The organism is Mesorhizobium sp. IMUNJ 23232 (assembly GCF_044326205.1).
Taxonomy (GTDB): domain Bacteria; phylum Pseudomonadota; class Alphaproteobacteria; order Rhizobiales; family Rhizobiaceae; genus Kumtagia.
In genome coordinates this window covers 115,343-173,013 of sequence record NZ_JBIRCY010000007.1, presented here as the reverse complement: position 1 = coordinate 173,013, position 57,671 = coordinate 115,343, and the positions used below count along the sequence as shown (strand labels likewise).

51 protein-coding genes (2 of these 51 running past the window's edge) are annotated in these 57,671 nt (G+C 64.4%); 34 read left to right on the top strand and 17 right to left on the bottom strand.

Annotated features, from left to right (window positions below):
* Window positions 1-391, bottom strand: partial view of an AraC family transcriptional regulator N-terminal domain-containing protein gene (locus ACH196_RS07555; protein ID WP_396646236.1) — the 5' end (the start) only. It extends 557 nt beyond the left edge of the window; 391 of the gene's 948 nt are visible here — the first part of the coding sequence; its start codon is at window positions 389-391; the stop codon falls past the left edge of the window.
* A 166-nt stretch (window positions 392-557) separates the two neighbouring features.
* Between ACH196_RS07555 and ACH196_RS07550 the strand changes: the two genes are divergently transcribed.
* Both ACH196_RS07550 and ACH196_RS07545 read left to right on the top strand, forming a co-directional pair.
* The gene (locus tag ACH196_RS07550) at window positions 558-1,517 is read left to right on the top strand and encodes an SDR family NAD(P)-dependent oxidoreductase (RefSeq protein WP_396646234.1); all 960 of its coding nucleotides are present in this window, start codon (window positions 558-560) and stop codon (window positions 1,515-1,517) included.
* Between the two features lie 57 nt (window positions 1,518-1,574).
* Window positions 1,575-2,624, top strand: coding sequence for an NAD(P)-dependent alcohol dehydrogenase (locus ACH196_RS07545; protein ID WP_396646232.1), 1,050 nt, complete (start codon window positions 1,575-1,577; stop codon window positions 2,622-2,624).
* 309 nt (window positions 2,625-2,933) lie between these two features.
* Here ACH196_RS07545 and ACH196_RS07540 read toward each other — a convergent pair whose 3' ends face one another.
* The 4 genes from ACH196_RS07540 to ACH196_RS07525 all read right to left on the bottom strand — a co-directional run bounded on the left by ACH196_RS07540 (window position 2,934) and on the right by ACH196_RS07525 (window position 7,901).
* Window positions 2,934-3,881: a hypothetical protein gene (locus ACH196_RS07540; RefSeq protein ID WP_396646230.1), complete on the bottom strand. Its 948-nt coding sequence runs from the start codon at window positions 3,879-3,881 to the stop codon at window positions 2,934-2,936.
* Between the two features lie 515 nt (window positions 3,882-4,396).
* A complete protein-coding gene (locus tag ACH196_RS07535) occupies window positions 4,397-4,816 on the bottom strand; it encodes a Rid family hydrolase (RefSeq protein ID WP_396646228.1) in 420 nt (139 codons plus the stop codon).
* A gap of 528 nt (window positions 4,817-5,344) precedes the next feature.
* A complete protein-coding gene (locus ACH196_RS07530; RefSeq protein ID WP_396646226.1) occupies window positions 5,345-5,956 on the bottom strand; it encodes a hypothetical protein in 612 nt (203 codons plus the stop codon).
* Window positions 5,957-6,407: 451 nt separating this feature from the next.
* Window positions 6,408-7,901: a PLP-dependent aminotransferase family protein gene (locus tag ACH196_RS07525; RefSeq protein ID WP_396646224.1), complete on the bottom strand. Its 1,494-nt coding sequence runs from the start codon at window positions 7,899-7,901 to the stop codon at window positions 6,408-6,410.
* Between the two features lie 267 nt (window positions 7,902-8,168).
* Between ACH196_RS07525 and pgi the strand changes: the two genes are divergently transcribed.
* The 7 genes from pgi to ACH196_RS07490 all read left to right on the top strand — a co-directional run bounded on the left by pgi (window position 8,169) and on the right by ACH196_RS07490 (window position 15,659).
* Window positions 8,169-9,809 (top strand): glucose-6-phosphate isomerase, encoded by a 1,641-nt coding sequence (pgi, locus tag ACH196_RS07520; protein WP_396646223.1) that lies wholly within the window; start codon window positions 8,169-8,171, stop codon window positions 9,807-9,809.
* Between the two features lie 12 nt (window positions 9,810-9,821).
* Complete coding sequence (locus ACH196_RS07515; RefSeq protein ID WP_396646221.1) at window positions 9,822-10,529, top strand: HAD family hydrolase; 708 nt, start codon at window positions 9,822-9,824, stop codon at window positions 10,527-10,529.
* 165 nt (window positions 10,530-10,694) lie between these two features.
* Window positions 10,695-11,330, top strand: a complete 636-nt coding sequence (locus tag ACH196_RS07510) for a helix-turn-helix transcriptional regulator (RefSeq protein ID WP_396646219.1) — start codon at window positions 10,695-10,697, stop codon at window positions 11,328-11,330.
* A 15-nt stretch (window positions 11,331-11,345) separates the two neighbouring features.
* A complete protein-coding gene (locus ACH196_RS07505; protein WP_396646217.1) occupies window positions 11,346-11,909 on the top strand; it encodes a hypothetical protein in 564 nt (187 codons plus the stop codon).
* A complete protein-coding gene (locus tag ACH196_RS07500; RefSeq protein ID WP_396646215.1) occupies window positions 11,867-12,577 on the top strand; it encodes a hypothetical protein in 711 nt (236 codons plus the stop codon). Before ACH196_RS07505 ends, ACH196_RS07500 begins: the two co-directional genes overlap by 43 nt.
* A 239-nt stretch (window positions 12,578-12,816) precedes the next feature.
* Window positions 12,817-14,859 (top strand): calcium-binding protein, encoded by a 2,043-nt coding sequence (locus tag ACH196_RS07495; protein WP_396646213.1) that lies wholly within the window; start codon window positions 12,817-12,819, stop codon window positions 14,857-14,859.
* A gap of 134 nt (window positions 14,860-14,993) precedes the next feature.
* Window positions 14,994-15,659 carry a class I SAM-dependent methyltransferase gene (locus tag ACH196_RS07490; protein ID WP_396646211.1) on the top strand — a complete coding sequence of 222 codons (666 nt, stop codon included), beginning with the start codon at window positions 14,994-14,996 and terminating at the stop codon, window positions 15,657-15,659.
* A 37-nt stretch (window positions 15,660-15,696) separates the two neighbouring features.
* Here the strand turns inward: ACH196_RS07490 and ACH196_RS07485 are convergent, their stop codons facing one another.
* Both ACH196_RS07485 and ACH196_RS07480 read right to left on the bottom strand, forming a co-directional pair.
* Window positions 15,697-16,581: an alpha/beta hydrolase gene (locus ACH196_RS07485; RefSeq protein ID WP_396646209.1), complete on the bottom strand. Its 885-nt coding sequence runs from the start codon at window positions 16,579-16,581 to the stop codon at window positions 15,697-15,699.
* A 70-nt stretch (window positions 16,582-16,651) separates the two neighbouring features.
* Window positions 16,652-17,239, bottom strand: coding sequence for a TetR family transcriptional regulator (locus ACH196_RS07480; RefSeq protein WP_396646207.1), 588 nt, complete (start codon window positions 17,237-17,239; stop codon window positions 16,652-16,654).
* 90 nt (window positions 17,240-17,329) lie between these two features.
* On the opposite strand from ACH196_RS07480, the gene ACH196_RS07475 reads away from it, so the two are divergent.
* On the top strand, window positions 17,330-18,256 hold the full coding sequence (locus ACH196_RS07475; RefSeq protein ID WP_396646205.1) for an SDR family oxidoreductase: 927 nt from the start codon (window positions 17,330-17,332) through the stop codon (window positions 18,254-18,256).
* Window positions 18,257-18,343: 87 nt separating this feature from the next.
* Here the strand turns inward: ACH196_RS07475 and ACH196_RS07470 are convergent, their stop codons facing one another.
* The 5 genes from ACH196_RS07470 to ACH196_RS07450 all read right to left on the bottom strand — a co-directional run bounded on the left by ACH196_RS07470 (window position 18,344) and on the right by ACH196_RS07450 (window position 24,667).
* Window positions 18,344-19,426 (bottom strand): hypothetical protein, encoded by a 1,083-nt coding sequence (locus ACH196_RS07470; protein WP_396646203.1) that lies wholly within the window; start codon window positions 19,424-19,426, stop codon window positions 18,344-18,346.
* On the bottom strand, window positions 19,423-21,021 hold the full coding sequence (locus tag ACH196_RS07465) for a serine hydrolase (protein ID WP_396646201.1): 1,599 nt from the start codon (window positions 21,019-21,021) through the stop codon (window positions 19,423-19,425). The genes ACH196_RS07470 and ACH196_RS07465 overlap by 4 nt, the downstream gene beginning before the upstream one ends.
* A gap of 191 nt (window positions 21,022-21,212) precedes the next feature.
* Window positions 21,213-21,890, bottom strand: coding sequence for a glutathione S-transferase family protein (locus ACH196_RS07460; protein WP_396646199.1), 678 nt, complete (start codon window positions 21,888-21,890; stop codon window positions 21,213-21,215).
* A 106-nt stretch (window positions 21,891-21,996) separates the two neighbouring features.
* Complete coding sequence (locus tag ACH196_RS07455; RefSeq protein ID WP_396646197.1) at window positions 21,997-22,833, bottom strand: MerR family transcriptional regulator; 837 nt, start codon at window positions 22,831-22,833, stop codon at window positions 21,997-21,999.
* 142 nt (window positions 22,834-22,975) lie between these two features.
* Complete coding sequence (locus ACH196_RS07450) at window positions 22,976-24,667, bottom strand: long-chain-fatty-acid--CoA ligase (RefSeq protein WP_396646195.1); 1,692 nt, start codon at window positions 24,665-24,667, stop codon at window positions 22,976-22,978.
* Window positions 24,668-25,046: 379 nt separating this feature from the next.
* Between ACH196_RS07450 and ACH196_RS07445 the strand changes: the two genes are divergently transcribed.
* The 11 genes from ACH196_RS07445 (at window position 25,047) to ACH196_RS07395 (ending at window position 38,012) form a co-directional block, all read left to right on the top strand.
* Window positions 25,047-26,642, top strand: coding sequence for an ABC transporter substrate-binding protein (locus ACH196_RS07445; protein WP_396646193.1), 1,596 nt, complete (start codon window positions 25,047-25,049; stop codon window positions 26,640-26,642).
* Window positions 26,643-26,752: 110 nt separating this feature from the next.
* On the top strand, window positions 26,753-27,757 hold the full coding sequence (locus ACH196_RS07440; protein WP_396646191.1) for an ABC transporter permease subunit: 1,005 nt from the start codon (window positions 26,753-26,755) through the stop codon (window positions 27,755-27,757).
* Between the two features lie 10 nt (window positions 27,758-27,767).
* Window positions 27,768-28,688, top strand: coding sequence for an ABC transporter permease subunit (locus tag ACH196_RS07435; RefSeq protein ID WP_396646189.1), 921 nt, complete (start codon window positions 27,768-27,770; stop codon window positions 28,686-28,688).
* Window positions 28,689-28,732: 44 nt separating this feature from the next.
* On the top strand, window positions 28,733-29,344 hold the full coding sequence (locus ACH196_RS07430; RefSeq protein WP_396646187.1) for a hypothetical protein: 612 nt from the start codon (window positions 28,733-28,735) through the stop codon (window positions 29,342-29,344).
* A gap of 288 nt (window positions 29,345-29,632) precedes the next feature.
* The gene (locus ACH196_RS07425; protein WP_396646185.1) at window positions 29,633-30,484 is read left to right on the top strand and encodes an ABC transporter ATP-binding protein; all 852 of its coding nucleotides are present in this window, start codon (window positions 29,633-29,635) and stop codon (window positions 30,482-30,484) included.
* Window positions 30,481-31,311 carry an ABC transporter ATP-binding protein gene (locus ACH196_RS07420; protein ID WP_396646183.1) on the top strand — a complete coding sequence of 277 codons (831 nt, stop codon included), beginning with the start codon at window positions 30,481-30,483 and terminating at the stop codon, window positions 31,309-31,311. The genes ACH196_RS07425 and ACH196_RS07420 overlap by 4 nt, the downstream gene beginning before the upstream one ends.
* A 356-nt stretch (window positions 31,312-31,667) precedes the next feature.
* Window positions 31,668-32,561 (top strand): DUF2865 domain-containing protein, encoded by an 894-nt coding sequence (locus tag ACH196_RS07415; RefSeq protein WP_396646181.1) that lies wholly within the window; start codon window positions 31,668-31,670, stop codon window positions 32,559-32,561.
* Between the two features lie 368 nt (window positions 32,562-32,929).
* Window positions 32,930-34,519 carry a GMC family oxidoreductase gene (locus tag ACH196_RS07410; protein ID WP_396646179.1) on the top strand — a complete coding sequence of 530 codons (1,590 nt, stop codon included), beginning with the start codon at window positions 32,930-32,932 and terminating at the stop codon, window positions 34,517-34,519.
* 11 nt (window positions 34,520-34,530) lie between these two features.
* Window positions 34,531-35,973 carry an amidase gene (locus ACH196_RS07405; RefSeq protein WP_396646178.1) on the top strand — a complete coding sequence of 481 codons (1,443 nt, stop codon included), beginning with the start codon at window positions 34,531-34,533 and terminating at the stop codon, window positions 35,971-35,973.
* Window positions 35,974-36,163: 190 nt separating this feature from the next.
* Window positions 36,164-37,192, top strand: a complete 1,029-nt coding sequence (locus tag ACH196_RS07400) for an NAD-dependent epimerase/dehydratase family protein (RefSeq protein ID WP_396646176.1) — start codon at window positions 36,164-36,166, stop codon at window positions 37,190-37,192.
* Window positions 37,179-38,012 carry a GNAT family N-acetyltransferase gene (locus tag ACH196_RS07395; protein WP_396646175.1) on the top strand — a complete coding sequence of 278 codons (834 nt, stop codon included), beginning with the start codon at window positions 37,179-37,181 and terminating at the stop codon, window positions 38,010-38,012. The genes ACH196_RS07400 and ACH196_RS07395 overlap by 14 nt, the downstream gene beginning before the upstream one ends.
* A 60-nt stretch (window positions 38,013-38,072) precedes the next feature.
* Here ACH196_RS07395 and ACH196_RS07390 read toward each other — a convergent pair whose 3' ends face one another.
* From ACH196_RS07390 to ACH196_RS07375, 4 genes are read right to left on the bottom strand one after another with little or no spacing between them, the layout of a single operon-like run.
* Complete coding sequence (locus tag ACH196_RS07390) at window positions 38,073-39,560, bottom strand: sugar ABC transporter ATP-binding protein (protein ID WP_396646174.1); 1,488 nt, start codon at window positions 39,558-39,560, stop codon at window positions 38,073-38,075.
* 10 nt (window positions 39,561-39,570) lie between these two features.
* Window positions 39,571-40,641, bottom strand: coding sequence for a substrate-binding domain-containing protein (locus ACH196_RS07385; protein WP_396646172.1), 1,071 nt, complete (start codon window positions 40,639-40,641; stop codon window positions 39,571-39,573).
* 22 nt (window positions 40,642-40,663) lie between these two features.
* On the bottom strand, window positions 40,664-41,653 hold the full coding sequence (locus tag ACH196_RS07380; protein ID WP_396646171.1) for an ABC transporter permease: 990 nt from the start codon (window positions 41,651-41,653) through the stop codon (window positions 40,664-40,666).
* Complete coding sequence (locus tag ACH196_RS07375) at window positions 41,650-42,603, bottom strand: ABC transporter permease (RefSeq protein ID WP_396646170.1); 954 nt, start codon at window positions 42,601-42,603, stop codon at window positions 41,650-41,652. Before ACH196_RS07375 ends, ACH196_RS07380 begins: the two co-directional genes overlap by 4 nt.
* Before the next feature lie 179 nt (window positions 42,604-42,782).
* On the opposite strand from ACH196_RS07375, the gene ACH196_RS07370 reads away from it, so the two are divergent.
* The 3 genes from ACH196_RS07370 (at window position 42,783) to ydiK (ending at window position 45,805) form a co-directional block, all read left to right on the top strand.
* Entirely contained in the window at window positions 42,783-43,478 is a 696-nt protein-coding gene (locus tag ACH196_RS07370) for a TetR/AcrR family transcriptional regulator (RefSeq protein ID WP_396646169.1), read from the top strand.
* Window positions 43,479-43,576: 98 nt separating this feature from the next.
* Window positions 43,577-44,638 (top strand): dihydrodipicolinate synthase family protein, encoded by a 1,062-nt coding sequence (locus ACH196_RS07365; RefSeq protein WP_396646168.1) that lies wholly within the window; start codon window positions 43,577-43,579, stop codon window positions 44,636-44,638.
* A gap of 93 nt (window positions 44,639-44,731) precedes the next feature.
* Complete coding sequence (ydiK, locus tag ACH196_RS07360) at window positions 44,732-45,805, top strand: AI-2E family transporter YdiK (protein ID WP_396646167.1); 1,074 nt, start codon at window positions 44,732-44,734, stop codon at window positions 45,803-45,805.
* A 12-nt stretch (window positions 45,806-45,817) separates the two neighbouring features.
* Here the strand turns inward: ydiK and ACH196_RS07355 are convergent, their stop codons facing one another.
* On the bottom strand, window positions 45,818-46,513 hold the full coding sequence (locus tag ACH196_RS07355) for a cysteine hydrolase family protein (RefSeq protein ID WP_396646166.1): 696 nt from the start codon (window positions 46,511-46,513) through the stop codon (window positions 45,818-45,820).
* A gap of 194 nt (window positions 46,514-46,707) precedes the next feature.
* Between ACH196_RS07355 and ACH196_RS07350 the strand changes: the two genes are divergently transcribed.
* The 10 genes from ACH196_RS07350 to ACH196_RS07305 form a co-directional block, all read left to right on the top strand.
* Entirely contained in the window at window positions 46,708-47,679 is a 972-nt protein-coding gene (locus tag ACH196_RS07350) for a sugar-binding transcriptional regulator (RefSeq protein WP_396646165.1), read from the top strand.
* Between the two features lie 43 nt (window positions 47,680-47,722).
* The gene (locus ACH196_RS07345) at window positions 47,723-49,159 is read left to right on the top strand and encodes an ABC transporter substrate-binding protein (protein ID WP_396646164.1); all 1,437 of its coding nucleotides are present in this window, start codon (window positions 47,723-47,725) and stop codon (window positions 49,157-49,159) included.
* A gap of 141 nt (window positions 49,160-49,300) precedes the next feature.
* Window positions 49,301-50,224, top strand: coding sequence for a carbohydrate ABC transporter permease (locus tag ACH196_RS07340; RefSeq protein ID WP_396646163.1), 924 nt, complete (start codon window positions 49,301-49,303; stop codon window positions 50,222-50,224).
* Between the two features lie 10 nt (window positions 50,225-50,234).
* Window positions 50,235-51,092, top strand: a complete 858-nt coding sequence (locus tag ACH196_RS07335; protein WP_396646161.1) for a carbohydrate ABC transporter permease — start codon at window positions 50,235-50,237, stop codon at window positions 51,090-51,092.
* A 3-nt stretch (window positions 51,093-51,095) separates the two neighbouring features.
* Entirely contained in the window at window positions 51,096-52,214 is a 1,119-nt protein-coding gene (locus ACH196_RS07330; protein WP_396646159.1) for an ABC transporter ATP-binding protein, read from the top strand.
* The gene (locus ACH196_RS07325) at window positions 52,211-53,332 is read left to right on the top strand and encodes an ABC transporter ATP-binding protein (protein WP_396646157.1); all 1,122 of its coding nucleotides are present in this window, start codon (window positions 52,211-52,213) and stop codon (window positions 53,330-53,332) included. The genes ACH196_RS07330 and ACH196_RS07325 overlap by 4 nt, the downstream gene beginning before the upstream one ends.
* Before the next feature lies 1 nt (window position 53,333).
* Entirely contained in the window at window positions 53,334-54,887 is a 1,554-nt protein-coding gene (locus ACH196_RS07320) for an FGGY-family carbohydrate kinase (protein WP_396646155.1), read from the top strand.
* A 1-nt stretch (window position 54,888) separates the two neighbouring features.
* Window positions 54,889-55,932, top strand: coding sequence for a 2-hydroxyacid dehydrogenase (locus tag ACH196_RS07315; RefSeq protein ID WP_396646153.1), 1,044 nt, complete (start codon window positions 54,889-54,891; stop codon window positions 55,930-55,932).
* A gap of 53 nt (window positions 55,933-55,985) precedes the next feature.
* Entirely contained in the window at window positions 55,986-57,500 is a 1,515-nt protein-coding gene (locus tag ACH196_RS07310; RefSeq protein ID WP_396646152.1) for a glycerol-3-phosphate dehydrogenase, read from the top strand.
* Window positions 57,500-57,671: the start of a class II aldolase/adducin family protein gene (locus ACH196_RS07305; RefSeq protein ID WP_396646150.1), read on the top strand. Its footprint extends 902 nt past the window's final position; the window shows 172 of its 1,074 coding nt (coding positions 1-172); the start codon lies at window positions 57,500-57,502; its stop codon lies off the right edge, out of view. The genes ACH196_RS07310 and ACH196_RS07305 overlap by 1 nt, the downstream gene beginning before the upstream one ends.

Sequence of the window (57,671 nt, the reverse complement as noted above, 5' to 3'; positions counted from 1 at the left end):
GCTCCGGCACGGAGGGAATGAGCGCCGCCAGCTCCTCGCGGTCCAGCCGCAGGCTGGCGCAGATATAGGGCCGGTCGGCGCTCGCCTCGACGATCTGGCCGGAGACCGGCAATTCGACCGAAGCGATGAAGAAGGAAGCCGGGTCGTATCGCAGCACCTGGTCGCCGATCATCACATGCTTGGCGCCTTGCAGGACGAGGCACAGCATCGGCTCGTAGACGGTCGGCGTCGGCTTTGTAACCGACCCAGCGATCATGATTGAGACATTCGGGGTGATCCGCACCAGGCCCGCATCGCCTGCGTGCCGCCTGGCCAGTTCGCTCATTTCCGTCAACAGGTGCTGCATGACCGATAGGTGGCGTCGCGTGTAGGCTTCGGCAAGTCGGGCCAACCCGCCGGCCGCGTGGTTTGATAGAAATAGGCAAGAGATCGACACGATCGGGCGCGGCCCGGCGCGATCGATTGCCCAAATATGGAGGCAACGGCGCGCCTCGTCGCGTCCCGATGCCCATCCTTCCTGCCCACGGGCACCGCAGACCATCCAAGGAGACAGGATGATGACGAACGCTTTCGGAGCGGAATCGACGACGGATGACGTGTTGAAGGGCGTGGACCTTTCCGGCAAGCGCATCCTCGTGACCGGTGTATCCGCTGGGCTCGGCGTCGAGACGGCGCGGGCGCTGGCGGCGCATGGCGCCAGGGTCGTCGGGGCGGCGCGCGATCTCGGCAAGGCGCGGGCAGCCACCGAAATCGTTCGATCGGCTGCGACCGCAAGCGGCGGCAGTTTTGAACTGGTCGCGCTCGATCTCGCCTCGCTGGCGAGCGTGCGGGCCTGCGCGGATGCGCTGCTCGCCGATGGCCGAGCCTTCGACGTCATCATCTGCAACGCCGGCGTCATGGCCGCGCCGCAAGGCAGGACGGTGGACGGTTTCGAGACGCAGTTCGGGACCAACCATCTCGGTCATTTCGTGCTGGTCAACCGCATCGCGCCGCTGCTGAAGCCAGGCGGGAGATTGGTGAACCTGTCGTCGGCGGGCCACCGCTATTCCGATGTCGATCTCGACGATCCGAATTTTGACCATACGCCCTATGAACCCTTCGTCGCCTATGGCCGCTCCAAGACCGCCAACATCCTGTTTGCTGTCGAGTTCGACCGCCGTCACAAGGAAAAGGGCGTGCGCGCCACGGCTGTGCATCCCGGCGGCATTCTTACCGAGCTGACCCGACATATGAGCCAGGAGGAGTTGGACGGGCTGATGAAAGCGATGGTGACCGCGCCACCCGACGGCGAGCCGCCGATGCAACTGAAGACGGTTCCACAAGGTGCGGCGACATCCGTCTGGGCGGCCGTGGTCGCGCCGGCGGGCGAGGTCGGCGGGCATTATTGCCTGGACTGCCACGTGGCCCGGATCGACGACGTGTCGGCGCGCGCCGGCGTCAGGTCCTATGCGCTCGATCCCGACAACGCCAGGGCGCTGTGGGCGAAGAGCGAAGACATGGTCGGCGAGCGGTTCTGACCGGCGCCGAACATCCACCCGGAAAACCGGCATCCATCCAGATAGAGAGGGTTTATCATGAAGACGACCGGATATGCAGCGACCGACGCCACCGTTCCCCTTGCCCGTTTCGAATTCAACCGGCGCGACCTGCGCGCCAATGACGTATCGATCGAGATCCTCTATTGCGGCGTCTGCCACAGCGACCTGCACCAGGCGCGCAACGACTGGGGCTTTTCGACCTATCCGATCGTTCCGGGCCACGAGATCGTCGGCAGGGTGACCGCCGTCGGCAAGGACGTAACCCGCTACAAGGCGGGCGATGCGGTGGCGGTCGGCTGCATCGTCGACAGTTGCGGCAGGTGCGACCAGTGCCTGAAGCGGGAGGAGCAGTTGTGCCGCGAGGTGGTGACGCAGACCTATAACGGCCGCGACCGCATCACCGGCGAGCCGACCTATGGCGGCTATTCCAAAAACATCGTGGTGCGCGAGGAGTTCGTGCTGTCGCTGCCGGACGGGCTCGACATGGCGCGGGCGGCGCCTCTGCTCTGCGCCGGCATCACCACCTATTCGCCGCTGCGCACCTGGAATGCCGGGCCGGGCAGCCGGGTCGGCGTGATCGGACTGGGCGGGCTCGGCCATATGGCTGTAAAACTGGCGGTGGGGCTCGGCGCCGACGTGACCGTCATCAGCCGCAGCGCTGGCAAGACCGCCGACGCACTGGCGCTCGGCGCCGACCGGGTGCTGATTTCGACCGACGAGGCCGCGATGGCCGCCGCGGCCAGCAGCTTCGACCTGATCATCGACACCATCCCGGTGCGCCACGACGTGTCGCCCTACATGCCGCTGCTCGACGTCGACGCCACGCTGGTGATCGTCGGCCAGCTCGGGCTGATCGAGGAACAGAGCACGCTGCCGCTGCTGATGGGCCGGCGCCGGCTGTCGGGCTCGCCGATCGGCGGCATCGCCGAGACGCAGGAGATGCTCAACTTCTGCGCCCGCCACAACATCCTGCCGGATTGCGAGATGATCGCCATGCAGGACATCAACGCGGCGTTCGAACGCATGGAGCGCGCCGACGTGCGCTACCGTTTTGTGATCGACATGGCCTCGCTCGAAGCGGCTTGAAACGCGGAAGGGGCGCGGGTGGCGCCCCAATGTGCGGGGCTATTGGCAGCCACGAGTTCGGGGTGGCTTCGCCGCCGGGGGCTCCGGAAAAATTTGCGCCGGCCGTGGCGGCCGGACCGGCGCAAGCGCCCGGGGACAGTTTACTTTTCCGGCTGCGCTAGCCTTGAAGCGGCTGCGCCCTTCTGCGGAAAAGTAAACTGTCCCCTGCATTCAGCCGTCTTCGCCGCCACGCCCGGATTCTTGTTTCGTTTGGCCGCTAAGTCGTTGAGATACTTTGCTTTCTGCGGCTCGCCTGCTCGGCCGGCCCCGTCATGACGTATCCCGCCTTGGCGGCTCCAGCGCGTAGTGCGCCATCGCGTTGGCGTGCGCCAGGATCTCGTCGACCTCGCGGATGTTCTTCCGTTTCGGAGCATCCGGATCGAAGCGCGGCAATCTTCCGCCCGGCGGCCGTCCGCGCCTCAGCGGCGAAAAACGCCGGAAGCGGATCGGGCCCGGCTTGCCCTGCGCGGCCGCCGCGTCGCGAGCCGCTTTGTCGCGTGCAAGACCTGCATCGTTGCGCGCCTTCCAGCGGGCGAAACGCTGCGCCTGTCCCGGAAGATCGTCGAGTGCCTGACCCAGCGCCTCCAGCCTGAGCGTCAGTTTTGCCGCATTGATCGGATCGTTCTGCGACGGCGGCGGCGGCAGGGATATGCGTGGCGCGTCGTCGTCGAGCGACCGGATGCGCGGCACGGCATGCGCCGGCACATATTTGCGGCGGATGCGGAAGGGATATTTCAGCGCATCGAGCAGCGACAGGTTTTGTCCACGCGGCCTGGCAGCGCGCCGTTCGGCGGCTTTCCGCTCGGCTTGATAGCGGGCAAAGTCTTCTCTCGACAGGGTGACGGCAAGGCCGAGGCGGCGCATGGCGGCCACCGTGTCGGCAATCTTCGGCTTGAGCTTTCGCGGACGAAACGGCGGCAGCGTCACCACGATGCCTTGCGCCGCCGCGATGATCAGCCGCCGGGCGGCGGATTCGGCCGGACGCAGCAGCAGAAGAATGGCGCGGTAGAGATGGCGCGGCAGGCAGAGCGCCGCCGGTGGCTTGTTTCTCCCTGGCTTTCCGGCCCGTCCCAATCTCGGAGCGACAGCGGCTTCGCCAAGCACCAGCGACAGCGGCCTGCCAAAACCCATCTCGGCCATGCCGACGAGCATCAACAGAATATGCTTCAACGCTTCCCGGTATCGCTCGATTGTCGTACTCGCGTCTCCAAACTCCACTGATGCCTCCTCCGGACAAGGCCAGCATTCAATATGGAACATATAGGGAACATATGCAATGCTCCTAAGAAAATAATCCTTCACTACCGCGCCACTGCGAGGCTTCCGTCACTCCGCCTGCACAACGCTTTGAAAAGATTGGAGTTTTCGAAAGACGACGGCGTGCCTCAGGGGCCTCCCGGCCTAGGCATAGGGCCGTTCGAAAAAGAATGTCATGCCTGTAAAGCCAAGCAGAATCAGGGAGTTGTCGGCAACCCGCGTGGATTATTGCGGAACAAGCATGACCAAGTGGCCGATAAAGCGGCGGTCGGGACACACCGATCAAAATGGGACACAGCGCTCAGCCAGCATCCATCTCCCCCACGGCGACGAGCATCCGCCATGGCGACGGGCATGACCAGAATATCCTGCAGCGCCTCCCGAGTCTTCTTGATTGCCGGACTTCCACCTATCAAGTCCACCGCCGCCTCGAGAGGGCATCCGAGCAATTGGAAGCAGCCGCAAGCGGGTTGTTGTCAGCCCCTGAAAGCGGTGACGCGGATTTCGACGTGCATCTTCGGGTCGCCGAGCACCGCAACGCCCAGGCAGGTCCATATCGGCTTGTGGGCCGGCATGCGCAGGCGGAACTGCCGCGCCATCTCCGCCGTGGCGGCAAGGATCGTCCCGTCCGGTTCCGGCGTATGGTAGGAATTGACGTGCGCGACATCGGCCCAGCCGAGCCCGACCTGTTTCAGCATGAAGGCCACATTGTCGAAGGCCTGGTTGATCTCCGTCTCGATCGGAACGCCGACCGGGAAATCGAGCGTATCGGGATGCCAGCCGCCCTGGCCGGACAGTTCGACCCTGCCGTCGACTTCCATCGCCATCGAATAGTTGTAGTCCCTGGCACTCTTTTCGCCCCAGGCTCCGGGAGCATGAAGCGTGAATCTTGGCATGCTTGCCTCTCATTGGAAGTGTCGCCAGGCTATCTTGGCAAGCCTCGAATTTCAAACGGACCAACTGCCCAGCCCCTTCGAGCAAGGGCGGACGACTCGGAAGAGTGGCTCGACAGGATCGTGAAGAAGATTGCGAAGGCACTGCCACCGAAGTACCAAAAGCAGCGCAAGGCGGGCTAAACGACAGTGGGCTTTCTTGTTCAACTGGTTGCGGATGTCACGGCAATGATGGCGGTGCCATGGTTGCAAAAATGGCGGTATTCGCTTCCGGTGGTAGTGGCGATTTCGGCAGTTGTGATTGCGCTCACGATCGCCGCTGCGCCCGAATGACCGGTTGCGACAATCTCTACCGTGGTCTAAGGACGTTTCCGAAGGACTAAAGGATTATTGCACCAGCTTGAGTGCTCTTCGCTCGTCCGTTCTATCATTCCATATCTAAGAGGTTGCCCATTTAATCCACCGGGCGGGCATTGCCCTCGGCAGAAAATCAGGGCAGGAATATGTTCCTGGATGAGTGAGGTTGTCAGTTCATGCTGCCGGTGATGCTGGCCAGATTCTTTCCCGAATTGTCTTCACCTGCGTTCTATCAAACAGGCCATGGTCCCTTATTAACTCATCATATTCGGCCTGATATTTCACTAGCCGGGTCTTGATCGCGTCAAAAAGCCACCATGGGAAAGGCTCGCCGAAATCGTAAGGGTCCTTGTCGACAATCCCGGCGGAGCGTAGCGACATATAGACATCGACGTGGCGCAGAAATTCCATGAGTTTCTTTTCCAGGTCTTCATCCATATCCGCCAAATGAATGTTCGCCTGTATGATTTTCGCGATTTCGAGGTTATTCGGCAGCAGCACATTTTTGTCGATCTCATAGCCTAGTGTGCTCTTGTCACCCTCCTTCCTGTTGGTCCTCTCTAGTATCCGCTCCCAAACCACGTTATCTCGCTGTAAGCGGATGTAGATGGGCCAATAGAACTGCGACAGTCGGCGCTCCAAGTAGTCCGCACGTATCTTCCAAGCGTTTAGCCGCACGTCATCGTAATTAGCAAAATAGCGGTCCCAGACGCTCTTGGCCGCAAAACCGAGCACGCCGAAGACGCCGCCAGAAATTAACGCTGCAATGGTTGGGCTGTCCGCCACGGTCATACTCTAACTAGGTTACCGAAGGTAGAATGCCGCAGCGCAAAGTACAATAAGACTAATGATAGAACCTCTGAGAAGAACCATTGCGGTCAGGGCTGCCAGTGCTGCAGGCACCCAGGCGATGGCTACGATCCGCACTTCCAAAGGCCAGGTCGGGAATCCATGCCTCGACATCACTGAAGCCAGAGCCCTTCGGGACTGAAGCCAGAGCCCCTCAGGGTAATTGGCTCGCGCCGCCGTCCGTCAATATCAAACTGCGTGAACGCCATAGCTGTTCTTCACGGGGAGAAGATGCCAACAGGCAGTTGAGGTGGCTTGGACAGTTGGAAATTGAAGCCTTCGTGAGAGCAGGTGACGTTTCACGGAGCCTACGTTTGCGATCCGACGCCCGACGTCGAACCGCATTGGCCGGGCCATCTGTCAGCCCGGCCTGCTTCGCAACCGCCGCTTACGCCGCCGCCGGCCGTCTCCCCGCTGCTGTCGCCAACTCGCGGATGCCGGGTTCGATGTGCTGCAGCGCGATCGACGAGATGCCGAGCCGCATGAAGCGCGTCGGCTTCGGCGTCTGGTCGAAGAAGCGGTCGCCCGGCTCGATGATGACGCTGCGCGCCGACGCGGCTTCGGCGAGGCCGCGCGAATCGATGCCGCGCGGGCCTTCGAGCCACAGCGATGTGCCGCCGGCCGAATCCGTCGAGCGCCATTCCGGCAGGAAGGCGGAGATGGCATGCGACAGGCGCTTGCGGCGCTCCTCGAAGGCGGCCGACAGCCGGCGCACCAGCGCCTCGTGATGGCCGAGCGACAGGAACAGCGCCACGGCGCGCTGGTTGTTGGCCGGCGGATGGCGCAGCATGAAGCGGCGCAGCGCGCGCAACTCGGCGATCAGCGGGGCAGGGGCGACGATGTAGCCCATGCGCAGGCCGGGCGCCAACGTCTTCGACATTGAGCCGACATAGATGACGCGCCCGGAGCGGTCGAGGCTCTTCAGCGCCTGCTGCGGCGCCTCGTCGATGAGCTGGCTATCATAGCCGTCCTCGATGACGATCTGGTCGTTGCGGCTGGCGCGCGCCAGGAGGTCCTGGCGGCGCTCGGCGCTCATCGGCACCATGGTCGGGCAATGGTGGCTGGGGGTGACGAAGACGAAATTGGCGTCGTCGGGGATCGAGGACGTGACGATACCCGAGCGGTCGACCGGCACCGGCGCGATGTCGGCGCCGGCCAGCCGGAAGATCGAGCGGGCGTCGGGGTAGCCGGGATCCTCCATCGCCACCTTCGTGCCTTTCGTCATCAAGAGCGTCGACAGCATGTAGAGCGCGTTCTGAGCCCCGAGCGTCACAATGATCTCGTCGGGATTGGCGAAGATGCCGCGCCGGGGCAGGAGCCGCGCCTGGATCTGCTCGATCAGCAGCGGGTCGTCACGGTCGACCATGTCGGCCGCCCAGTTGCGGATTTCGAGAACGGCCAGCGCCATGCGGTTGCATTCGCGCCATTCGGCGGTGGGGAACAGCGCCGGGTCGAACTGGCCGTATACGAACGGATAGGACGACTTGATCCAGTTCTCATGTTTGGCCGGGCGCGGCATCTCGCTCGGCGCGAACTGGCGCAGTGCCTTCCAGTCCACCTCGCTGGTGGTGTCGGGCTGCTTCAGATGCGGCTTGGCCGGGGTGGCGAGCACTTCCGGATTGACGAAATGGCCGCGCCGCTCGCGGGCGACCAGAAAACCCTGGTCCACCAGTTGCTGGAAGGCGAGCACCACCGTGCCGCGCGCCACGCCGAGTTTTTCCGCGAGGATGCGGCAGGACGGAAGCGGCATGGAGGCTGCGATCTGGCGGTCGAGAATGGCGGCGACGATCGCCTGGCGGATCTGCGCCTGCAAGGTCTGGCCGGACTCGGCCGAGATGCGGAACAGGCCGGACCATATGGCCGCGTCGTTTCTCTGGGGCATCGGGCGTTCCTCGAAGCTGGAATCGATTTCATCGGTCGCTACTGGACCAGAGAATGCTATTCCTGGTCCAATAGGTTGCGCCAATCAAAAATTCTGATCCCTAGGATTTGTGCCAGTGATGCTTGGACGCCGGGCCAGTGGCGGCGGGAGGCGCGCGTGTGATGCTAATCGATTGAACTGTTCGCGCAAAACTGTCCCCTCGCGGCGCAAGGCGTGCTAGGTCTGGTAAAATTTCCGCCGCACCCCGTGAGCAACCGGAGTACCGCCGTGACCAGCACCGCCGTTAAGACCGCGCTCGACGCGCTGAAAGCCCACCACAAAAAGGCTCCCGCCGACATGCGAAAGGCCTTTGCCGACGATGCCGGGCGTTTCCAAGAATTCTCGCTGACCGACGGCGACCTTTTGCTCGACTGGTCGAAATGCGCGGTCGACGCCGAGACGATGCGGTTGCTGGCGGCGCTGGCTGGAGCGGCGAAGGTGGAAGAACGCCGCGCCGCGATGTTTGCGGGTGAGAAGATCAACATCACCGAGAATCGCGCCGTGCTGCATACGGCGCTGCGCAACCCGCCGGGCACGACCGTCATGGTCGACGGCGAAAACGTAATGCCCGAGGTGCATGCCGTGCTCGACGCCATGCAGCGTTTTTCCGACGCGGTGCGCAGCGGCGAGTCGCGTGGCGAGACCGGCAAGAAGATCACCGACGTGGTGAATATCGGCATCGGCGGCTCGGACCTCGGCCCGGTGATGGCGACGCTGGCGCTGGCGCCCTATCACGACGGGCCACGCTCGCATTTCGTGTCGAACATCGACGGCGCGCATATGCACGACACGCTGAAGGGTCTGTCGCCGGAAACGACGCTGTTCATCATCGCGTCCAAGACCTTCACCACGGTGGAAACGATGACCAACGCCGAGACGGCGCGCAAATGGATGGCGGCCGCCCTCGGCGAGGCGGCAACGGCAAAACACTTTTGCGCCGTGTCGACCGCGCTGGAGAAGGTGGCGGCCTTCGGCATCGCGCCGGACCGGGTGTTCGGCTTCTGGGACTGGGTCGGCGGCCGCTATTCGCTGTGGGGGGCGATCGGCCTGCCGATCATGATCGCCATTGGCGCCGATAATTTTCGCGCGTTTCTGGCCGGCGCGCATGAGATGGACGAGCATTTCCGCACCACGCCGCTGCTTGAAAACCTGCCGGCGGTGATGGGGCTGGTCGGCTACTGGCATCGCGTGGTGTGCGGCTACCCGGCGCGCGCCGTCATTCCCTACGACCAGCATTTGTCGCGGCTGCCGGCCTATCTGCAGCAGCTCGACATGGAATCCAACGGCAAGGGTGTCACGCTCGATGGCGCCAAGGCCACGACGCCGACCGGCCCGCTGGTCTGGGGCGAGCCCGGCACCAACGGCCAGCACGCCTTCTTTCAGTTGCTGCATCAGGGCACGGACTTCATTCCGGTCGAATTCCTGGCGGCGGCGGAAGGTCACGAGCCGGAGCTGAAGCATCATCACGATCTGCTGCTGGCCAATGTGCTGGCGCAGTCGGAAGCGCTGATGAAGGGCCGCACACTGGAGGAGGCCAAGGCCCAGATGCTGGGCAAGGGCATGAAGGCGGACGAGGTGGAAAAAATCGCGCCGCACCGCGTCTTCACCGGCAACCGGCCCTCGATGACGATCCTCTACAAGATCCTCGACCCGCGCACGCTGGGCCGGCTGATCGCGCTCTACGAGCACCGCGTCTTCGTCGAGGGAGCGCTGTTTGACATCAATTCCTTCGACCAGTGGGGCGTCGAGCTCGGCAAGGAACTGGCGACCGCGCTGCTGCCTGTCGTGGAAGGGAAGAAGGATGCCGCCGGCGACGCCTCGACGGCAGGGCTGGTGGCGCATATTCGGGCACTGAGACGGGAAGGGTAGGGGCAGCCAATCTTGCACGACATTCGGGGAATCCTGTTCGACAAGGACGGGACGCTGGTCGACTTCCAGGCGACGTGGTTCGCCATTGGCGACAGGCTGGCGATGCAGGCCGCGAGCGGCGACCGCGACAAGGCCGATGCGCTGATGACCATCGCCGGCTACGATTTCGAGCGGCACTGCTTTCGGGCGGATTCGGTGTTCGCAGCCGGCACCAATGCGGACATCGTGGCGCTGTGGTATCCGCAAGTGCCGCCGGCGGAACGCGCGGAGATGACCGTCGGCTTCGACCGGTTCACGGCCGAGGAGGGCGCGGCGCAATCCGTGCCGCTGCCCGGCAGCCAGGAGGCTATCGCGGCGCTGCATGCGGCGGGGTTCCGGCTGGGCGTCGCGACCAACGATTCCACCGGCGGCGCGGAAAAGACGCTGCTGGCGCTGGGTGTCGCGCAGATGTTCGACGCGGCTTACGGCTATGACGGCGTCGCCAATCCGAAACCGGCGCCGGACGCCGTCCACGCCTTCTGCGACCTGACTGGACTAAAACCTTCGCAGGTCGCGATGGTGGGCGACAATCGCCACGACCTCGAAATGGCGCACGCCGCCGGCGCTGGCCTTGCGGTGGCAGTGCTGTCAGGCACCGGCACGCGCGAAAGCCTGGAGCCGATCGCCGACGTGGTCCTGAACTCGATCGCTGAACTGCCGGGGTATTTGGCGACGAAGTAAGCGAGCGCTGGCTTAAGCCCTGACCGTCGGCTCGCCAATTGGCACGCCGCAACCAACAGCTTCGATGCCGATTGTTGCGCCGCGCGGCCAGCCGGAGCAGAATGGCGGCAGTCATGCCATGCGACGACCGTGCGGGGCCGCTGCCGGCCCCCGGGGAGACAAGCAATGGACTGGAGCAAGGGGCGCGGCCGGCTGATCCTGATTGCAGGCGCAGTGGGGACTTTCTGCCTGTTGCTCGGCCTGGAGGCTTTCCGGGAGGAGGAGGACATCACGGTCGCGGATATTCTGACGGAAGCCGTGGGCATCGCGCTTCTCGTCGGTTGCTCGGCCTGTGTCGCGCTGCTGTCTTCGCGCCTGCGCGAACAGGAGGCCGATAGCTACGACCTGCGCGACGAGATCGCGCGACTGCGCGAGCGCGACACGCAATGGCGCTCCGGCCTGGCGGACCATTTCCAGGAGCTCGGCGCCGCGATCCAGCGCCAGTTTGCCGCCTGGGGTTGTACGCAGGCAGAGCAGGAGGTCGGGCTTCTGCTGATAAAGGGCTTCAGCCACAAGGAGATCGCGCGCATTCGCGGTGCGAGCGAGGCGACCATCCGCCAGCAGGCGACCACGCTCTACCACAAGGCCGAGCTGTCGGGCCGGGCGGCACTGTCCGCATATTTCCTTGAAGAGCTGCTGCTGCCGCCGCGCCCGGTGCCGCCGTCATTGGCCTCCGGCGGTGGCCTCGCTCGCCCTGAGATGTCGGAGGCGCTGACCGCCGCATCGCACCGGGCCGAGCGCGGCAGTTTTCCGTCGTCCTGATTCTTCGAACGGACCATGGGCGCCGGACAGGTTTGCGGCACATCCAGCGGGAGGTCGCGAACCGCGCGCATTCTGGGCTTGCTTCTTGGCGGCCTGTTGTCGCTGGCATTGTCCACGGCGGTCGAGGCCGAAGAAGACGAGCTGAGCGAAATCGTCGAGGAATGCACGGCGCCCTGCGCGGAATTTGAAATTACGACCGAGCTTCAAGGCGACCGGGTGTTCGCGGCCACACCACCGGCCCTGAAATCCTATGTGCTTCAGCCGACCATCACGGCCGACCTGGTGGTGGCGCCGACCGACTATCTGCGACTGGCAACGTCCATCATCACCGAGCCGGTCGTGGACCCGGCGCCGGGCGCGGATGCGGTCTTTGCTGGCATCGGCACCTATGTGGCCGAATTGTACACCATGGTCGAGGCTGGTCCCACGACAACGCGGCTGGGAAAATTCGACACGATCTTCAGTCTCTTCAGCGAAGTGGCCCCGGGGATCAACGCCGACGATCTGGCGTCCGACTTCGACGCGGACGAGCGCATGTGGGTGGGGAAGTTGTCCTCGGCTTCGAAGGCCTCGGCTTGAACCATGCGCTGGCGGCGACCTTGTTCAGCACGGATCGCACGGTGCTCAGCGAATCGCTCTTCACCAACCGGGGCAGGACCACTTTGGCGGAAGGCGGCGCGGGCAACACCAAGGGCCTGTCGTCGTTCTCGATCACGCTTGACGGCTGCGAAGGTTCGGAACCGGCGGATTGCTATTGGGACGGCGAATTCGGCTACAGGTTGGGCTTTCGCTACCAGAAGGCGGGGCAACCGACCGAGGAGGACATCGAAGACGGCGTGAAAACCGGCGACGAAATGGCTTACCTGGCGGCGGCGGCCAGGAGTTTCGAACTGGACGACATGACACTCAGGCTGCTGGGCGAGGTGGCCTTTCTCCGGCATTTCGATGGGGGCGAGGACGATGCCTTGATGGTCACAGGTTCCGCCGCGCTCGAGGCGGACGACCTGACCTACATTGCGAGCTACACGCAGCAGGTGAACATGATCGCCGACGGCCCGGATACCAGCGAGCACCTAGCCGATTTCGAGGTGCTCTATTCGCCCGATGGCGACAAGCCGTTGGCTGAAACCTCATGGCAACTCGCCGCGGCCTACACCTTCGCGATGAATGCGGAACACGAAAAAGCTCACATGTTCAGCGTTCGCGCGGTGTTCAATTTCAGCGGCGAGGTAGAGTTTGGCCGGTAGGCTGCCTGGCTTGTCGAGTCCGGCCTCGCGATTAGAAGGCTGTATTCCCGTACTCTCGTTGGTTGTTCTGGCCCGCCGGAGCACTCACATCCGTAGGATGAACCGTGCAAACAATTGAAAAGGCGAAGGGTTCTCCAGGCTAACACCTGCCGGATTTCGGTAGGCTCCCAGCCACTCCATGCTCGGTCCGTTGCGGCGCGTACCCGCCCGCAACGCAACCCCGCCCCGGAGGACATGCCATGCCAATTCTGCCCAACTTCGCCGCCGCCAAATTCAGCAATTCCACCGACATCGACAACCCGTTCTTCCCGCTGCCCGAAGGCACGATCAACAGCTACGGCGCAGCGATCACCGACCCCGAGACGGGGGAGGTGGAAACCGAGCGCAACGATCATTTCGCCACCTTCGAGACGAAGCTGATCGAGGGCGTCACGGCCACCGTCGTTCGCGACACCGCCTATGCGGACCGCGCGCTGGCCGAGGACACGCTCGACTGGTACGCGCAGGACGATACCGGCAATGTCTGGTATCTCGGCGAGATCGTCGTGAATTACCGCTACGACGATGACGGCAACTTCATCGGCACGGACTTCGACGGGTCGTGGGAGACCGGCGTGGACGGCGCGGCGCCGGGCTGGATCATGCGCGCGGCGCCGAAGGTCGGCGACAGTTATTTTCAGGAACTCTATCCCGGCGTGGCGGAGGATGAGGGCGAGGTGATCGCCACCGGCCTGACCATCACCACCGACTTCGGCACCTACCACAATGTCGTGAAGATTCTCGACACGTCGGGCCTGGAGCCCGGCGTAGGCGCTTTCAAATATTTTGCGCGGGGCATCGGCCAGGTGTTCGAGGAAGAGATCACGCTGCCGGACGAAGAGGTCGAACTTGCCAGCGGCCTGCAGAACCAGCGCCAGGTCGATAACTCGGAGCCCGTCGATCCGGACGATCTTGCCTTTGCGGGAGACGGAACGAAAAAGACAGTCACTTTCCTCGGCGAGGATGCGAACACCAGGAACGCGATCGGCGCCTATTTTTTCGATCCGACGACGGGCGAGATCGGCGAGGCGCGCATCCTCTTTGCCGATACGTCGGTCGCGAAGGCGGGCGCCAAAGCCACGCTGACCGTCCCTGAAGGGCAGTCGCTCGGTCTCTTCCTCATCCCCGACATCGAGAACCTCGGCATCGATCTCGAGGACTATGCGAGCGGCGGCCTGTTTTTCCGCAACTTCCAGACGGGTGATGTCGCGCATCTTTATGACGGCAGCAATGCCACGACCTACACGCCCGGCCCGGCCACGATCTTTGACGGCTTGGCGCCGCTCGTCACCGACGCCGACGGCAATCTGCTGCCGATCCGGGCGTTCCATTCCGCCGGGAACCGCGACGGCTTCAATTTCCTCAATCCCGTGGCCGGCGAAAACGCCCGCGCGGCCGATCTGGAGGACGACGAGGATGATGAGGACGAGGACGATGAGGACGCCTCTGTCGTCAGTTTCGAGGACGGGCTTGCGAGCACCGACGATTTCGACGGCGACTTCGACGACGCCTTCGTGGCCGTCGGCGACTCGCGGCTCAGCCGGGATGAGCTGAACGACCTGGTCGAGGAAATCGGCATCAGCCGGCGCGTCGGCACCGACAGCCGCGACCAGCTCATCGGGCACCGTGACGACGATCAGCTCATCGCACTGAGCGGCAACGATTTCATCCGCGGTCGCGGCGGCGACGACCAGATCGAGGCGGGCGACGGCAACGACCGCGTCCATGGCGATTCCGGTGACGACGAGATTTTTGGCGAGGTGGGCAACGACACGCTCTGCGGCGGCAAGGGCAACGATACGGTCGAAGGGGGCGAAGGCAACGACCGCCTCGGCGGTGGGGCCGGCAAGGACGAGCTTTCCGGCGACGAGGGCAATGACAGGCTCTACGGCGGCAATGGCTTCGACGATCTCAAGGGAGGCGAGGGGGACGATCGGGTCTGGGCCGGCGGCGGCGGGGCGCGGATGTCCGGCGGCGCGGGCGACGATGTGCTCTACGGCAAGACTGGGGCCAAGGACGTCTTCGTTTTCGAGTTGAGCCCGTTCGGCGATGACCTGATCCGCTACTTCGACAACGGCAAGGACCGCATCGAGATCGCAACTTATCTCGACGTGGAGGGTTTCGACGACATCGAGGTCGAACAACAGGGACAATCGACCGTGCTGACCTTCGCCGAGGGAACGGTCGAAATCCTCAATTTCAATTCCGCGCTGGTCGACGCCTCCGATTTCCGCTTCGTCTGACAAGGGCGGGGGCTGCATGATCGGGCCGCCTGCGGCGCGGCGGACGGCCCGATCGCGAATTGCCCGGACCGGGCGAGCAACGCGCATGATGTGCGACGCTTCGCTCGCGCATCGAAAACACCTAGTTTGCGCGGATGCAGTTCGATTCCTCGCAATTCATCCGCGCCAACCTGCGGCTTGCCCCGGTGCTATCGCTGCCGGAGATCCGCCTGCACATGGCGACGCCGGCAAGCGGGCTGTGGCGACTCGCAGGCAGAGGCGCCGCCGCCATCCCGCCCTATTGGGCCTATCCCTGGGCGGGCGGGTTGGTGCTTGCCCGGTATGTCCTCGACCATGCCGAGATCGTCGCCGGACGACGCGTGCTCGACCTGGGTGCCGGGTCGGGTCTTGTCGGTATCGCCGCCGCGAAAGCCGGCGCGGCGCGGGTGTTCGCCGCCGAGACGGACAGCCATGCGCGTATCGCCGTCGGGCTCAACGCGGCCGAAAACGGCGCAGCGGTCGAGCTGTTCGAGGGCGATGTGCTGGCCGGAGCGCCGCCCGCCGCCGACATCGTGCTGGCGGGAGACGTGTTCTATGACAAGGATGTTGCCGCGCGAATGCTGGTCTTTCTCGACCGGTGTCTTGCGGCCGGCATCGCGGTGCTCGTCGGTGATCCGGGCCGCGCCCACCTGCCGCGCGGCCGCCTGCGAGCCGTCGCGGAATATGCCGTGGCGGATGTTGGCGACGGAGCCGCGCGGACGCCCGCTTGGGTTTATCGGCTCGAACCGCCCGCAGGCCGGGGCAACGCGCCCACGGTCTGACGGTCGTTGCGCATGACGGCTTGGACCCGCGCGGAAGTCAGCCGCCCAGCGCCTCGGCGATGAAACGGCCGGCCGATTGCGTGGCCTGACGCCCTGCGGTGAGCTTTGCCGACCACAGATGCCATGCATGGATCATGTGCGGCCAGACCTCCAGCCTTGTCGGCACATCAGACGCGCCGAGTTTTCCGGCGATCCGCACGGCATCGTCGAGCAGCGTTTCCGCCGATCCGACCTGCACCAGAACTGGCGGCAGGCCGGAAAGGTCGGCATGCAGTGGGGAAACCAGCGGGTCACGCGGATCGTGGCCGGCAAGATAGTTGGCGGTGAGCTGCTCCAGATAGTCGCGATGGATAAGCGGATCGATGGCCGCCTTGCTGTCGATGGTGGCGCCGGTCATTTGCAGGTCGACCCAGGGTGACACCAGCCACGCGGCGGCCGGCAGCGGCTTTTTCGCGTCGCGCAGGCGCTGCATCAGCGCCAGCGACAGGCCACCGCCGGCGCTGTCGCCGCCGATGGCGATGCGGTTCGGGTCGATGCCCTGGGCAAGCAGGAATTCGAAGGCGGCGGTGGCGTCGTCCAGCGCTGCCGGGAACGGGTTTTCCGGCGCCAGCCGATAAGCCAGCGCCAGCGTGCGGATTTTGGCCGCGCGCCCGGTCTCGCCGACCATGCCGCGATGGCTCTTGATCGAGCCCGAGCAATAGCCGCCGCCGTGAAAATAGAACAGGACTTTTGATGGGTCGCTGCCAAGCGCCAGCGACCATTCCGCCTCGCAACCGCCGACGCTTACCGGCTCGAAGCGTATGTCCGGCGCGACGCCGTAGGCCGATGCGACCGCGTCCAGTCGTTCCCGCCGCTCCGCCAGGCTCGCCGGCCTGGGTTGCGAAGTGAGCAGCGCCCTTACAAGATCGATTTCCTCGCCCATGCTTGTCCCCCGCCAGCTGCTGTCCTGCAAACCATAAGGTGGCGGCGAAGCGAAGGCGAGGCCCGCCGTCCTATGGTCGATCAGCGCCCGAGGATGATGGCCCGGCCACGGCCGCCACGAAGCGCCGCAAACTGTCGGCGACAAACTCCTGCACCGGTTGTTCCGGCCCAAATCCCCACCACAGCAGCGATCCTTGCCAGTGCGAGGCGAGCAGCAGGCCGATGTCTTGCGGAGCGCCGGGCGCCGCGGCGAAGCAAGCGTCGAGCGCATTGCACAACGCGACTTTCCAGGCGGCGCCCCGCGCGCGCAAAACCGGGTCGCGAAAATCCTCGCGCAACACCATCAGTCCCTCGGCATAGGCTTCGATGCCGCCATAGCTGCCGGACAGCGCGACCAGCAGCGCGACGGCGCCCTCCGGCGTCTTCGGCATTTCCGCCGAGAGCCGCGCGGTCTTTTCGTCGAGCGCATCCCAGGCATTCAGCAGGGCGACCTGCTTCAGCCGATCCTTGCCGCCGAAACGCTGCACCAGCGTTGCACCGGAAAGGCCGCTGGCTTTGGCAAGGGCGGAAAAGGTCAGCGCCTCTGGTCCGTCGCGATGGATGATTTCAAGCGCGGCGTCGAGCACATCGCCATCCGGTTTGGTCTTTTTCCGAGGCATCTTGACTCTAATTTATAAACGAACGATCATTTATAAATGACTTTGGTGGAGATGGCCAGAGCCGCGGCGAACGGAATGCAGGAGAAAACGATGGCAAGCGAGAGCAAACAGTCCCTGGAAGGCAAGGTCGCCCTGGTGGCCGGCGCGACGCGCGGCGCCGGCCGTGGCATCGCGACGGAACTCGGCGCGGCAGGTGCGACGGTCTATGTGACCGGCCGCACGACCCGCGACCGGCAGTCGGAATACAAGCGGCCGGAGACGATCGAAGAAACGGCGGACCTTGTCACGGCAGCAGGCGGCAAGGGAATTGCCGTTCGTGTCGATCATCTGGTGCCGCAGGAGGTCGAGGCGTTGGTGGCGCGCATCCGCGCCGAACAAGGCCAGCTCGACGTGCTGGTCAACGATGTCTGGGGTGGCGAAACGCTATTCGAGTGGAACAAGCCGGTCTGGGACCATAACCTGGAAAACGGCTTACGGCTGCTCAGGCTCGGTGTCGATACCCATCTGATCACCGCGCATTTCGCCCTGCCGCTGCTGATCGAGCGGCCGGGCGGGCTGCTGGTCGAGGTGACCGATGGCACGGCGGAATACAATGCCGATCACTACCGGCTGTCGCCCTTCTATGATCTGGCGAAAGTCTCGGTGAACCGCCTGGCCTGGGCGCATGCCAAGGACCTGGCGCCGCACGGCGCGACTTCCGTGTCGATCACGCCCGGCTGGCTGCGTTCGGAAATGATGTTGGGCCACTACGGCGTGAGCGAGGAGAACTGGCGCGACGGGACGAAGATCGTGCCGCATTTCGTCATCTCCGAGACGCCGCGTTTTGTCGGCCGTGCGATTGCGGCGCTCGCCTCCGATCCGGAGCGCGCCCGCTGGAACGGCCAGTCGCTGTCGAGCGGCGGCTTGGCGAGGGTCTACGGCTTCACCGATCTCGACGGTTCGCGGCCCGATGCCTGGCGGTATGTCGTCGAGGTGCAGGATGCCGGCAAGCCGGCTGATGCGACCGGGTATCGGTAGGAGGCATTGGCGCTGGCCGGTCCTGTTGCAGTCGGCGCGGCGTCAGGACCGCGGCTGTCCGAGGGCAGCCCTCCTGGCCAGCGTCGTCTATCGCTTCTGGATCAGCGAGACGTGGACGGCGAGCGGTGTCATCAAAGGTTGTGGCTCAGCAATCACGCGGCGGTGCAGTCCGGATTCGAGCCGGTCGGCAAAGGCTTTGCGGAACGACGTGTCGCGGTCGGGATCGAGCGCGGCGAGCAGTGACGGCCGGAACGGAGCCTGGAAGAAGCCGACATACTGGTCGGCAAGTGTCTTCGCGTCGCCAGTGGCCTGATAGGGTCCCCAGAACGGATCGGGCAGGTCGTTGAGAAAGTCCTCAGCCAGGACGAGGCCGCAAAAATCGCCATTGGCGAATGGCGCGCGCACGTCGGCGGGGTAGCGCTCGTAGCAGAGCACCGTCATGCGCGCTGCTTCGGCCTCGCGCAGCGTGCCGTCGGCCGCCATGGCGTCGAGCTCTGCCTGCGCCCATCCCATCAGGACCGGAAAGGTCGACGGTTCGTCGTCGGGCATACTGGGCTGCACCACCACCAGGCAACCGCCGGGCCGAAGCTCCGCCGCGCGGTGGGTGAGGAATATCAGCCAGTCGTCGGCCGAGCGTCGCTCGAAGGCCCGGCGGGTGTCTCCCGTGGTGAGACGGCACCAGATATGCCCGGCCCCCGCGATTGGGGCGGCGCTCAGCCAATGGATCGCGTAGGAACACCAGCCAAAGGTGACGGAACCGGCAGGCAGCACCTGCTCGTAAAAGGAGCGGCCGACGGCTGAGGTGAAAATGTTCTGCGCGCCGAGATAGCTGTCCTCGCTGTCCCTCAGCAGGCAAAACAGCGTCGAGAAATCATTGTCTGGCTGATCTGTGTGGACGACTGAGACGGGCGAGCTGGCGCCCAGCCGGGCGCGGGTTTCGGCTATCGCCGCGCCGATCGGAACGAGCGAATTGCGCCCCTGCGCACTGCCATAGTCGGCGATGGTGACCGGCCCGTCGCCCAGCGGCATCCGTTCGAATGCCCGGGCGATCGCCGGAAGCCCATGCGCGCCGCCGCCTGCCTGCAGCCGCGAGCGCTCGTTGTAGAAGCCGCCGCGCTCCATCGGCGCCGGCCGGGTCGGCGCATCGGCACCCGGCTTGGCGCCGCTCATCGCTGCCACGTGCCGAGGCCGTTGGCGTCGTAGAAGTTTATGGTGAAGCCGGTGGCAACGCCGTTTTGCATGGCGAAGCGGACGGTGGACTTCGAGCCTGCCGGCGCGTTCTCGCCGGAAGGCGTCATGGCGAAGGTGTCGCCGTCCCAAGAGACTAGGGGGAACACGGTCGGACGGGGGCCGAGCGCGATGGAGAGTTGTTGGCCGTCGGTCCGTACTGTTGCCGTGCCGAAAAACGGGTTGCGGAACTCGCCGACATAGCTGTCGAACGGTTTCGGGGCCTGCGGATTGGCCGGCGGCTGCTCGCCCGCCAGATCGCCCTCGGGGTTGTAGTAGGCCTGCATCAGGCCGTTGTAGAGGGGATACCAGTCGCGGATCGGCGCGCCGTATTGGACCGTATCCATGAACTGGGCGGCGATGCTCTCGGCGGCGCCCACCGGCGAGCCGTTGGTGAGCACGACGATGCCGATATCGGCGGAAGGCAGGATCTGAAAATAGGTACCGGCGCCGAGCAGGAACGCGCCGGAATGGCCCATCCCTGTGCGGCCGTTCGGATTGACGCCGACATTGAAGCCGTAGCCGTAGAAGCCGGAACGCGCGTCGGCCGCGTGTGCGGGGGAGCTGAAGGATTGCGCGGTGATCGCCGGTTGCAGGTCCTTCGCCGCGATGTTCGGCTGGCGCGGAGCGTGACCCACGCCGAGCAGCAGTTTCAGCCATTCGGCGAGATCGACCACGTTGGACGACACGCCGCCCGCCGGCGCCTGTGCGTCGGGGTCGCGGTCATAGAGCGGCTGGAAGCGGCCGTCGACCAGCGCGTGCAGCACGGCGCGGTTCGGCCGCGCCAGATAGTCGGCGTGGCGCGAACTGGTGGAGGTCATGCCGAGCGGCTTGTAGAGAACGTCCTGCGCCAGGTCTTCCCAAGCCTGCCCGGACGCGGCCGCCACCGCCTCGGCGGCGGTGGTCGTGCTGAAATTGGCGTAGTGGTAGGAGGTGCGGAACGAATCCAGCGGCAGTTGAGACAGGCGCGCCAGGATATCGGAGCGCGAAAACCCCAGGTCCTCCAACTCGTCGCCGGCGGCGAAGGGCAGGCCGGTGCGGTGCGCGAAGAAGTCGCCGATGGTGGCGTGGGCGGATACATAGGGGTCGCTCAGCGCAAAACCCGGCAGCCGGCTGGAGACCGGATCATTCCACGAGACGACGCCCTTGGTGACCTGGATCGCGGCGATGGTCGCCGAGATCGACTTGGACACCGACGCGACCTGGAAGACGGTGGTGGGATCGACGGGCGCTGGATCGCCCAGTCTCCTGACGCCGAAACCTTGCGAAAACACAGTCTCGCCGCCATGCACGACGGCAACCGCGACGCCCGGCACCGCGCTGCGCTGCATGATGTCGGAGACATAGCCGGGCAGCGCGGCAAGACCTAGGGTGAGGCCGTTCGCCGCCATCGGCATCACGTCCTCGGACGGTGTCGGCCCGAGCTGGACGGGGAGCGATTGGGCAAGCGCTGGCCCCAACGCCAGCGCCAGCGAGGTCACGACGACAGCCGGGATGCGAAGGGTTTTGCCTGCGATCCGTGTCGAGCCGATGTGCATGGCCGTCCCCCCTTGCCTATGCCGTGCCCGGCACGGTCGGCCGAGCTAGGCGCGGAAAGCTGAACAGGCCCTTAAACGCACGGCGACAATCCACTTTATCCCGCTTCTCGACCGACAAAAAGGGTTTCCGGTCGGCAATGCGCTCCGTCCCGAACCGGGCGGACCCGGGACAGGCGCTTTTCGTGGCGGTCTTAGTGCAGGAAACTTTGGTCCAACCCCATCTGCTCGACGAAAGGTCTTTCGTCGGCCAGCGCCGTCGCAAACGCTTTGCTGGCGACAATCCCGCGAAGATATCTTGCCAAAGCCGGATAGCGGTCCGGATCGACGGGGAAGCCCATATATTGATAGACGATGAAGTTCGAAGCGATCGCGATGTCGGCGATGGTCAGTGCGTCGCCGACCAGGAATTGTCTCGTCGCCTGTGAGTCCAGATAGCCGAAAATCTTCGGCTGCACGGTATCCAGAACAGTATCGACGATTGCCTGGTCGGTCGCCTCCTTGCGGATCTTGGGGTGGACGACCGTCTGGTGGAACAGCGGGTGGATGACGTTTCGGAAGAGAGTTCCGCCGGCATAGGCGTCGAACCACAGCGCGCGGCCGTAGCTGTCGGGGTCTGCCGGCAGGATCGCCGACGAGGGATATGTTCTCTCGAGATAGAGGCAGATGGCCGTCGAGTCCGCCAGCCTGAAATCGCCGTCTTCCATGACCGGGATGAGCCCGGTCGGGCTCAGTTCGTTCCAATTGGATGGCGGATTGCCGGGGATGACCGGAATCACCACCTCCAGCCTGTAATCAAGCTTCTTGAGAATCGCGGTGACGATGGTCTTGCGCGTGTGGACCGACAGCGGAACGCCGTGGATCGTGAGCATTTGGTTTTCCTTTCCACTTGTCTTGGCGCACGGAGGAAGGCGCGGGAACGCTCGCCGGGCGCGCCGTGCCGCGTCCGGGCGAATTGCAATGATGGAGGGCTGTCTGTCAGGCGGCCTTGCGAACCGGGAACTGGATTTCCACCAGCGCCGCCGCGAGGCCTGGCGATCCGACAACGGGTTCGAGGAACACCTCGCGGCAGGAGCCGGCGATTTCGCAGCCGTTCGCCTCGATCCATGTGCCGATGGCGCCGAAGGAGGAGTGGCTCGTCGGATCCGTACCCACTCTGACGATCGTCGCCATGGTTTTGACCGCCGGAAGCTCGCTTGGTTTCAGGACGTGGTCGCCGGCTATGCGCACGCTGGCATTCGAGGGGCGTGTCAGCGAAAAGCCGATCTCAAGTTCGAGTCTCTCGTCTTCGTGATCGTTGCGCGCCACGACGACTAGCTTGTCGCGAAGGGGTATGCGGATCTGACGGCCGCCGTCATCGGCGACCGCACGGATCATGTGCACCGCCTCTTCCATGTCCTGGCAGGAGCACTTCAGCGCCAGGAAGGGCGTGGCGGGGACGGATTTCACGACGACGTCGTACCCATCCATTCCATCTTGCCGGTCGATCTGTGCGATTCGCGATTCGATGTGCCGGAGCCGCGCCTCCTCCTCGCGCAGCGACTGCTCGACCTGCGACCGCTTGATGATCAGCATCCCGCGCAGTTCTGCCGGAGAAATCTCGTTCTGCAGCAGCGGCGCGATCTGGTCGAGCGAAAGACCAAGCTCCTTGAGCGCAAGAATGCGATTCAGGCGCTGAAGCTGCCGTATGCTATAATAGCGATAACCGGTCTCAGGGTCGGTCCGGGCCGGCCGCAGCAGGCCGATCTGGTCGTAGAAGCGCAACTGCCGTCCCGACACCTGGGCGATCTGCGCAAACTCGCCTATTCGAAACACCGACGCCTCCTTATCCGATCATCCGGATACCTTGTGGCGGTTTGACGCGGCGTCAAAGTCAAGCGGAAAAATCAAGGGCGGCGGCAAGCGCTTATTGCGGCGGATAATAGAGGCCAAACCACCCGATTCACACGGCGTCGCGCTACCCCCGCAGCGCCCGCCGCAGAATCTTGCCGACCGGCGTCTTCGGCAGTTCGGTGCGGAATTCGATGTAGCGCGGGCGCTTGTAGCCGGTGAGGTTGTTCTTGCAGAAGTCGCGGATCATGTCCTCGGTCAGCGCAGAATCCTTCTTCACCACGAACAGTTTCGGCACTTCGCCCGAATGCTCGTCGGGCACGCCGATGGCCGCGACCTCCAGCACGCCGGGCATCGCCGCCACGACTTCCTCCAGCTCGTTGGGATAGACGTTGAAGCCGGAGACCAGGATCATGTCCTTCTTGCGGTCGACGATCTTGGTGAAACCGCGCTCGTCCATGAAACCCATGTCGCCGGATTTGAAATAGCCGTCGGCGGTCATCACCTTGGCGGTCTCGTCGGGCCGGTTCCAGTAGCCGGCCATCACCTGCGGACCGCGGATGCAGATCTCGCCGACCTGGCCGAGCGGCAAATCGTTGCCGTCGTCGTCGCGGATGGCGATGTCGGTGGAGGGGATCGGCAGGCCGATCGTACCGGTGAAGGAGCCGCCGCTGACGCGGTTGGCGGTGGCGACCGGCGAGGTCTCGGACAGTCCGTAGCCTTCGGTGATGCTGACCTTGGTCAGCGCCTGCCAGCGGTCGGCCACACCTTTCTGCACCGCCATGCCGCCGCCCATGGTGAGCACCAGCGCGGAAAAATCGAGCTTTCGGAAATCCTCGTTGTTGAGCAGCGCGTTGAACAGCGTGTTGAGGCCGGGGAAGAAATGGTAGGGCTGCTTCTCCAACTCCTTGACGAAGCCGGGGATGTCGCGCGGGTTGGGGATGAGCAGGTTGAGCGCCCCCTGCTGCATGCCCATCAGCGCGTTCACCGTCAGCGCGAAGATGTGGTAGAGCGGCAGCGCGCAGACAAAGGTGAGGTTTTCCGGCTTGGCCTTGACGCTGTAGGCGTCTTCCAACCACAGCTTGAGCTGCTCAACATTGGACAGGATGTTGCGGTGGAGCAGGGTGGCGCCCTTGGCGACGCCGGTCGTGCCGCCGGTATATTGCAGGAAGGCGACGTCGTCCGGACCGACCTCGACGGGTTTCAGGCGGCTGCCGCCCTTCAGCGCGGTCGGGAAGGGTGTGTGGCCGGGCAGCGACCAGGCCGGCACCATCTTCTTGACGCGGCGTACCACCAGGTTGACCAGCAGCCCCTTGAGGCCGAGCATGTCACCCATGGTCGCGACGACGACATGTTTGATCGCTGTATGCGCCACCACCGCCTGCAGCGTCGCGGCAAAGTTTTCGAGGATGACGATCGCTTCGGCGCCGGAATCCTTGAGCTGGTGTTCTAGCTCGCGCGGCGTGTAGAGCGGGTTGACGTTCACGACGATATAGCCGGCGCGCAGGATGCCCATCATGGCGACGGGATATTGCAGCACGTTGGGCATCATGATCGCGACGCGCGCGCCCTTGGCCAGCCCCTTCGATTGCAGGAAGGCGCCGAACGCCGCGGATTTGGTTTCCAGATCGGCGTAGGTCATCTGCTTGCCCATGCAGGCAAAGGCGGCGCGGCCGGAATAGCGTTTGCAGGCGCCGACCAGCAACTCGCCGATCGAGCGGTCCGGAAGCGGCCCGATCTCGGTGGGAACCGCCTCGGGATAGCTGTTGAGCCAGGGCCTTGCGACCGGCGCGCCCGCCTCGCTGGTGGATGTCGCCATGATACCTCCCGTCGGCGATCGCTTCCTCGTTCCCAACCTCGAGGCAAGCAAAGGCTCAACAGTTGTAGTGCGCCGGCTTCGGCGGTGGCAAGCCTCACGCGACACAACCGCGCTCACGTGGCGTCATGTCGGCGGCAGTGGCCGAAGCCTCCGCCGATGGCCCACAGAAGCCGGCTGATCACGCTACATCCATACCCCCGCTAGAAGCAAAAACTCTAGGCAAAGGGAAAGAAAATCCAAAATTCCGGGCTACACAACAAAACCATTTTCTTCCCAAGCGGAAATCGTATGGGGTGTTCCAAAGCCGGAGAAACGGTGCTTATATGCCGCCTTCGCGAGCCTGCTAGAGGGGCTTGGAATAAATAACAGGGAGCAACCAATGTTAAGGAAACTGACTTTCGCGGCCGCGCTTCTGGCGGCGACCGCGCTGACGGGCGCTGCGAACGCAAAAACGTTCGTGTTCTGCTCGGAAGCCTCGCCGGAAGGATTCGATCCGGGAATCTACACGGGCGGCAACACCTTCGATGCCTCCGCCCACACGGTCTACAACGGCCTGCTGCAGTTCAAGCCGGGCACGACTGAGCCGGTCGCAGCACTCGCCGAAAGCTGGACGATCTCCGATGACGGTCTGCAGTACACCTTCAAGCTGCGCCCCGGCGTGAAGTTCCAGACCACCGAATTCTTCACCCCGACCCGCGAGCTGAATGCGGACGACGTGATCTTCTCGTTCGATCGTCAGTGGAAGGCGGACAATCCCTGGAACAAGTATGTCGAGGGCGCCTCCTGGGAATATTTCGCCGGCATGGGCATGGGCGACCTGCTCGACAAGATCGAGAAGGTCGACGACCTGACCGTGAAGTTCACGCTGAAGCGCAAGGAAGCTCCCTTCCTCGCCAATGTCGCGATGCCCTTCGCCTACATCCTGTCGAAGGAATATGCCGACAAGCTGCAGGCTGACGGCAAGATGAACCAGATGAACCAGATGCCGCTCGGCACCGGCCCGTTCTCCTTCGTCGCCTATCAGCAGGACGCCGTGATCCGCTACAAGGCCAATCCGGACTACTGGGGCGGCAAGCAGAAGATCGACGACCTGGTCTTCGCCATCACCACCGACGCCTCGGTGCGCTACCAGAAGCTGCAGGCCGGCGAATGCCACCTGATGCCCTATCCGAACCCGGCCGACGTCGCAGCGATGAAGAAGGACCCGAACCTGAAGGTGTCGGAGCAGGAGGGCCTGAACGTCGCCTACCTCGCCTACAACACCACGCAGGCTCCCTTCGACAAGGTCGAGGTGCGCAAGGCGCTCAACATGGCGATCAACAAGCAGGCGATCGTCGACGGCGTCTTCCAGGGTCTGGCGACTCCCGCCAAGAACCCGATCCCGCCGACCATGTGGTCCTACAACAATGCCGTCGAGGACGATAAATACGATCCGGAAGCGGCCAAGAAGATGCTGGCCGACGCCGGCGTCAAGGATCTGTCGATGAAGCTCTGGGCCATGCCCGTGTCGCGTCCCTACATGGTCAACGCGCGCCGCGCCGCCGAGCTGATGCAGGCGGACCTGGAGAAGGTCGGCGTCAAGGCCGAGATCGTCTCCTATGAGTGGGCCGAATATCTCGACAAGTCGAAGGCCAAGGACCGCGACGGCGCCGTCATCCTCGGCTGGACCGGCGACAATGGCGATCCGGACAACTTCCTCGACACGCTGCTCGGCTGCGACGCCGTCGGCGGCAACAACCGCGCGCAGTGGTGCAACAAGGAGTTCGACGAACTGGTCACCAAGGCCAAGGAAGCGAGCAGCCAGGAAGAGCGCACCAAGCTCTACGAACAGGCGCAGGTCGTCTTCAAGAAGGAAGCGCCGTGGAACACCATCGACCACTCCCTCGCCATCGTTCCGATGCGCAAGGGCGTCGAAGGCTTCGTCCAGAGCCCGCTCGGCGATTTCAAGTTTGACGGCGTCGACATTGCGGAATAACGCCGTATAAGCCACGATAGCGGGGCGCCCGTTTTGCGGGCGCCCTTTTTTCTTATCCGCAGAAGGCAGCCGGCGAAGACCGGCGTCCGGGGACACGGCGGGAGACATTGATGTTCCGATTTTTGCTAAGCCGGCTGCTGATCCTGATCCCGACCTTCATCGGTGTCTCGCTGCTGGCGTTCTTTCCGATCCGGCTACTGGCCGGCGATCCGGTCGCGCTGTTGTCAGGCGAGCGCGTGATGTCGCCGGAACGCCATGCCGAGATCTCGCACCAGCTCGGCCTCGACCGCCCCTATATCGTGCAGTACCTGGATTATCTCTGGAAAATCGTGCACGGCGACTTTGGCGTCTCGATTTCCCAGAAGGCGCCGGTGCTCGACCAGTTCTTCCAGCTCTTCCCGGCGACGCTCGAACTGTCGCTGTGCGCGATCATCTTCGCCATCGTCATCGGCATTCCCGCTGGCATCCTGGCTGCCGTCAAGCGCGGGTCGATCCTCGACCAGCTCGTCATGGGCACGGCGCTGATCGGCTTTTCCATGCCGATCTTCTGGTGGGGCCTTTTGCTGATCATCCTGTTCTCCGGCATTCTGCAATGGACGCCGGTGTCGGGGCGCATCTCGTTGATGTATTTCTTTCCTTCGGTCACCGGCCTGATGCTGGTCGACTCGCTGCTGTCGGGAGAGCCCGGCGCCTTCAAATCCGCCGCCAGCCATCTGATCCTGCCGACGATCGTGCTGGGCACGATCCCGCTCGCCATCATCGCGCGGCAGACGCGCTCGGCCATGTTGGAGGTGCTGTCGGAGGATTATGTGCGAACCGCCCGCGCAAAAGGCCTGTCTGCCTTCCGGGTCGTCGGCGTGCATGCGCTGCGCAACGCCTTGATCCCGGTGGTGACGACGATCGGCCTGCAGGTCGGCGTCATGCTCGCCGGCGCGATCCTGACGGAATCGATCTTCTCCTGGCCGGGCGTCGGCAAATGGATGGTCGATTCGGTGTCGCGCCGCGACTATCCCGTTATCCAGGGCGGCCTGCTGATCATCGCCGGCCTCGTCATGCTGGTGAATCTGATCGTCGACCTGCTCTACGGTCTCATCAATCCGCGCATCAGGCACTGAGGAGAAGGCCATGGCAAACGTCGTTTCGCCCGCGCCCGCCGGCCCCGCGACCAGCGTCGACCCCTCGCGCCGCGCGCGGTTCACCGAATTCTGGTATTATTTCTCGGAGAACCGCGGCGCCGTCGCTGGTCTTTGCTTTTTCATCTTCCTCGTGCTCCTGGCGATCTTCGCGCCGTTCATCGCGCCGCACGCCCCGCAGGAACAGTACCGCGACGCGGTTCTGGTGCCGCCTTTCTGGCAGGAGGGCGGGCGCTCCGCCTTCCTGCTCGGCACCGACCAGGTCGGCCGCGACCTGCTCTCGCGCCTGATCTACGGCACGCGCTATTCGCTGTTCATCGGCGTTATCGTCACTGTGATCGCGCTGGTCGGCGGCATCCTGCTCGGCGTCATCGCCGGCTATTTCCGCGGCTGGATCGATACGTTGATCATGCGCGTCATGGACGTGATCCTGGCCTTTCCGTCACTGTTGCTGGCGCTGGTTCTGGTCGCGATTCTCGGGCCTGGCCTGACCAATGCGATGATCTCGGTGGCGGTGGTCTACCAGCCGCATTTCGTACGCCTGACGCGCGCCGCCGTGATGGCCGAAAAGTCGCGCGACTATGTCGTTGCGGCCCAGGTGGCGGGCGCCGGGCCGCTGCGCCTGATGTTCAAGACCATCCTGCCCAACTGTATGGCGCCGCTGATCGTGCAGGCCACGCTGTCCTTCTCCAACGCCATTCTCGATGCCGCCGCACTCGGCTTCCTCGGCATGGGCGCGCAGCCGCCGACGCCGGAATGGGGAACCATGCTGGCCGAGGCGCGCGAATTCATCCTGCGCGCCTGGTGGGTGGTGACACTGCCCGGCCTGGCGATCCTGGTCACGGTGCTGGCGATCAACCTGATGGGCGACGGCCTGCGCGACGCGCTCGACCCGAAGCTGAAGCGGAGCTGAATCGCTTGGCCTGCTTCTCGAACATCAGCGAGGCGCAGTCGATCGTGCTTGCCGCGGTGTTCGCAGCGCTGGTCGGCGCGCTGAGCTGGCTTGCCAAGTCCGCGGTGGCCGGCATGGTCTGGTTCTACAACCGCCTGACCCGCGAGATCGAAATGACCGTTGCCCTGCGCGCCGAGATCGAGACGTGCGTGAAGTCGCTTGAGACGTTCGCAAAGGAAGAGACCGCCTCTTCTATCAAGGCGCAGATGGCGGCTTCGCAGGACTATCGAATCTTCGTGCCGCTCGACCGTGACTATTTCATTTTCGATCTGATCAAGCCGGACATCTCACTGCTTCCAGAAGCGTCGATTCGGGAGGTCGTGAAATTCTATGATGGGATGGGAGCTTTCGACACACTGCTCGCCTCGTTTCAGGACGTCCGCTTCGAAAGCTTTCCGGTCGAGCGACGGATGGGCTATATCGACTCGATGATTGGGGCGGCGGCCAACGTTCTTTCCGACGGAGCCGCCGCGACCGAGGTTCTGGCGAACGCACGCCGAAGGCTGCTTGCCAAGCGCAATGTCAGTCTCGCGGTTTTGGTAGTTGGTCTCGGCGTGTCCGCCCTTGGCGCAGGAGCCTTCGCGCGCTCGGTCGCAGCCTACTGCGGAGTAGGCTGATGTTGCCTTCAGCGACCTGCGACGGGTGGTATGATGGGACGAAGCATTTTGCGGTTCTTTCGCGCTTACCACGACATATCGTGACTGACGTAAAGATAACACCTGCGCGCGGGCCTTTCAATGAAAGTAGCGACCGGCGCGGTGCGCAACGATCAGTAGATCGGCCTCGGTCCGGTCGGTCCGTTTATCGGCGTCAGGGCGGCAGGGGGCGGGGCTTTGACGAACGCATATCTTCACCTCTTGTCCAAGGCATAGTGTAGTTTAGTGACAAAACCAAGGAAGGCAAAAATGCCTCTTCTCGAAATCGAAAATCTGGTCGTCGAATTCCAGACGGCATCAGGGCCGTTCCGGGCGGTGGACGGTGTGTCGCTGGCGGTGAGCGAGCGCGAGGTGCTGGCGATCGTCGGCGAGTCCGGATCGGGCAAGTCGGTGTCGATGCTGGCCGTCATGGGCCTGCTGCCCTGGACCGCCAAGGTGACGGCCGACAAGATGACCTTCGGCGGCCGCGACCTGCTTTCGCTGACGCCCGCCGACCGGCGGAAAATGGTCGGCAAGGACATGGCGATGATTTTTCAGGAGCCGATGGCCAGCCTGAATCCCTGTTTCACCGTCGGTTTCCAGATCGAGGAGATGCTGAAAACCCATATGGGCCTCGACCGCAAGGCGCGGCGGGCACGGGCCATCGAATTGCTGAAGCAGGTCGGCATTCCGCAGCCTGAGGAGCGGCTCGGCGCCTATCCGCACCAGATGTCGGGCGGCCAGTGCCAGCGCGTGATGATCGCCATCGCCATTGCCTGCAATCCAAAACTGCTGATCGCCGACGAGCCGACGACCGCGCTGGATGTCACCATCCAGAAGCAGATCCTCGACCTGCTGGTCGGGCTGCAGGCGAAATACGGCATGGGGCTGATCATGATCACCCACAATATGGGTGTCGTCGCCGAGACAGCCGACCGCGTCATCGTCCAATACAAGGGGCGCAAGATGGAGGAGGCCGACGTGCTTTCCCTGTTCGAGAACCCGAAAAGCAACTACACCAAGGCGCTGCTGTCGGCGTTGCCGGAGAACGCTACCGGCGACCGGCTGCCGACGATCGGCGAATTCATGACGGACGGCGGATTCAGGAGTGCCGTGCAATGACCGGGCCGATCCTCGAGGGCAGGAACATCGTCCGCGACTACCATATGCGCGGCGGCATGTTCGGCAAGGCGCGCACGATCCACGCGGTCAAGGGCGTGAGTTTCAAGGTCGACAAGGGCAAGACGCTGGCGATCGTCGGCGAGAGCGGCTGCGGGAAGTCGACGCTGGCGCGCATCATCACGCTGATCGATGCGGCGACGTCGGGCGATTTGCTGATCGAGGGCAAGAAGGTCGATATCGCCAAGGGCGGCCTGACGCCGGAGATGCGCCGAAAAGTGCAGATCATCTTCCAGAATCCCTACGGCTCGCTCAACCCGCGCCAGAAGATCGGCGACGTGCTCGGCGAGCCGCTGGTGATCAACACCGACAAGAGCGCCGAGGAACGGCGCGACCTCGCCATGAAGATGCTGAAAAAGGTCGGGCTGGGGCATGAGCACTACAATCGCTATCCGCACATGTTCTCCGGCGGCCAGCGCCAGCGCATCGCCATTGCCCGCGCTCTGATGCTCAATCCGAGCCTTCTGGTGCTCGACGAACCGGTCTCCGCGCTCGACCTTTCCGTGCAGGCGCAGGTGCTGAACCTCTTGGCCGACCTGCAGGACGAATTCCACTTGACCTATGTCTTCATCAGCCACGACCTTTCGGTCGTGCGCTACATCGCCGACGATGTGATGGTGATGTATTTCGGCGAGGCCGTCGAATATGGCAGCCGCGACACAGTCTTTTCCGATCCCCAGCACAACTACACGAAGACGCTTTTTGCGGCGACGCCGCGTGCCGATGTCGACAGCATCAAGGCCAGGCTGGCGCGCAAGAAGGCCGCCTGAAAGCGTTTTTTTCGGATCGGAGCGCTCTGTCCGATCACGCGGGGGACGGTCCCGAAGCGAAAGCAATGCCGGCGGGCGGCATTGCCCGCAATCACATTTTTGGGATGTCGCGCGGCCGAATCGAGATGAAACCGTCGTAACGGGTTGATTGTCTTGAAGGCCGGAACCTTAACCCTATTTCTTTGCTTTCGAGCAGGGCAATTGACCTTTTCCAGCGTTGCTGCCAATGCGTCGTCACGCGTTTCCACGGCAATCTGGGGTGGTGGGACATGCTGCGTGACAATTCTTTCGATTTCGCTGGGGTTCGATGCCCGCCGACAAGGTGGGACGGCGGCCCTCTATCATGGTTGTCGGGCTTGAAAGCTGGTCTTGGCGGTGTGCTGTCCAAGATCGGTGTAGCTGCCATCGTCGTGACGGCGCTCGCCGGTTCCGCCTATGCGCAAAGCTGTTCCGACCTGTTGCGGCAGGCGGCCCGCGGCGGGGCCAGCGGCGCCGAGGCCGCGGCGCTGACCAGGCAGCTTGCGGCGTTGCAGGCGCTGGAGCGCAAGCGTCAGTGCTCGGGCAAAAGCAGCGGCGGCTTCTTCGATGCGTGCGGCGATCTCAGGAACCGCAAGGCCGAGGTGCAGCGCCAGCTTGCCAAATCGCGTGACGGCGGCGCGGCGGCCCTGCGCGCAAGGGCGGCCGCTCTTGGCTGCGTGGCCGAAAAACGCAAGGCGATCACTGTTGCCAAGCGCGCGCCTTCCGGCCCTTCCGGCCCTTATGTCGGCAGCAATGCCATGCTTTATTGCGTGCGGATGAGCGACGGCTATTTCTTCCCGGTTCCCGGCGCCCAGTTTGTCGATTCCGGCGACTACAAGGAAACGGTCGACCAGTGCGGCTATATCTGCAAGGGCAGCGAAACCTCGGTCTACCGGCTGGACGACCCGGGACTGGAAACCGAGGAGATGGTCTCGGTGGAAACCGGCAAGCCCTATAAGGAACTGCCGACCGCCTTTGCCTATCGCGACAGCGCGAACTTTGAGGGCTGCGATTTCCCGAGTTATTATCGCCGCGTCGAGGAAGCGCGGTCGAGGACGGTGACGCCGCAGAACATGAAGAACGCCTTGATTCCGCTGCCGAAGCAGCGTCCCGAGGACGGCCCGCCGCTGATGGCGCTGACCGAGGAAAAGGCGCCGGCGCCGGCGCTGGCCGAAATGCCGGACAACAGGCCGGTGCGGGTTGTCGGGCCGAATTTCTTCCCTGAAGAATAGGCAGCGCGTGGCTTTGCCATGGGCGATTTCCCGCCAGGACGATCCAGGCTGACGGCCCGGTTTCTTTCCTTGCCGCGTGCTTGACGCGAAGGTTTTTGCCGGCCGGTTTGCGCAATGGTCGACCGACGGAAGCGGTCTTGGCTTGGCGAGGTCCGGCCCTTGGCATTGTCCGCAACATGTCGCTCCGGGGCATGGCGGCTCCACTAGGATTAAAACCAACCAGTTGGTTGACAAGGTTGGCAAGTTGGCTAGGATCGTGATGCCGATTGCGCCGGGCTGCTTATAATGTCCAATCCATATCCGTCGTTTTGTCGTTCGTGCCGGCAAAGGCCGGTGCGACGGCAGACGGGTTCTGACGGGAAGGCTCGATGAGCGGTTTCGACGTCATCATCGTCGGCGCGGGAGCGGCGGGCTGCGTGCTCGCAAACCGGCTGAGCGCCGATCCGGCGCGCCGCGTGCTGCTGCTCGAGGCCGGGCCGGCGGAAATGCCGGTCGCTACCAGAATGCCGGGTGCCTGGATAAGCCTGATCGACACCGAATACGACTGGAAATACCACACGGTGCCGCAGGCGCGCTGCTTCGGCCGCCGCATCGCCTGGCCGCGAGGCCGGCTGCTCGGCGGTTCGGGCTCGACCAACGCCATGGTCTATATGCGCGGGTCGCCATCGGACTACGACCGCTGGCAGGGCAAGGGCTGCACCGGCTGGGGCTTTGACGACGTGCTGCCCTGGTTCCGCAAATCGGAGAACAATCCGCGGCTCGGCGGTTCGCCCATGCATGGCGAAGCCGGCGAGTTGCTGGTGGTCGACGTGCCCGATCACGACCTGGCGGAAAAGCTGTGGGTCGAGGCGGCAAAGGAATACGGCCTGCCTTTCAACGACGATTTTAACAGCGGCGACCAGTATGGCTGCGGCTTCTTCCAGGTGTTCATGAAGGATGGCGAGCGCTGTGGCCCGGCGACCGCCTTCCTTGATCCGGTGCTGTCGCGGCCGAACCTGACCGTGATCACCTCGGCGACGGCGACCAAAACCCTGATCGACAAGGGCAGGGCGCGCGGCATCGAATACCTGCATTTCGGCAAAGTCGAGACGGCTTACGCCGAGACGGATATCGTACTGGCCGGCGGCACGGTGAACAGCCCGCATCTGCTGCTGCTGTCGGGCATAGGCCCGGCCGACGAATTGAAGGCACGTGGTGTTGTGCCGGTGCACGACCTGCCCGGCGTTGGGCACTCGATGCAGGACCATCTCAATGTCGTCGTGACCTTCTCGACGCGCGAAAAGTTCGGGATCGGCGGCATCAGCGAGGCGGAGTGGGCCGACGCAGCGCAAGAATGGGGCGACCGGCGCACCGGCGCGCTGGCCAACCCCTGGTCGACCAGCGGCGGCCAGGCGAAATCGCGGCCGGATCTCGCCGAGCCGGACCTGCAGATCTATGGCATCGCCACGCCGCATCGCGACCACGCGCGCTATATGTCGATCGTGCCGGGCATCTCGATGTTCACCGTGCTGCAGCGGCCGAAGAGTATTGGCACGCTGACGCTGCGTTCGGCCGACCCGCTGATGCATCCGGCGATCGACCCGAAATACCTGTCCGATCCGGACGGCGAGGATTTGCGAACACTGGTCGACGCGGTGGGGCTGAGCCGTGGCATCGCGGCGACCAAAACGCTGGCCAAGCTCAGGCTGACCGAGATGTCGCCGTCGGCGGAGGCTGCGAGCCGCGAGGAGATCGCCACCTTCGTGCGCGCCCAGTGCCAGTCGATCTACCACCCGACCAGCACCTGCCGGATGGGAGTGGACCACGAGGCCGTGGTCGATCCGGCCACGCTCAAGGTGCACGGGCTGGAGGGCTTGCGCGTCTGCGATGCTTCCGTGTTTCCTGACGTGGTCGCCAGCAACATCATGGCGACCGTGATGATGATCGCCGAACGCGGCGCCGAATTCATAAAGAACTGAGGGAGGAAGAATTGGCCGAAGTCACCGAAAGCCTGCTGCGCACTTACGCCGAGTCCGATGGGCTGACGCTGGCCGAACTGGTGCACAAGAAGGAAGTGTCGCCGCTGGAACTGGTGGAGGCGGCGATCGTCACCATCGAGAAGCTGAATCCGACGTTGAACGCCGTGATCCACAAGCACTACGACATGGCACGCCAGGCGGCGACCGACGTGGCCGGCGACGCGCCTTTCGCCGGGGTGCCCTATCTGCTCAAGGAACTGGCGACCTCGTGGAAGGGTTCGCCGAACACCAACTCGTCCTTTTACCTCAAGGGCATCGTGTCCGACTTCGACGCCGAGGTGGTGACCCGCATCAAGAAGGCAGGTTTCCTGCTGGTCGGAAAATCGAACGCGCCGGAAAACGGCTGGTCGATCTCGACCGAGCCGAAACTTTATGGCGCGACCGTCAATCCCTGGCGCGCCGACCTGACTGCCGGCGGCTCCAGCGGTGGATCCTGCGCGGCGGTCGCGTCGCGCATGGTGCCGGTAGCCGAATCCAGCGACGCGGCCGGTTCCATCCGCGTGCCGGCCTCCTGCTGCGGTGTGCTCGGGCTAAAACCGTCGCGCGGCCGGGTGACCATGGCGCCCTATGCCGATGCTTGGCATGGCTGCGCGTATTTCCTCGCCAACACGCGCACGGTTCGCGACACCGCCGCCTATCTCGATGCGGTGGCCGGCGCGTTGCCGGGCGACCCCTACCAGCCGCCGGCGCCGGAAAAGAGCTGGCTGGAACTGTCGCGCCGCGCGCCGAAAAAACTGCGGATCGCCTATTCGGTCACGCCGCCGGATGGGCGCGGGATCGACCCGGAGGTCAGGCAGGTGGTCCTGGATACGGCCAAGCGACTTGAAAACCTCGGCCACACGGTCGAGGAGCACAATATGGCGCTCGACGCCGACAATGCCTGGAAGACCTACACGAATATGAGCTGCGTGCAGACTGCGGCGGTCTTCGACTGGCTGTCGGCGGTGGTCGGCCGGCCGGCGACGAAGGACGATGTCGAGCCGATCACCTGGGCGATCATCGAGCGCGGCCGGGCGACCAACGGCATCCGCCATATTTCGGATGTCGAGGCGGTGCGCCAGATGGGGCGGGCGATCGCCATGGACCTCGACGCCTACGATATTTTCCTCACGCCAACCTTGACGCACCTGCCGCGGCCGGTCGGCTTCTACGACATGTCGATGACCGACCTCGACGCCTACAACGATCTTTGGAGCGACGGCGTGTTCATGTTCCCGTTCGACATGTCGGGGCAGCCGGCGATGTCGATCCCGGTGGGCATGTCGAAATCCGGCGTGCCGATCGGCGTGCAGGCGGTCGGCCGCTATGGCGACGAGGCGACGATCCTGGCGCTGGCAACGGTGCTGGAGCAGGAGATGCCGTGGGCGGGGAGAAGGCCGACGGTTTCGGCATAATGCGCCAAATGTGCCCCCTCCACCGCCTCCGGCGGTCCCCCTCCCCATGAACGGGGGAGGATCCAAGGCGTGCCGGCTGTTCCGCCGCGGTTCCTCCCTTGCGAAGCGGGGGAGGGGGACCACGCGAAGCGTGGTGGAGGGGGCGCGACTACATTTTTGAACGCAGAAAACGTCAGGCTTACGCATTTCCATGACAGACCCAATGCCGCAATCCTTCGAGACAGAGGCCCTCCTCGACGAGTTCATGTCGGCGCCGTCGCCGGAACTGGTGCGCGACCTGGAGCGCGTGCCGGGCGACATTCTGATCCTCGGCGTCGGCGGCAAGATGGGGCCGACGTTGGCGCGAATGGCCAAGCGTGCCGCGCCGGATAAGCGCGTCGTGGCGGTTGCGCGCTTCACCTCGGCGGGGCTGCGCGAGGACCTGGAGGCGTTTGGCATCGAGACCATCGCCTGCGACCTGCTCGACGCCGAGGCGGTGAAAAAACTGCCTCGGCTCGAAAACGTGGTCTTCATGGCTGGTTTCAAGTTTGGGGCGCAGGCCGATCCCGGCCAGACCTGGGCGATGAATGTGCAGGTGCCGGCGACGGTCGCCGATATTTTTCGGAGCTCGCGCATCGTCGCCTTCTCGACCGGCTGCGTCTATCCCTTTGCCACGGTGCGCGAGGGCGGCAGCACCGAGGACGTGCCGCCGGACCCGCCCGGCGAATATGCGATCACCTGCCTCGGGCGCGAGCGCATGTTCGAGCACTATTCGAAGGTGCACGGCACGCCGGGCGTGCTGTTCCGGCTGAACTATGCGATCGACCTGCGCTACGGCGTGCTGCACGACATCGCCAGAAATATCCTCGACGGCAAGCCGATCGACGTGTCGATGGGCCATGTCAACGTCATCTGGCAGGGTGACGCCTGCTCGCAGGCCCTGCGCTGCCTGGCGCATTGCGCCACGCCGCCGATGCCGGTCAATGTCAGCGGACCCGAAATCCTGTCGGTGCGCTGGCTGGCGGCCGAACTCGGCAGGCGGCTGGGCAAGGAGCCGGTGATTGTTGGGGAGGAGGCGGATCGCTCTTGGCTGACCAACACGGCGCGCGCAGCGCAGTTTTTCGGCTATCCGGCGGTGCCTGTGCTGACCATGCTCGACTGGGTGGCTGACTGGCAGCTTGCGGGTGGCCGCAGCCTCGGCAAGCCGACGAAATTCGAGGTGAGAAGTGGCAGCTATTGAGGAGGCAACGGACGTTGTCCTCGGCCGTGCCGACATAGCGGACGCGCTGCTGCTTTCCGACGAGGCGCGCTGGAACCAGACAGCGGCCGACTGGGCCGTCTTCATCGACCATGGCGAAGTCTTTGGCGTCCACGCCGGCGGCCGGCTGGTCGCGACGGCAGCGATCCTGCCCTACGGCGGCGGTTTCGGTTGGGTTTCCATGGTGCTGGTGACGGCCGCCTGGCGACGGCGCGGGCTGGCGTCCCGGCTTATGGGCCGCTGTATCGCTGGCCTACGCGCGCGCGGTTGCGCCGCGCTGCTGGATGCGACGCAGGAAGGCGCGCTGGTCTACGGCCAACTCGGATTCCGCAGCCAATGCGGCATGGCGCGCTGGCGGGGGAGGGGCGGTAGTGCTGTGGGTGTCCGGCGTGGCAGACGGGTTGCGGCGGCAGATCGAGGCGAAATCCTACAGCGCGACCTCGAAGTTTTTGGCGGTGACCGCCGGTTTCTGATGGAAGATTTTCTTGGGCGTGCTGGTACCAAGGTGCTTGGCGATGGAGCCAACTGGATCATGTTGCGCGAGGGGCGGTGTGCGACCCAGATCGGGCCGCTGGTGACTAACAGGGACACTCAGGCGAAAGAATTGCTGGAGATGGCCATAGGTTCGGTTTTCGGGCCGGTCATTCTCGATGTACTCGACGCCGGGGCAGGGCTGAACCCGGTTCTTGAGAAACACGGCTTCGATGCGTTCCGGAGTTTCGAACGTATGGTGCTGGATCGGGCCGGATTACCGGGTGAGCCTGGGGCGCTGATGGTCGCCGCCGGGCCGGAGTTTGGGTGAGGGACCGAATTTGTTGGCGATCTTCCGAATAAACGGAAGCCATCTGGACGGACGCGCCGCTTACTCTGCCGCCACCTTGCCCGCCCCCGTCGCCGCGACCAGCAGTGCGTGCTCATCGAGTCCGGCATTGTCCATGACCGCCGTGACCCGACCTTGGCGCACCACGGCGATGCGGTGGCTGAGCGCCAGGACTTCGTTGAGTTCCGACGAGATCAGGATGATCGCCACGCCTTCGGCCGAGAGGCGGCGGAGCACGGCGTAGATCTCCTGCCTGGCGCCGACGTCGACGCCACGCGTCGGCTCGTCGCAGATCAGCACTTTTGGACGGGCGAGCAACGCGCGGGCGAACAGCACTTTTTGCTGGTTGCCGCCGGAGAGCGAGCCGATCGGCGTGTCGAGCGAGGCGGCGACGAGACGGAGGCCACGCAGGACTTCGCCGGCTTCGGCGCGCTCCCGCCCGAGCCGCAGGAAGCCGCCGAGCGAGAAGCGGTCTAGGGAAGCAGCGGTGGCGTTGCCGGTGACGGCAAGCGGGCCGAAAATGCCGTCGCGCTTGCGGTCCTCGGTCATGTAGACGATGCCGGCCGCCAACGCCTTTGCCGGATCGTCCGGGAGGGACGTGCCGTCGAGATCGGCGGAAAATCCGTCGCGGCGGCGCAGGCCAGCGATGCGGTGGGCGATCGAGGTCCGGCCAGCGCCGACCAGCCCGGCGAGCCCAAATATCTCGCCTCGGCGGATGTCGATCGGGGCGCCGTCTTCGCTCAGGCCGCGTAGGCTGAGCACGGTTTTTGCCTGGCCAGCCAGCGGCGCGGGCGCCGTGTTGGCGGCAACCTCGCGGCCGGTCATCAGCCGAACGAGTTCGCCCGACGTCAGGCCGGCCTTGTTGCGCGTGGCGACCAGCGCGCCGTCGCGCATGACCGAAACCTTGTCGGCGATCTCGAAGATCTCCTCCAGCCGGTGCGAGATGTAGAGGATCAGCAGGCCTTTCCCGCGCAGCGTGCGGATAACGGCGAACAGTTTCGCCTGTTCGGAGATCGACAGCACGGCTGTGGGTTCGTCGAGGATGAGGATGCGGGCGTCGGTGGCGAGCGCGCGGGCCAGTTCGACGAGCTGGCGGTCGGCGACGCCGAGTGTGGCAACCGGCGTGTCGGGCGAGAGCGCGATGCCGTAGCGATCGAGCAATTTTTCGGCGGCACGTGACGCGGCGCGGCGGTCGACCACGCCGAAACGTCCCTTGAACTCGCGGCCGAGAAAAATGTTGTCGGCGACGGTGAGTTCCGGGATCGAGCTGAATTCCTGATAGACGATGGCGACGCCGGCCTTTTGGGCGTCGGCGGGCGAGGCGAAGGCGACCGGCTGGCCGGCGATGGCGATCGTGCCCGAAGTCGGGTGGATGGTGCCCGACAGGATGTTCATCAAGGTGGATTTGCCGGCGCCGTTGGCGCCGCAGACGGCATGGACCTCGCCGCTTTCGGCGGCGAAGTCGACATGGTCGAGCGCCAGCACGCCGGGGAAGCGGCGTGTCAGCGCATGGGTTTCAAGCAGCGGCACGAAGATTTGCTTACTGCGGCAGAAATTCCTTCGGTAGGTCGGTCTTGAACCAGTCGTCGGGACGGTCCGGCTCGTTGAGCTTGGCGGCTTCGGCCGGGTCGAGGTAGCGCGTCGGCACGACGACGGCGGTGGTGGTCGGCTTGCCGGTGAGAATGTTCACTGCCTGTTTGACCGCCTCGCGCCCGACTTCCAGACCACTGGTGACCGAGCCCCACTTGCCCTCCTTGGCGACGAGTTTTGTCCAGCCATTGTAGTCGTCGCCAGGCGACAGCGTGAGCTCGCCAAGCCGGCCGGCCTCGTCGAAGGCCTCGTAGATGCCCATCGACATCTGGCCGGCGGGCGAGAAGGCGCCGTCGATCTCGGGAAAACGCTGCAACAGGTTTTCCGTCAATTGCTTGGCCTTGGCGCGGTCCCAGTCGCCATATTCCGAGCTGATCAGCTCCATGTCGGGATAGTTCTTCAGCACGTCCTGCAGCACCGCGAGCTGCACGACGGCGGCGGAAGAGCCGGCGATCGGCAGCATGGCGAACACTTTTCCCTTGCCGTTCAGCGACTTGGCGAATTCGGTCGCCACCTGCTCGCTGTAGGTCCACTGGTTGACATAGGCGTTCGAGGTGACGGCCGGATCGCGCATGAAATTGTAGCCGATGTTGATCGTGGCCACGCCCTTTTCGTGCGCTTTCTGCAGCGCCGGCAGGATGGCCTTCTCGTCGACCGGCCAGAACAGGATGGCGTCGACGCCGCTGGTCAGCAGATCCTCGATGTCGGCGGCCTGCTTGGTTGGGTTGAAGGCGGCGTCGGTGACTTTCACCTCCTTGATCTCGGGATGCAGCGACGCCTCGTATTTCACCGACTGGGCGGTGAAATTGATCCAGGCGTTGCTGAGATAGCCGGCCGACAGGCCGATCTTCAGGTCGCCGTCCTTCTCGTATTTGGAGGTGTCGAGCGGCTCCTTCGCCCAAGCCATGATCTGGTCGTAGGTTTCCTTCTTGGTCAGGTCCATGTCCTGCGCGACCGAGGCTCCGGTCGTGAAGGCGCCGATCATCGTGGCGGCGATGACGGTTTTGAGATAGTGATGCATTTTCTTACTCCCCTGCTGGTTGCTATTCTTGACTGCGACCACTGCCGCGGCTGCCGATCCACGAATGGGCGGCCGAGGCGGCGATGATGATGAGGCCCTTGATGGTGAGCTGCGCGGCAAACGGCAGTCCGGCGACATTGGCGAGGTTCAGCGCGATGAACAGCACCATGACGCCCGCAAAGGTGCCGCCGACGCTGCCGCGTCCGCCGGCGAAGGTGGTGCCGCCGAGCACGACGGCCGCGAGCACGTCGAACTCCATGCCTGCGCCGGGATTGGTGCCCGACACGCCGGTGCGCGCCAGCAGCGCCAGGCCGCCGAGACCGGCGAACAGGCCGGAGACGATGTAGGCTATGACGGTGATGCGAACGACCGGCAGGCCGGCGAGCCGCGCCGCGTCGGGATTGGCCCCGACGAGATAGACGCCACGGCCGAAACGGGTGCGCGACTGCAGGAAGATGCCGATGGCGACTGCGGCAAGCAGACAGATGACCAGCACCGGTAGCACGTTGCCGAAGATGCGGCTGTTCAAAACTTCGCGGAATCCCGGCGAGACGATGCCGCGCGCCGTGCCGCCCGTGCCCATCTGGACTAGGCCGTAGACGACGATCGACATGCCGAGCGTGACGATGAAGGCCGAGACTTTTCCGTGGGCGATGACGAGGCCGTTGGCAAGCCCGATGGCCGCGCCGCAGGCCGACGCTGCGCCGATGCCGAGCCATAGGTTTTCCGCCTTGCCGTCCATGACCAGGGCGCAGACCACGGCGCTCATAGACACGATCGCGCCGACCGACAGGTCGACGCCGCGCAGCAGCATGACGAAGGTGACGCCGACGGCGGTGACGCCGACGGGTGCGGCCTGACGCACCAGATTGGTGAGGTAGTTCAGCTTGAAGAAGGCGTCGGAGGCGAGACCGGCAAGCAGCAGCAGGACGGCCAGAACAATCCACACCGCCGCCTTCTCCAGCGAAGGCAGGCGCATGCCCCGGGGCAGCGGGCTGGCCACGGCGCTCATGCCGGCTGTGCCAGCCGGCCCGGCCGGTCGGCGAGGATGGCGGCGATGACGATCAGGCCTTTGACCACGATCTGGGTGAAGGCCGGCACCTGCAACAGGTTGAGCAGGTTGTTGAGCACGCCAAGGAAAAGTACCGCGCCGAGGATGCCCACTACGCTGATGCGCCCACCCTTCAGCGGCGTACCGCCCAGCACCACCGCGACAATGGCGTCGAGTTCCAGCCCGTTGCCGGCATTGGGAAAGCCGGTGCCGAGGCGCCCGGCGACGAGCAGCGCGGCGATGCCGGCGCACAGGCCCGATACCAGATAGGCGATGCGGGTGAGCGAGAAGAGGTTGATGCCGGCCTTGCGGGCGGAGTCGGCACTGTTGCCCATGGCGAGCAGGTGCCAGCCGAAGATCGAGCGCTGCAGGCCGTACCAGGCGGCCAGAGCGACCAGTGTGACAAGGAAGAGCGAAACCGGAATGCCGAGCACGCGGCCGTTGGCAAGGAAGGCGATCGACGGCGCCACCTGGCCGATGCTGCGGTCGGTGAGCATGAAGATGAAGCCTTGCAGGACGCTGAGCATGCCGAAGGTGAGGATCAGCGGCGACATGCGCAGGCGGTTGATGAGTTCGCCGTTCACCAGCCCGACAAAGGCGGCAAGTGCGAGACAGGCGATCACGACGAACGGCGTCATGCCCGGAAACGCCTCGAACAGCATGCAGGCGACCACGGTGATGAAGCCGACCAGTTGACCGACCGAAAGATCGATCATCCCACCGGCGATCACGAAGGCCTGGCCGAGCGCCAGGATGGCGAGCGTCGCCGACTGGTCGAGCACGTTGGCGAAATTGGAGACGGTGCGGAACTGTGGAACGGAAATGATGCCGATCAGCACCAGCGCGGCCAAGGCCCAGAAGATTCGGGGCAGATTCTGGTGGAGCGGAGTGCCGATGGCCGCAGGCCGCATTTGCTTTCCATCCCGAAAGTAACTAAATAGTTGGTTATCACGTATGCGGATGGCCGGTCAATATATGCTGGCTGCTCTGGACAACACGTTGGAATAGCTGGATTGTCCCGCGACGGGAGGGATAGTCAGCCAACCGCGGGTCGCAAGATACCACGGAAAAGCAAAGGGAGGGACGACCCATGGCTGGACATCCGACACGCGCGGTCCTCGATAGGACATTGAAGACGGCGGAGGTACGCCCGCCCAAGCCGCGCGACTCGGCGGCGACCCGCGCATCGCTCCTGGCGATGGCGATCAGCGAATTCGCCGACAAGGGGTTTGCCGGGGCGCGGGTGGACGAGATCGCCAACCGCGCCGGCGTCAACAAGCAGTTGCTTTACCATCACTTCGGCAACAAGGACGACCTCTACCGCGTCGCGCTGGAGACGGTCTACTCCGAGATACGCGAGAAGGAAAAGGCACTGCATCTCGGTGACTTGTCGCCGCTGGAGGCGATGCGGACGCTGGTCGGCTACTCCTTCGACTATCTGGTCGCGCATCCGGAATTCATCAAACTGGTCAGCGACGAGAACGCCCAGGGCGCGCCACATGCGGCCAAGTCCGAGGAACTGGCGGAAATGCACTGGCCGTTGGTGGAATTGCTGCGCGAGACGCTGAAGCGCGGCGCGGCGCAAGGCGTCTTCCGCGACGACATGGACCCGGTCAACGTCTACATCTCGATCGCCGGCATCTCGTATTTTTACTTTTCCAACAATCCGACCCTGTCGGCGATTTTTGGCAAGAAGCTGAACACGCCTGAGGCGATCACCCAGCGGCGTGTGCATGTCATCGAGTTCGCATTGGCGGCGCTTCGAAGAAACCAACCAGTTGGTTGACTGTAACTTCGGTTCTGTTACGATTCCTATGACGGTGCCGCCGGCTTGGTTGCCGGGCCGCGACAAAGCGCGGGCACCCGTATTGGAGCAGGGCAGGAATGGGGCTTCATCGCAGTGAATTGCCCGCCGACGTGGCCGAATTGCTTCGCGCCGGTACCGTCATCCCGGCCCAGCCGCTGGCGCTCGACGCCGGGCGGCGGTTCGATCCGAAACGGCAGCGGGCGCTGACCCGCTACTACATCGATGCCGGGGCCGGCGGCCTGGCGGTCGGCGTGCATACGACGCAGTTCGAGATCCGCGACGTCGGGCTGTATGAGCCGGTGCTGTCGCTGGCGATGGAAGCCGCGCGCGATTGGACCGACCGGCCATTGGTGATGATCGCCGGTGTCGTCGGCCCGACCGAACAGGCAGTTCGCGAGGCGCGCACCGCCGTTGGCCTCGGCTATCACGCCGGGCTGCTCAGCCTCGCGGCTTTGAAGGGCCGCACAGAGGACGAGATCATCGCGCACTGCCGGCGCGTGGCAGAGGAGATCCCTCTGGTGGGCTTTTATTTGCAGCCGGCGGTGGGAGGTCTGCCGCTGAACGCAAAATTCTGGAGGCGGTTCTGCGAGATCGACAATGTCGTGGCGATCAAGGCCGCACCCTTCAACCGCTACCGCACACTCGACGTGATGCGCGGACTGATCGAGGCGCGGGCGGAAGACCGCATCACGCTCTACACCGGCAATGACGACCACATCGTGCTCGACCTCGCCGTCCCGTTTTCGATTATGCGCGGCGAGGAGCTGGTGACGGTCCGCTTCCGTGGCGGCCTGCTCGGCCACTGGTCGGTGTGGACGCGGAGGGCGGTGCAACTGCTCGACCGGATCAAGGCCGCCGTTGCGGCGGGTTCGATCCCGGACGAACTCCTAGCGCTTGACGCCCGTGTCACCGATTGCAATGCCGCTTTCTTCGACGTTGCCAACGATTTCCACGGCTGCATCGCCGGCTGCCACGAGGTGCTGCGCCGCCAGGGATTGCTGGAAGGCATCTGGTGCCTTAATCCCGAAGAGGGGCTGAGCCCTGGGCAGGCGGAGGAGATCGACCGCGTGTGCAGCGTTCATGCGGACCTCGCCGACGATGATTTCGTGAGGGCGAACCTGGAACGGTGGCTGGCCTGATGTGACGGCGGCAGGTCATAGCGCTTGACACGGCCGACCGATGTGACGCCAATCAAGCGATTGACAAGCTCGGCGCTGAGGGGTGCGGGCAGTATGTTGCCATACAGTCAGGATATTGGCCGCGCCACGCTGCTGGTGTTGTTCATAGGCGGCCTGCTGCTGGCAAGCTTCTGGGTGCTGCAGCCTTTCCTTCCGGCGATCCTGTGGGCGACAACCTTGGTGCTGGCGACCTGGCCGGTGATGTTGTGGGTGCAGCGTCACACCGGAAACCGCCGCGCTATAGCCGTCCTGATCATGACGGTAGCGATCCTGCTGGTATTGATCATACCGCTTTGGCTCGCGGTCGGCACTGTGCTCGCCAATATCGATGTCATCAGCGACCTGATCCGGACAGCGCTTTCCATGCGGATGCCGTCACCGCCGGATTGGGTAAAGCAGCTTCCGTTGGTCGGCGAAAGCCTTGCGCAAGCATGGGAGCGGATCAGGCAATCCGGCGTGGCCGACCTGGCCTCAAAGCTGATGCCCTATGCGGGAGCGCTGACCCAATGGGTGGCCGCCGCTGCTGGCAGCGTTGGCGCCATGTTCATCCAGTTCCTGCTGACGACGGTCATTGCCGCTGTGATGTATGCCGGTGGCGAACGCGCGGCCGCACAACTCGTGCGCTTCGGGCAGCGGCTGGCCGGCGATCGTGGCGAAAAGGCGGTGCATCTGGCTGGCCAGGCCATACGCAGCGTGGCGCTTGGCGTGGTGGTGACGGCGCTGGCGCAAAGTGTCATCGGTGGGATTGGACTTGCGGTGGTCGGCGTGCCATTTGCCGCTCTCCTTACCGCGCTTATGTTCGTCCTGTGCCTGATCCAGGTAGGCCCCGCCCTTGTGCTGGTTCCTACCGTCGTGTGGCTCTACTATTCCGGCGACGCGGTTTCGGGCACGATATTGCTGGTCTTCACGGTCGTCGCCACCACCATCGACCAGTTCATACGGCCGATCCTGATCCGGCGAGGCGCCGACCTGCCTTTGCTCCTTATCCTGGCCGGGGTCGTGGGCGGGCTGATAGCCTTCGGCATCCTGGGTATCTTCATCGGCCCGACGGTGCTTGCCGTAGCCTACACATTGCTGAATGCCTGGATTGCCGAAGCTGAAGGCCCACGGTCTTCCGCGGAAGAATGACCACCCCAGGCCCTAAATCACTTCGGTATGTGATAGCTGCTTCGCGCCCAACCAGCTCAAAGCTGTCGCGGCATCGGCTACCCAGCCGAATTTCATGGCGAAATTCCTGAGCGTCGCGGCCTGGAGGTCGGGGGCAAAGGACGAGACGCCGTCGGAGATCAGCGTCGTGCGGTAGCCGTGATGGAAGGCTTCTCGCGCCGTTTCCTCGACGCAGATCTGCGTCACGGTGCCGGTGACCAACAGCGAGCGGACGCCGAGCGCACGGAGTTTCGCGTCAAGGTCGGTGGCGTGGAATGAGCCGTAGCCGAACTTGTCGACGATGATATCGCCGGGCAGAGGCGACAGTTCATCGATCACGTTGCCGCATTCCAGTTCGCTGTCCGCGTCCGCATAGCTGCGCCTGACGCCCTGCCAGCAGCATCTGGTTTCCGCCTGGCATTGTTTTGACCACAGCCACATCAGCTCCGGCGTGTCCCTGGCATAGAAGCGCGTGTAGACGACCGGCCGGCCTGCGGCCCGGAATGCGCCTATGAGGCGACGGATCGGCGCGATCGTGATGCGGGCGTCTGGAACCTCCAGCGGCGCGCCGACTCGCACGAAATCATTCTGCATGTCGACGACGAGAAGGGCGGCGGCGTCTGCAACCCGCTCGGCAGGCGGCACGTCCTCAGCGCACCCCCAGTTCGTCGGTATGGCGGCATCGGGCATGGGCGGCAGTCCGGCTTCGGTGGCAGTCAAAGTACGATGGAACAGCAGAGTTATCGTGTCAATATTTAACAACTGGTTGGTTGATATTTTGCTCTTTCGGGAACGCCTTCGGTTCCGTTTCGTGCGTTGACAGGTCTGAAAAATTTTGCAACGTTTGAAAAAATTATCAAGCCACGCCGACTGAGCATGGATCGATGGCAGGGATTGGAAACGGCCTCCGCGACGATGAAAGCAGCATGGCGACCCGTGCCGCCTGGCTTCATTACGCCGGCGGGCTGACCCAGTCGGAGGTCGCCAAGCGCCTTGGCCTGACCAGCCTGAAGGCGCATCGGCTGATCACCAGGGCCAACCAGGAGGGGCTGGTAAAAGTCTATATCGACGGCGAGGTGTCGGAGTGCGTGGTGCTCGAGACCGAGCTCTGCAAGCGCTACGGGCTGGACTATTGCGAGGTGGTGCCGGAGTTCGACGACGAGGCGTTGCCGCTGAAGGCGCTGGGCATTTCCGGCGCGCAGTTCCTGAAGCGCGAGATCGAACGCGGCGAGCCGGTGCTGATCGGCGTCGGCCATGGCCGCACGCTTGCGGCTTGTGTCGAGTATCTGCCGCGGACGTCGGCGGGGTCGATCCGTTTCGTCTCGCTGCTCGGCGGCCTGACCAGAAAATTCTCGGCCAACCCGCATGACGTGATCCACCGGCTGGCCGAGCGCACCGGCGCGGAAGCCTATGTGATGCCCGTGCCGATGTTCGCCAACACCGCCGAGGACCGCGGGGTACTGCTCGGCCAGAAGGGCGTCAGCGAGGTGTTCGACCTTGCCAAGGCGGCCGACCTGCTTTTCGCCGGCATCGGCACCACGGAGCGCGAGGCGTCCCTGGTCGCCACCGGCATGGTCGAACGCGGCGAGATGGAAGAGGTCAAGCGCGGCGGCGGCGTTGGCGAGCTGCTTGGTCACTTCTTCGACGATGAGGGAAAACCGTTCGAGACGGCGTTGTCGGGACGCGTTCTGGCGATCGGCCGGGAGGATCTGCGCAACAGGAGGATTGTCGCCGTCGCCGGCGGCAAGGTGAAGGCCCGCGCCATCAAGTCGGTTCTCGCAAGCCGCTATCTCGGCGGCCTGATCACCGACGAACGCACGGCGCGGTCGCTCGTGGAGGAAAAGCCGGTCGGGTAGCCGGCAAAGTTCGCAACCGAACTACCCTGTGGAGGAGAATGGAATGTACGAGAAAGAGAAAGACCTGATTGGTGCCTTCCTGCGTGGGCAGGTGGACCGCCGCGGCCTGCTGAAGGGGCTTGGCGCGCTCGGCGTCGGCGTCGCAGCGGGCGGCACCCTGCTCGGCATGGCCCAGTCGCGCGCCATGGCCGCGGACTTCGATTGGCAGGCTCACAAGGGCAAGAGCCTGAAGCTGCTGCTCAACAAGCACCCCTATGCCGACGCCATGATCGCCAACCTGCAGGCGTTCAAGGATCTGACCGGCATGGACGTGACCTATGATGTGTTCCCGGAGGACGTTTATTTCGACAAGGTGACGGCGGCGCTCTCGTCCGGCTCGTCGGAATACGATGCCTTCATGACCGGCGCCTATATGACCTGGACCTACGGCCCGGCCGGATGGACGGAAGACCTGAACCAGTGGATCAAGGATCCGGCCAAGACCAGCCCGACCTATGCCTGGGACGACGTGCTCGAAGGCGTGCGCAAGTCCTGCGCCTGGAACGGCCAGCCCGGCGGCACGCTCGGTTCCGACGATGCCAAGCAGTGGTGCATTCCGTGGGGATTCGAGCAGAACAACGTCACCTATAACCAGGCGATGTTCGAAAAGGCCGGCGTGCAGCCGCCGAAGGATCTCGACGACCTCGTTGCAGTTGCCGCGAAACTCACCAAGGATGTCGGCAACAACGTCTACGGCGTCGGCGTGCGCGGCTCGCGTTCGTGGGCGACCATCCATCCGGGCTTCCTCTCGGCCTACGCCAATTTCGGCCAGAAGGATCTCAATGTCACCGACGGGAAGCTGTCGGCGGCGATGAATACGGCCGAATCCAAGGCGTTCCACGCCAAATGGGTGCAGATGATCCAGGAGAGCGGCCCGAAGGACTGGGCGACCTATACCTGGTATCAGGTCGGCACCGATCTCGGCGCCGGCGCTTCGGCGATGATCTTCGACGCGGACATCCTGGGCTACTTCCAGAACGGCGGCACCAAGGAAGCCGGAAAGCTCGCTTTCCATGGCTTCAAGGCCAACCCGGCCGCGGCGGCGCCGACGCCGAATATCTGGATCTGGTCGCTCGCCATGTCCTCCTTCGCCAAGGACAAGGACGCCACCTGGTACTTCCTGCAGTGGGCCTCCAGCGTCGAGCACGCCATCTTCGGCGCGACGAAAATGGATTTCGTCAATCCAGTCCGCAACGCGGTCTGGAAGGACGAGATGTTCGTCGAGAAGCTGAAGAAATATCCCGGCTACTTCGAGATGTTCACGGCCTCCGCGCCCGGCGCCTCGATCAAGTTCACGGCGCAGCCTCTGTTCTTCGACCTGACGACGGAGTGGGCGGCGACGCTCCAGAAGATGGTGGCCAAGCAGGTGCCGGTGGACGAGGGCCTCGACCAGCTTGCCCAGTCGATCGACGGCCAGCTCAAGGAAGCCGGCCTCGGCTGACGCCTGGCGGGCAGGCGTCGTCCGCCTGCCGATCGATCTCCCTGCGCGGCCCGCAGCGGCCGCGTTCCTCCGCCCGACCCTGCTTCCTTCCCTGGCAGCCGGTCGGGCGGCTTTTGACCCACGAGCTGAGCGACGCCGGCCATGACCGTCACTGCCTCGATCCCGCAACGTCGAAGTGGCTTCCGCATCGGCAAGCGCGTGCTGCCCTACGTACTGAGCCTGCCGGCGCTGCTGGTCTGCATCGGCATTTTGATCCCGTTCCTGACGGCGGTCTGGTACTCGCTGCACCGCCACCGGCTGAGCCAGCCCTGGGGCTACAAGTTCATCTGGTTCGACAACTACCTCGCCTTCTTCTCCGATCCCAAATTCTGGAACACGCTGCAGGTGTCGCTGCTCTACGCCGGCCTGACGGTCGTGCTCGAACTGCTGCTCGGCCTCGGCATCGCGCTGCTTTTGCAGAAGCGCACGACGCTGAACAATTTCATCTCCATCATGCTCCTGATGCCGCTGATGACCGCGCCGGCGCTTGCCGCGCTGATGTGGAAGCTGATGACCAATCCCGGCTTCGGCATTCTGAGCTATTTCGCCAGCCTGATCGGGCTGCATGATTTTCGCTGGGCCTCCTCGCCTTCGACGGCGCTGTTCACCGTCGTGCTGGTCGACATCTGGGTCTACACGCCCTTCATCATGATCCTGCTGCTCGCCGGCCTGCGCTCGCTGCCGACGCAACCCTTCGAGGCTGCCGCACTTGACGGCGTGCCGCGCACCTTCGTGTTCTTCCGCATTACCTTGCCGATGCTGACGCCCTACATCCTGACCGCGACGCTGTTCCGGCTGCTCGATTCCATCCAGCAGTTTGACATCATCTACGCTATGACACAGGGCGGACCGGGCGACACGCTCACCGTCTTCCAGGTCGAGGCCTACCTGAACTTCTTCCAGTCGACCAATGTCGGGCGATCGGCGGCGCTGATGATCATCCTGTGGGCGATCACCTATTTCCTGTCGAACATTTTCATCAAGAATTGGCTGCGGCTGCGCGAACGCGCTCGCGGCGAGGCGTGAGGAGGCGGTCATGGAACACACCTCGACGCTTGAGCGGGTGCTGCGCGGCATAGCGCTGGCGCTCGTCGTCATCTTCTTCATGTTCCCGCTGTTCTGGATATTCCTGATGTCGTTCCAGACCAACGAGACGATCCTGCGCATCCCGCCATCGATCGTTTTCGAGCCGACGCTGTCGAACTACGCGGCGCTGATCTCCGGGCGGCTGGAGACGGCGGCGGGCGCGCTGGAAATTAATTTCCTGCGCACTTTGTGGAACTCGGTCTTCCTGTCGGTGACGTCGGTGGCGGTATCGCTATTGCTTGGCGTGCCGGCGGCCTATGCGTTTGCCCGCCACAAGTTCCGCGGCTCGGAGGACATCGCCTTCACACTGCTGTCCTTCCGCTTCGCGCCGCCGCTGCTGGTGCTTTTGCCACTCACCATCTATTTCCAGCAACTCGGCCTCGCCAACACCTATTTCGGGCTGATCTGGGTCTACCAGTTGATCTGCCTGCCGCTGATCCTGTGGATCGTGCGCGGCTATTTCGAGGACATCCCGGCCGACATCGAATATGCCTACCGGATCGGCGGCCATTCCTGGTTCGCGACCTTCCGCAAGATCGCGCTGCCGCTGGCAGGACCCGGCATCGCGGCTGCCGGATTGCTGGCCTTCATCTTCGCCTGGAACAATTTCGTCTTCGCCCTGGTGCTGGCCTCCGCCGACAAGCAGCCGGTGACGGTCGGCGCGCTGGCCTTCGTCACGGCGAGCGGAATTCAATACGGCCAGATCGCCGCCGCGATCGTACTGTCGATCACGCCGACGTTGGCGCTGGCGCTCTATGCTCAGCGCTACCTGGTCGAGGGCCTGTCGCTCGGCGCGGTGAAGGGATAGGACATGGCCTCTCTCGAACTCAAACATGTCACCAAGCGCTACAAGGGCAGGGCGGTCCTCGACGACCTGACGCTGTCGGTTGGCGACGGCGAGACCATTGTGCTGTTCGGCCCGTCCGGCTCCGGCAAGACCGTGCTGCTGCGGCTGATCGCCGGCGTCGTCGAGCCCGACGAGGGCCGGGTGCTGATCGGCGGCGAGGATGTGACCGACGTCGATGCCGAGGAACGCGGCATCGGAATGGCCTTCCAGAATTTTGCGCTGTTTCCGCATATGAGCGCCTTCGACAACATTGCCACGCCGTTGCAGGCGAAGCGCGCCTCGCCGGGCGCGATCAAGGCCGGTGTCGAAAGCGTTGCCAAGCTGCTGAAGATCAGCCACGTGCTGACGCACCGGCCACGCGCGCTCTCCAACGGCCAGAAGCAGCGCACTGCCCTTGCCCGCGCGCTTGCTGGCTCGCCGCCGGTGTTGCTGCTCGACGATCCGCTGCGCAATGTAGATGCAAAGCTGCGCTTCGAGATGCGGCTGGAACTGCCGCGCCTGCTCGACGACCAGGGCGCCACAGTGGTTTACGTCACCCAGGACTACAAGGAAGCGATGGCGCTGGGCGACCGCATCGCGGTGATGAGCCAGGGCAGGATCAGGCAACTGGGCACGCCGGAGCAGATCTATCTCGATCCGGCCGATATCGAGATCGCGCGGCTGTTCGGCGACCCGACCATCAATCTCCTCGACGTGAAACCCTCGAAGGACGCGCGCGGCGTCTATTTCGGCCTTTCCAACGTACAGGTGCATCTAGCGGGGCCATTCGAGCAAGCGGTCGGTCGCGACTGCGTGATCGGGCTGCGGCCGGAAGCGCTGAGCTTCGTGAGGGCCGAAGCGCCGGCTGCGATTCCTGTGACCGTGGAGGCGGAGACACCGTTAAACGAGAAGACGGTGACGCTGGTGCGCACCGTACGCGGCCGTGAGATCCTCGTGTCGCGGCCGGCCGGCATACCGGGACCTGTCGCCGGAAACGCCCACATCGCCGTCAACCCGAAGAGCGCGCTGCTGTTCGACCGGGCGACCGGTGAGCGTGTCGGCGTGAACAAGGTGGTGGCCCTGAAGAGCGGAGCGGCAGCATGACCACCGTCCTTGCCATCGAAAACGTCGACAAATTCTATGGACCCGTCAACCACGGCGTCCACGCGGTCAGGCAACTCACCATGCAGATTGCCAAGGGCGAGATCGTCGCGCTGCTCGGCTCGTCGGGATGTGGCAAGACGTCGACGCTGCGTATGGTGGCGGGTTTCGAGGAGGTGTCGCGCGGCACCATCGCCATTGCCGGCAAGCCGGCGCATATGCTGCCGCCGGTGAAACGCAATGTCGCCATGGCCTTCGAGGGTTATTCGCTCTACCCGCCGCTGACGGTGCGCGAGAACATCGCCTTCGCGCTGAAGGCGTCGCGGCTGCCCAAGGCGACGGTCGACCAGAAGGTTGCCGAGATCGCCAAACTGCTGGAGATCGAGGATATTCTCGATCGCTATCCGAGTTCCATCTCCGGCGGCCAGCAGCAGCGCGCCAGCCTCGGCCGCGCGCTGGTCCGCGATGCGAACCTGCATCTGCTGGACGAGCCGATGGGGCAGTTGGAGCCGCAGCTTCGTGCCGTGCTGCGCGGCCGCATCAAACATTTCATCAAGGAGCGAGGGCTGACCGCGATCCTGGTCACCCACGACCAGACCGAGGCCAATGCGCTGGCCGACCGCATCGCGGTGATGGAAGGCGGCGTGCTGCAGCAGTTCGACACGCCAAGCATGATCAAGGAACGGCCGGCCAATCTGTTCACCGGCACCTTCGTCGGCGAGCCGCCGATGAATGTGTTCGAGGCGTTCGTCACCGGTGAGAGCGATCGCATAAAACTCAGGCTTCCGGACGGACTGGCGCTGGATTACGAGCAGGGCAATTTCGCGCAAGGCGTTCGCGACGCGCTTCTGCAACGCCAGCGCGTCGTCATCGGCGTGCGGCCTTATGCGGTGCGCCGCGCCAAGGACGGCGTGCCGGCTACGGTTTCCGCCAACCAGTGGCTTGGCGACCAGACGCATATCGCGGCGGATTTCGCCGGCGGTTCGCTCGTGCTGGTCGAGCACGACCGCACGCGGCTGGAACGGGGCGAGACCATCGGCGTGCGCATCGACCCGCAAAACCTGCACGTCTTCGATCCCGCCTCCGGCACGGCGATCTCGCACGGCCCGGAGCTGGCGTGACATGCGCGACGTATTGATCGGCATCGATGCGGGCACGTCGGTCATCAAGTCGGTGGCCTTCGATCTCGTCGGCCGGCAGATCGCCTTCACCGCGCTGCCGAACCGCTACGAGACGATTTTAGGTGGCGGCGCCGAGCAGGATCTGGCTCGCACCTGGGCGGACACCGCGACGACGCTGCAGCAACTGGCCGACAAGGTGCCGGACCTGGCGAAGCGCGTCGCCGCGATCGCGGTAACGGGGCAGGGGGATGGCACCTGGCTGATCGACAGGGACGGCGAACCGGTCGGCAAGGGCTGGCTGTGGCTGGACGCCCGCGCCGCCGATATCGTCGAGGACATACGCGCCCGTCCGGAGGATAGGCCGCGCTTCGAGAAGACGGGGTCAGGGCTTGCCGCCTGCCAGCAAGGGCCGCAGCTTCGGCTGATGGAGCGGATGACCCCGGAACGGATCGAGCGGGCGACAACCGCCTTCCACTGCAAGGACTGGCTCTATTTCCGCCTGACCGGCGACCGCGCCACCGACCCTTCCGAAGGCTGCTTCACCTTCGGCGATTTCGCCAGCCGGCAATATTCGGACGAAGTGGTCGAACTCCTCGGATTGAAGCATCTGCGCCGCCTGCTGCCGCCGATGGTGGACGGCGCCGCGCAAAGCGCAAAACTGTCGGCCGCCGCGGCGGGCATGACCGGCCTGCTTGCCGGGACGCCGGTGGTGCTGGGTTATGTCGATGTTGCCTGCACGGCGCTCGGCGCCGGGCTCTACGATACAGCAGCTAGGCCCGGCTGCTCGATCGTCGGTTCGACCGGCATGCATATGCGCCTGGCCGTCGGCGCGGCCGACGTGATCCTGAACGACAGCAAGACCGGCTATACCATGTGCATGCCGGCGCCCGGCATCTACACGCAGATGCAGTCGAACATGGCGGCGACGCTCAATATCGACTGGGTGCTGGGGCTGGCCGCCGGCATCCTTGCCTCGCAGGGCATATCCCGCACCTCCGCCGAGATGATCCCGTTGATCGACGAATGGATCGCCACCTCCGCGCCGGCTTCGCTGCTCTACCAGCCCTATGTTTCAGAAGCCGGCGAGCGCGGCCCGTTCGTCGACGCCAATGCCCGCGCCGGCTTCGTCGGCATCTCCAGCCGGCACGGCTACGGCGACCTCGTGCGTGCCGTTTTCGAAGGGCTCGCCTTCGCCGGGCGCGATTGTTACGCCGTGATGGGTCCGCTGCCGGGCGAGGTGCGGCTGACCGGCGGTGCGGCGCGCAGCAGCGCGCTGCGAAAAATTCTCGGCGCATCGCTTGGCGCAAAAATCCGCACCAGCAAGCGCGAGGAAGCGGGCGCCGCCGGCGCGGCCATGATCGCCGCCGTGTCGATCGGGCAGTATGCTTCGATGGACGCCTGCGCGGCGGAGTGGGTAACGCCGCTGCTGGGTGCGGCGGAAGAACCCGACGCCGCGCTTGCCGGCATTTACGACGAAACTTATCCCGCCTATGCGCAGGCGTGGCAGGCCCTGCGGCCTGTCTGGCATACCATGGCGGGAGCGCGGAAAGACTGACATGACACGAAAGATCGCGATCATCGGCGACCGCTTCATGCTGCCGGAGGTGTTCCGCAGCGAGATCGAGAAGGCCTGCGGCGATGCCACGCTGGACATCCGCATGCTGGAGCAGCCCTGGCCGGACGAGCCGATGGAGCATGGCTATGCCGTCGACGGGCTCGATGGGCTGAAGGAATATTTTGGCGATCCCGACGAAGTGGTCGACTTCATCGGCGATGCCGAAATTTTGGTGACGCAACTCGCGCCGCTGTCGGACGGCATGATGAAACGGCTGCCCGACTTGAAGCTGGTCGCCGTGTCGCGCGGCGGGCCGGTGAACATCGACATGGTGGCAGCGCGGCGCAACGGAATCCGGGTGGTCAACGTGCCGGGCCGCAACGCCAGCGCCGTGGCCGAATTCGCGATCGGTGCGATGCTCGCCGAAACACGGCTGATCCGCGTCGGTCATGAATCGATGCGCGCCGGCGAATGGCGCGGCGACCTCTACCGCGCCGACCGCACCGGCCGCGAACTCAACGAGATGACGGTCGGCGTGGTCGGCTACGGCAACATCGGCACGAGACTGGTCAAGCTGCTGCGCGCGTTCGGTTGCAGGGTTCTGGTGTCCGACCCCTATGTCCAGCTCAGCGCCGAGGACCGCAACGCCGGCGTCGAACTGGTGGCGCTGGACGATCTGGTGGCGCGCGCCGATGTCGTGACGCTGCATGCGCGCGTGACCGAGGAGACGAAGCACATCATCAACCGCGACACGATCGCGAAAATGAAGCCCGGCGTGATCTTTGTAAACACGGCGCGCGGACCGCTGGTCGACTACGACGCGCTCTACGAGGCGCTGGTCTCCGGCCAGATCGCCAGCGCCATGCTGGAGACGTTTGCCATCGAGCCGGTGCCGGCCGACTGGCCGCTGCTGCAACTGCCCAATGTGACGCTGACGCCGCACATCGCCGGCGCTTCGGTGCGCACCGTCACCTACGCGGCTGAGAAGGCGGCCGAGGAAGTGCGGCGTTATCTGGCGGGCCAGCCGCCGGTCAATCCGTGCTGAGATGGCGCGTTTTTCGATGCAGAGGCTAGCCCCACCTATCGGAACTCTGCCCCATGACTGACCTCGACACAGTCGACCTGTTCGTCATCGGCGGCGGCGTCAACGGCGCCGGCATCGCCCGCGATGCGGCCGGGCGCGGGCTGTCGATCGTGCTGAGCGAAAAGGACGATCTCGCCCAAGGCACGAGTTCGCGTTCGGGAAAGCTGGTGCATGGCGGCCTGCGCTACCTCGAATATTACGAGTTCCGGCTGGTGCGCGAGGCGCTCATCGAGCGCGAGGTGCTGCTGAATTCCGCGCCGCACATCATCTGGCCGATGCGTTTCGTGCTGCCGCACAGCCCGGACGACCGGCCCGCCTGGCTGGTACGGCTCGGTCTCTTCCTCTACGACCATCTCGGCGGCCGCAAGCGCCTGCCCGGCACGCGCACGCTTAATCTGCGCACCGCGCCAGAAGGCGCGCCGATCGAGCCCAATTTCACCAAAGGTTTCGAATATTCCGACTGCTGGGTGGACGATGCCCGCCTGGTGCTGCTCAACGCGCTCGACGCCGCGACGCGCGGCGCCCGGGTGCTGACGCGCACGGCCTGCGTGTCGGCGCGGCGCGAAAAAGGCCTCTGGGTGATCGAGACGCAGGATGGCCGCATCGGCGTCAAGCGCACATTTCGCGCGAAAGCGCTGGTCAACGCCGCAGGGCCGTGGGTGAACGACGTGGTCGGCCGTGTGGCCGGGCTAAACGCGACCCGCAATGTGCGGTTGGTCAAAGGCAGCCACATCGTGGTGCCGAAATTCTGGGAGGGCCGGCAGGCCTATCTGGTCCAGAACACCGACAAGCGCGTCATCTTCATCAACCCCTACGAAAATGACCTTGCGCTGATCGGCACCACCGACATCCCCTATTCGGGCCGCCCCGAGGATGTCTCGGCGGAGGAAAACGAGATCGACTATCTGATCAAGGTCGTGAACCGCTATTTCAAGCGCAAGCTTTCGCGCCACGACGTGGTCCACAGCTTCTCCGGCGTGCGGCCGCTCTATGACGACAACGCCGACAACCCGAGCGCGGTGACGCGCGATTACATTTTTGAACTCGATGTGAGGGCTGGCGAAGCGCCGCTGCTTTCGGTGTTCGGCGGCAAGATCACGACATTCCGCAAACTCTCGGAACACGCGCTGGAAAGGCTAAGGCCGTTCTTTCCAAGCATGGGCAAGAACTGGACAGCGGAAGCGCATCTGCCGGGCGGCGACATTGCCGATGCGGATTTCGAGCGTTTCCTCGGCATGCTCGCCGCCGGATGGCCGTGGATGCCGGCCTCGCTGCTGAAACACTATGCCCGGCTCTACGGCACACGGGCGAAGGAACTGGTAGGCCCCGCGCAGTCGCTCGCCGACCTTGGCCGCCGCTTCGGCCCGGACTTTTATGAGTGCGAGGCGACTTTCCTGTTCGAGACGGAATGGGCCGAGACGCCGGAGGATGTTTTGGAGCGGCGCACCAAGCATGGCCTGCATCTCTCGGCGCAAGAGCGTGCGGCCTTTGCCGACTGGTGCGGCGGCAGACTGGCAAGGGCGGGATGATGGCAAACCGGCAGGACCTGGATTCGTCGGAATTCGAGCCGCTGAAAAACCTGTCGGCGCGGGTGGGAGCCGACCCGCTGCTGGTGCAGGCGGCGGGCGGAAACACGTCGCTGAAGGAAAACGGTACACTGTGGATCAAGGCGTCCGGCACATGGCTGATGAACGCCGAGC

Excerpts from the sequence above, each read along its gene's own strand:
- ACH196_RS07370 (WP_396646169.1), top strand. The coding sequence starts at position 42,783 with ATGGCTGGACATCCGACACGCGCGGTCCTCGATAGGACATTGAAGACG.
- ACH196_RS07420 (WP_396646183.1), top strand. The coding sequence starts at position 30,481 with ATGACCGGGCCGATCCTCGAGGGCAGGAACATCGTCCGCGACTACCAT.
- ACH196_RS07410 (WP_396646179.1), top strand. The coding sequence starts at position 32,930 with ATGAGCGGTTTCGACGTCATCATCGTCGGCGCGGGAGCGGCGGGCTGC.
- ACH196_RS07315 (WP_396646153.1), top strand. The coding sequence starts at position 54,889 with ATGACACGAAAGATCGCGATCATCGGCGACCGCTTCATGCTGCCGGAG.
- ACH196_RS07340 (WP_396646163.1), top strand. The coding sequence starts at position 49,301 with ATGACCGTCACTGCCTCGATCCCGCAACGTCGAAGTGGCTTCCGCATC.
- ACH196_RS07310 (WP_396646152.1), top strand. The coding sequence starts at position 55,986 with ATGACTGACCTCGACACAGTCGACCTGTTCGTCATCGGCGGCGGCGTC.
- ACH196_RS07440 (WP_396646191.1), top strand. The coding sequence starts at position 26,753 with ATGTTCCGATTTTTGCTAAGCCGGCTGCTGATCCTGATCCCGACCTTC.
- ACH196_RS07475 (WP_396646205.1), top strand. The coding sequence starts at position 17,330 with ATGGCAAGCGAGAGCAAACAGTCCCTGGAAGGCAAGGTCGCCCTGGTG.
- ACH196_RS07355 (WP_396646166.1), bottom strand. The coding sequence starts at position 46,513 with ATGCCCGATGCCGCCATACCGACGAACTGGGGGTGCGCTGAGGACGTG.
- ACH196_RS07550 (WP_396646234.1), top strand. The coding sequence starts at position 558 with ATGACGAACGCTTTCGGAGCGGAATCGACGACGGATGACGTGTTGAAG.
- ACH196_RS07375 (WP_396646170.1), bottom strand. The coding sequence starts at position 42,603 with ATGCGGCCTGCGGCCATCGGCACTCCGCTCCACCAGAATCTGCCCCGA.
- ACH196_RS07490 (WP_396646211.1), top strand. The coding sequence starts at position 14,994 with ATGCAGTTCGATTCCTCGCAATTCATCCGCGCCAACCTGCGGCTTGCC.
- ACH196_RS07485 (WP_396646209.1), bottom strand. The coding sequence starts at position 16,581 with ATGGGCGAGGAAATCGATCTTGTAAGGGCGCTGCTCACTTCGCAACCC.
- ydiK (WP_396646167.1), top strand. The coding sequence starts at position 44,732 with ATGTTGCCATACAGTCAGGATATTGGCCGCGCCACGCTGCTGGTGTTG.
- ACH196_RS07545 (WP_396646232.1), top strand. The coding sequence starts at position 1,575 with ATGAAGACGACCGGATATGCAGCGACCGACGCCACCGTTCCCCTTGCC.
- ACH196_RS07345 (WP_396646164.1), top strand. The coding sequence starts at position 47,723 with ATGTACGAGAAAGAGAAAGACCTGATTGGTGCCTTCCTGCGTGGGCAG.
- ACH196_RS07335 (WP_396646161.1), top strand. The coding sequence starts at position 50,235 with ATGGAACACACCTCGACGCTTGAGCGGGTGCTGCGCGGCATAGCGCTG.
- ACH196_RS07350 (WP_396646165.1), top strand. The coding sequence starts at position 46,708 with ATGGCAGGGATTGGAAACGGCCTCCGCGACGATGAAAGCAGCATGGCG.
- ACH196_RS07400 (WP_396646176.1), top strand. The coding sequence starts at position 36,164 with ATGACAGACCCAATGCCGCAATCCTTCGAGACAGAGGCCCTCCTCGAC.
- ACH196_RS07425 (WP_396646185.1), top strand. The coding sequence starts at position 29,633 with ATGCCTCTTCTCGAAATCGAAAATCTGGTCGTCGAATTCCAGACGGCA.
- ACH196_RS07535 (WP_396646228.1), bottom strand. The coding sequence starts at position 4,816 with ATGCCAAGATTCACGCTTCATGCTCCCGGAGCCTGGGGCGAAAAGAGT.
- ACH196_RS07435 (WP_396646189.1), top strand. The coding sequence starts at position 27,768 with ATGGCAAACGTCGTTTCGCCCGCGCCCGCCGGCCCCGCGACCAGCGTC.
- ACH196_RS07385 (WP_396646172.1), bottom strand. The coding sequence starts at position 40,641 with ATGCATCACTATCTCAAAACCGTCATCGCCGCCACGATGATCGGCGCC.
- ACH196_RS07365 (WP_396646168.1), top strand. The coding sequence starts at position 43,577 with ATGGGGCTTCATCGCAGTGAATTGCCCGCCGACGTGGCCGAATTGCTT.
- ACH196_RS07320 (WP_396646155.1), top strand. The coding sequence starts at position 53,334 with ATGCGCGACGTATTGATCGGCATCGATGCGGGCACGTCGGTCATCAAG.
- ACH196_RS07510 (WP_396646219.1), top strand. The coding sequence starts at position 10,695 with ATGGACTGGAGCAAGGGGCGCGGCCGGCTGATCCTGATTGCAGGCGCA.
- ACH196_RS07460 (WP_396646199.1), bottom strand. The coding sequence starts at position 21,890 with ATGCTCACGATCCACGGCGTTCCGCTGTCGGTCCACACGCGCAAGACC.
- ACH196_RS07325 (WP_396646157.1), top strand. The coding sequence starts at position 52,211 with ATGACCACCGTCCTTGCCATCGAAAACGTCGACAAATTCTATGGACCC.
- ACH196_RS07470 (WP_396646203.1), bottom strand. The coding sequence starts at position 19,426 with ATGAGCGGCGCCAAGCCGGGTGCCGATGCGCCGACCCGGCCGGCGCCG.
- ACH196_RS07465 (WP_396646201.1), bottom strand. The coding sequence starts at position 21,021 with ATGCACATCGGCTCGACACGGATCGCAGGCAAAACCCTTCGCATCCCG.
- ACH196_RS07380 (WP_396646171.1), bottom strand. The coding sequence starts at position 41,653 with ATGAGCGCCGTGGCCAGCCCGCTGCCCCGGGGCATGCGCCTGCCTTCG.
- ACH196_RS07480 (WP_396646207.1), bottom strand. The coding sequence starts at position 17,239 with ATGCCTCGGAAAAAGACCAAACCGGATGGCGATGTGCTCGACGCCGCG.
- ACH196_RS07505 (WP_396646217.1), top strand. The coding sequence starts at position 11,346 with ATGGGCGCCGGACAGGTTTGCGGCACATCCAGCGGGAGGTCGCGAACC.
- ACH196_RS07525 (WP_396646224.1), bottom strand. The coding sequence starts at position 7,901 with ATGCCCCAGAGAAACGACGCGGCCATATGGTCCGGCCTGTTCCGCATC.
- ACH196_RS07495 (WP_396646213.1), top strand. The coding sequence starts at position 12,817 with ATGCCAATTCTGCCCAACTTCGCCGCCGCCAAATTCAGCAATTCCACC.
- ACH196_RS07330 (WP_396646159.1), top strand. The coding sequence starts at position 51,096 with ATGGCCTCTCTCGAACTCAAACATGTCACCAAGCGCTACAAGGGCAGG.
- ACH196_RS07445 (WP_396646193.1), top strand. The coding sequence starts at position 25,047 with ATGTTAAGGAAACTGACTTTCGCGGCCGCGCTTCTGGCGGCGACCGCG.
- ACH196_RS07450 (WP_396646195.1), bottom strand. The coding sequence starts at position 24,667 with ATGGCGACATCCACCAGCGAGGCGGGCGCGCCGGTCGCAAGGCCCTGG.